Genomic DNA, 49,563 nt, shown 5'->3' with positions numbered 1-49,563 from the left:
GGAAATCCGCAATAAGCATACAGATGTACAATTGCCTCTTTAATTTCATTGATCGTTAGTCCGCTTTCAAGACCTTTATTTATAGCAGGCTTTAAATTCACTAAATCGCCTTTTGCGGTAAGCGCCGAAATAGCGATGATACTTTGATCTTTGGGCTGTAAGGCCATACGATCAGTTGGATTGTTTTGAGCAAACATATACTGTGGAAATAATAGAATTGTTGTAAGCAATCCGATGATAAATACTTTATTCATTCTCAGCTATGATTTGTTTATATGATTTACTATACTTAGTCCAGTTTTTTATCTTTCAGCCATTCCGACATTAAGTCGGCTATCTCAATGTTATTCAGATCCGAGAAAGGAAAATGTGTATTACCTTTAATGCCTATTTCCGGAAGGTGTACAACGGTTACATCTCCACCGTGTTTGTTTACAACATCTCTCCAAAGCCTCGCCATGATCAGTCGGGCGCGCCAGCCATCGGCTGCAGCGTTGGGAGAAAGTGTTTCCGGAATATTATCTCCGTAATAAATAATGATAGGAATCTTTGTGAGTGATTTGAAATCGTCCAGCGAAACAGACGTTGCCTGAAGGGCTCCTGACGAACTCTCAACCGGTTGAGGTACTTCGCCTTCCGGGAAAACAAATCCACTGCCTGGCTCATAGGATACGATGGCCTTTACATTTTTATTTTTAATAGCTGTAATCCAACCCATCCCACCCGAATGGGAATGGGTGACAAGAATAGCCGGACCGGTTTTGTTAAGTAGTTCGGAAGCTGCATCGGTGGTTACATTCAGATCGATCGGTCCGATGCTTGGCGTCATTGCCCGGAAATATTGATTCAGTGTTTCAGAATCGCGGGCAAATTGAACATTGTCATAATAATTTGGCCAGATACCTACACGAAATACACCAAACCAATGCTGTTCGTCGGCAACGGGATCGATGGTAGCAGGTGCCGTACTTCTGCCGGCATTTCCTCTGCGAGGCTGATCAATCACATAAACTCCAAAACCCCGGCGTAAGAAAATATTCTGAAATCCCTCTCTGCCATCGGGAGTAGTCTCCCAGGTTTTCGAGAATTGACCTATACCATGCCACATTATCAGCGGATATTTCTTTGCATTGACCGGAATCTGGTAAAAAACATAGGCATGGTCTCCATGAAAGGTTTGTCCCTCCGGAGTTGGTTTATACGGATCGAATGTGCCGGGATTTGTAATCACGGTTCCTCCCACGGCGAAACTTCCTTGCTGCTCAATTACCAAAGGTTTTTGTTTTTTGAGGGATTGTGCAGAAAGGAATGGTGTAAGACTAACCATTGATAGCAACACGACAAAAGATTTATAAATTGTTCTCTTCATATTGGATGATTATTTATATCGTTCTACTTGTTTGTGGTTTTACTTCCTGATATTTTTTATACATTTGCAAATATAGTAACTGTAAATCAGTGTTTTGTTATATGAATTACTGATTACCTACCAAAATCGCTGTTTTGAGGAAACTCCTGTAAGATAAGGATTTAATTTCTTAATTTTGCTGTAATAATAAATGAAATCGCTATGGATACTATTCTCAACTTCAATACAATTAAAGAGTATAATGCTTTTAATGATCAGGAAACTTTACATCCGTTGATCAGCGTTGTTAATTTGGACAAGGCTGCTCCCCGGAAATTCCAGAAGTTCCGGTATGCATTTTATACAATTTTCTTCAAGAAAGTTAAATGCGGCGATTTGCGGTATGGCTTAAGCAATTACGATTACGAGGAGGGTACGTTGATTTTCCTGGCACCGGGACAAGTAATCGGTCAGAACAAGGATGAATTTTATCAGCCTCAGGGTACAGCACTGGTTTTTCATCCCGATTTAATTGCGGGTACAACGCTGGGCAAACATATCCACGACTATCATTTTTTCTCCTATGCCGTTAATGAAGCGCTCCATTTATCGGAACAGGAAAAGAAGATCATATTAGATTGTTTTTCAAAAATTGAGTATGAATTACAGCACCCGATCGATAAACATAGCAAGCAATTAATTGTATCCAATCTTGAATTGTTTCTCAATTACTGTATCCGGTTTTACGATCGGCAGTTTATAACGAGGGATAATAGCAATAAGGGTATTCTGGAAAGATTCGAGAGGGTTTTAAATCATTATTTCTTGTCGGATAAACCCCAGAATATTGGTTTGCCGTCTGTTGCCTGGTGTGCTGAGGAGCTCAATTTATCAGCCAACTATTTTGGCGATTTGATTAAAAAGGAGACCGGAGTTTCTGCTCAGGAGTATGTTCATTCCAAAGTTATAGAAGTAGCAAAGCTACGAATGATGGATACAAACAAGTCCATAAGCGAAATTGCTTATGACCTGGGGTTTAAGTACCCCCAACATTTTACAAGATTCTTTAAACAAAGAATAGGGGTTGCTCCCAACGAATACCGGGCGGCGTATAATGCCGGTAAATCGTAAATCCGTAATAGATTCGGATTCGTTTAATCAATAAAAATCATAACCTATGGACCAACTGAAAGAATTAATTTCCAACGATAGTGTATGGCGGATTCCTTTTGTCATCTTATTTTTTATTCTGTCTTTTATTACTATTTATTTCATATATAATTTTATTGAAAAGAGGTTGAAACGGCATGTGGTAAAAACAAACAAGCCATTGAACGATGTTATTATTAGTTTCTTAAGAGCACCTGTGCTCTGGATTCTCTTCTCTATCTTGCTTAGCATTTATAATCAGTTGTTTATGCCTGCCGAAAACTATTTCGAAGTGCTAACCAATATCAGCCGTATATTGTTGATCGCATCTTTGGGATGGTTTACTATCAAAGTGGTGAAGTCGTTGTCATTCTATCTTCAGAACAAATTGAATATTGAAGATCCAAACAACCTGGAGGCGCGTAAACGGCTAACTCAGCTAAAGATGTTTGAAGGAATTCTGATTGCTGTAATTGTAGTGTTGTTTATTTCAATCAGTCTGATGACCTTCGAGGCCTTAAAAAATATTGGTGTTAGTCTGCTTGCTTCGGCTGGGGTGATTGGTGTTATTGTGGGATTGGCTGCCCAACGTAGTGTAGGACAGATATTATCCGGCTTGCAGATAGCCCTTACACAACCCCTCAGACTGGATGATGTGGTGATTGTTGAGGGCGAGTGGGGGCGTGTAGAGGAAATTACCATTACGTATGTAGTCGTAAAGATTTGGGACGAAAGGAGATTGGTGGTTCCGATAGACTACTTCCTTACCAAGCCGTTTCAGAACTGGACACGCGCTACCTCCGATATATTAGGCACAGTTTTCTTATTTGTCTCCTACGATCTGCCGGTAGATCCTCTGAGGCAAAAGCTCAGCGAGATATTGAGTGAGAATCCAAACTGGGACAAACGTGTATGCAATATACAGGTTACGGACAGCAAGGAATGGTACAAGGTGCTTCGAATATTGGTAAGCAGTGCAGATTCTTCCAGAAACTGGGATCTTAAAGTGGATGTGCGCGAAAAGATGATCGACTTTATTAACCGTGAATTTCCCGGATCATTTGCCCGCTTACCGATAGACGAAAAAAGAGGATAAGTTTAGTTCCTTACCAGTATCTTTTCTGTTATCCATCCTTGTGTGGTTTCCAGAACCAACAGATAGCTGCCGGGTAGTACGCCTTGCATGGACAGGTTGTTTTGCGAAGGATCTCCGTGCTTGATTAGTGCGCCCGAAAATGAAATTAAACGGACCGATTTAAGTTGGGCTCCGTTTATATGTAGTATCTCCCCTTTTCTTACCGGATTGGGCGAAATCTTTACGGTTGGAGTCTGCGGTAGTTCTGCCGACGTGTAAAGCGTACCGTCCATAAAGGCAAGACGTTTCGTGATCCAATCTTTCATGTAATTAATTTCATCCGAATACGAGCTGGCTACATATTTGTTTGGCCACACCCAAACGTTCCAGCGGGGCCAGGCAAGAGAATTACGGTACTGGGCATTCTCCTTGTTCAGTTTATCGGTGAGTGAGTCTACCACATGCATGATGTTTGCATTGGAGTAGTTTGTGCTGCGGTACATAGTCCACCTCTCTTTCATCTCCTTTACATAAGCCGGATCACTCAACAGCCGGTACCACCAGAATGGAATCAATTGTGCTTCGGAAGGATTTACATCGTTTGTATTGTAGGCCCAGCTTTGGGGGTTCCATCCATCGTTGTAGTTGGCATTCCCGAAACCCAGATTAAAATCCCATAACGACATTTTGAATCGGGGATCTACACTGTCGCGATGTTTATATAAATTGGTGCTTAACCGGTATCCATCCACATTGCGGGCAAACTCGGTCGAAAGCATGTAATCTATAAAAGAGGTTACATCCAGGTACTTGCGGTAACCCTCCTGCTTGTCCTGATAGTTGGATGCTGCTAAGGAGTTTTCGAATTTATTAATCTGTCCGTGCAGGTAAACCTTCTGTTCGTTTGTAAGATCTCCAAACTCCGGGTACTTATATTGAAATGAGATTTTTTTGTTTATCATGGATGCTCCCCACGAATATTGGGGGTTGTAGTTTGAAGTATAGACCACCTCGTCGTCGCGGTCTACTTCCACATGATAACCACCGGTAAGTTCGTCGCCCGAATTTCCGGGTTTAGGTATATTCAGCCGGTTAGCTCCTTGTCGTACACGCTCACTTAAAATATAGACACCGTAATAGGTACCGTCCAGAACGACTTCGCAATGCACCCCGTCGGGCACATATTCAAAATAGGGCTTGGCCAGTTTGAAGGTAAGCATATCCCGGATCAGACTTTTATCGGAATAGGGCGCAAGCAGACACCAATCGCTATCGGCTCCCATTCCTAGCAGAGCAACCTCCTGTTTTTTACCGCTTTCGTTTTCGGGTCTGAAGGAATAGGGCTTTTTATCCGAGTTGGTAAAAGAGGAGTTACCTCTGTACTTGATCCCGATCCGTCCTTTGTATGCCGTTGATTGATCGGGATGCGCCAGTGTGTCGGCATAGTTCAACTTTCCCTCTCCGTTATAGATGATAGTCATACGCGCCGCGATTCTGTCTTCTCTCAGAATCATGGTATTCCCGGTGTTTATAAAAACAATAGGAAGGTTAGTCTGCGTAAAGTAGACATACGGATTGGTAGGCTTGTAATTGTCCGCTCTTTGAGCAAAAATAGAAAAACACGAAAGAATTGAGAACACTAACAACGTAATTTGCTTCATGATACTATATAGATTAAAAAAAAGATCTGTAAATATAGATATTTAATATTTCTAAACTGTTATTATTATACAAAGAATACGCATCTATTATTTAGTAACAGTAAGGGGTTTAATGGAATATGTAGAATTGGCTGTCGACTTTGTATTACATATCGATAGGTATCTGGCGGAAATGACTGTCCAATACGGAGCCTGGATATATGTAATCCTGTTCGTTATTATGTTCTGCGAGACTGGGTTCTTCTTTATTCCTTTTCTGCCTGGCGACTCGATGCTATTTGTAGCCGGAGCTCTTGCGGCCATGCAATCGAGTACAATTAATGTGCATTTATTGGCATTCTTGTTGATTATAGCGGCGATACTGGGTTATGAGGTGAATTTTTGTATCGGAAAGTATCTGGGAAGTAAAATGTTTAAGAATCCGCATTCCAAAATATTCAAACGCTCTTATCTGGAAATGACACAGGCCTTCTATAAGCGACATGGTGGAAAAACAATTTTCCTGGCACGTTTTATTCCAATTATCCGAACTTTTGCGCCTCTGGTTGGCGGAATGGGAAAGATGCATTATCGGTTTTTTCTTTTATCCAATATTGTAGGAGGGGTCGTTTGGGTGAGTATCTTTACTTATGCCGGTTATTTGTTTGGCGGGCTGACAGTGGTAAGAGATAATATTCAGATTCTTGTGGCTGCAATTATTCTTATCTCTATTATTCCTGCGGTTATAGAGTTCGCCCACAAAAAAAGAAAAATCCGGTAACGGATGAATGTTAATAAAAGAGGGCAACCAGGTTATCCTGATTGCCCTTGTTTATTTAGTACTATAGGAGTGGTGTCAAATTACCATCTTCCATTATTATTCCCTTTCCCAGACTTATTTTTGCCATGGCCATTGTTTCCTTTACCTTTGTTATCCCAACCTTTATCGCGGTCGTTGTAGCGGTCGCGGTCGTTGTCTCGATCGTATTGACGGCGATCGTCGCGGTAATAACGGTCGTTATCGTAGCGAGGTCTGTAATCACGATCTCTTTCATACCTTGCCTGTTGAGCGTAGTAGTGTTTACGGTGCTCACGATGAACTCTATCCCAATATTTCTCGCGATCGCGCATCATCTTGGCCAGCATTTTATACTTTTTGGAATTGTATTTAGCACCGTAGTGGTACGCAACACGATCCCATGAGTGGTATCTGCGGTATGAGTCTAATATTACTACTACCGGACGGTCAAAGAACCGACTAAATTCGAAAGCAAGGGACAGGTCTCCCCAACTGTGATCAACCCCTGCATAATAGTCGCGTACCTGGTAGGCCGGAACTCCATAGGCTTTTGTAAACTCTAATTCGAATGAGGGACGATCGAACGATTGTCCGAATGTAGATATGCGGGCACTAAATGTGCTATATTCCCTCTGTGCAAATAAACTAACCGAAGTCAGCAATGCAATGGCTATTATAATTCCTGTCTTTTTCATTTTGCAACAATTTGAATGTTCAACAATATGTTAAGATGGAATACCTGTTAGTTTAGAGTCTGCAATCCACTTGTTGGTATTCATTAACAAAACAAATATAATACTATTTTTGAACCTTACCTCGGGTGTATTGCTCAATAAAGTTTAAAAGATATCATTAATTGCATACAGAAATAAAAAAATACTAAAAGTTTGGACCGAATAGTTGAATGTGATAAAAATATTAACGTTTGAGCAAAACCGTCAACCGTAGCGCAAGATCGAAGAAAACCATCTTAGCATTTACATTCTGACCGATATGTTTTTCTGCTTTACTTAACTCCTCCATAAGATCAAATACATTCCGTTCGTTTACAAAGGGTGAAAACTTGATGGAGAAGGTCGATTCTTCGGGGTTCATGTAATTCAACTCCGGACTTTGAAAACGGTAAACGAAGTTCTCACGGATCAGATGCTGACAGTAACTTAAAAAGTTTTTCTGACGCTCGCGACCGATGCCTGCCATCTCGTCGGCCATAATCTTCATTCCTTTAACATTCCTGCTCCATGAATTACGCATCATTCCGATAAACTGGTTCAGGTAATATTTGGTCTCTTCTCCAAGACTGATGGTCTCAAGGGCTTTTAAAAAATTACCTCCGGCTATATGAGCCACATAATTTGCATCGTCGGATGTTAACCCAAAGTCCTTTGTTAGTTTGGCTGCTATGGCTTCGGGCAAAAGCGGACGAATCGGGATACGTTGTGAGCGTGACTGAATGGTGCCGATAATATTTTCGGGAGATTCCGAAACCAATAGAAATACGGTATTCTGGGGAGGTTCCTCAATCAGTTTAAGTAATTTATTGGCACAGGTAGGATGCATTTTCTCCGGTAGCCAGATCAGCATGACCCGATAGGTCGCCTCGTAGATCCGGAGACTGAGTTTCCGGATTATCTCATCACTTTCACCCGAATAGATAATAGCCTGCGAATTGCCTGCATCCATGCAGGTAAGCCAATCGTTCAACCCAAAATAAGGACGACCTTTGATAAAGGAGCGCCATTCGGTGATATAATCATCGCATACCTCTTTCTTTTTATCCTTTTTTACCATAGGAAAAACAAAGAAGAGGTCCGGATGTGCCAGTTCATTGTATTTAAGGCACGAAGGACACCGGCCACAGGCATCGGTATCGCTGGGTTGCGTACAGTTAAGATACCTGGCATAGGCAAGGGCCAAAGGAAAAGCTCCCGATCCTTCCTTCTCTGTAAAGAGTTGGGCATGAGGAACTACACCCGATTTCGCCGAACGAATCAAACGGGCCTTTATCTCTTCCTGACCGATTATATCTTTAAAGAACATGTCAATAAATTTCTTTTGCTACACGGTATACACTGTCGGTTGCCATCATAGTATAGAAATGAAGACTCGGAACGCCGTGTGCAACCAGATCTTTGCATTGGTTTATACACCATTCCACACCAACTTCCCTGGCCTCTTCGTCTGTATTGCACTTTCTAAGTTCGGATGCAAAAGGTTCGGGGATATCCGAACGGAATATCTTAGGCAATACCGTGAGCTGATTTTTAAATACAACCGGTTTTATACCCGGAATGATAGGTACCTGAATGCCTTCGGCCCGGCAACGTTCCACAAAGTCGTAGTACTTCTGGTTGTCGAAAAACATCTGTGTAACCAGGTAATCGGCTCCGTTGGCAACTTTTTGCTTCAGATAATGGATGTCCGAATCCATATTGGGTGCCTCTTCATGCTTTTCAGGATAACAGGCCATTCCGTATGAGAAGGGAGTTTCGTTGGCTTCAAAGGTGCTTCCATCTACAGCTATCCCCTTATTAAAGTTGTTGATCTGTTCCTGCAGGTCGGTTGCATGGTTGTGGTACAGCTTGCTATTCGCGTCGGCTGCTTCCAGTGTCTTGATGTCGCCTCTTAAAAGTAACAAATCGTATACACCAAGGAAGTTCAGATCGATTAACGCATATTCGGTCTCCTCCTTTGTAAATCCTTTACATATAATATGGGGTACAGCTGTTATATTGTATTTATTCTGAATGGCGGAAGCAATGGCTACCGAACCCGGACGTTTACGTATATTTACCTTCTCCATCTTGCCATCGGGAAGAGTCTTGTAAATGTATTCGCTGTGATGCGATGTTATATTGATGTATTTGGGGTCGAATTCGCGTAGTTTGTCGATTACATTATACACTTTCTGGATACTGTTACCCTTTAAAGGAGGTAATATCTCGAAAGAGAACGCTGTTTTGCCGCTGCCTTGTATAAGGTCGATTACTTTCATATATTTATATTTTTTGCTGCAAATGTAACAATTATACTCCGAAATAGCTTACTTTTGCAACAACAATCTAATAACAAGGCATATGGAAAATATTAATTGGTCTGAACTATCTTTTGGATATATGAAGACAGATTATAACGTAAGGTGTTACTACCGAGACGGAAAATGGGGAGAGTTGGAAGTTAGTTCTTCCGAGCTTATAAACTTGCACATGGCTTCAACCTGTTTACATTATGGACAGGAGTCATTCGAGGGGTTGAAAGTCTTTAAAGGAAAAGATGGCAAGGCACGCGTATTTCGTATGGATGAAAATGCCAAACGTATGCAATCTTCATGCCGTGGCATCATGATGCCCGAACTTCCGGTAGAGAAGTTTGAAGAGGCTGTTCGCAAAGTGGTGAAACTAAACGAACGTTTTATTCCTCCTTACGAAAGTGGAGCATCCCTGTATGTGAGACCTTTATTAATTGGATTAGGTGCACAGGTAGGTGTAAGACCTGCTACAGAATATCTGTTTATCGTATTTGTTACTCCGGTAGGACCTTACTTTAAAGATGGATTCAAACCAACACCGGTTGTTATTCTGCGCGGATACGACAGAGCGGCCCCTCTCGGAACTGGAACATATAAAGTGGGTGGAAATTATGCTGCCAGTCTGGCTGCCGGCGAAAAGGCCCACGAACTTGGATATTCGGCCGTTTTATATCTGGACGCCAAAGAAAAGAAATATGTGGACGAGTGTGGTCCTGCCAATTTTTTTGGGATAAAAGACAACAAATACATCACACCCCAATCGACTTCCATTCTTCCTTCTATTACCAATAAAAGTTTGATGCAGCTGGCAGAAGATATGGGGATGACTGTAGAGCGCAGACAAATTCCGGAAGATGAATTGGCTACGTTCGAAGAGGCGGCTGAGTGTGGAACTGCTGCAGTAGTCACTCCTATCGAACGAATTGATGATATCGATGAAAACAAATCGTATGTCTTCTCGAAAGATGGAAAGCCCGGTCCCGTATGCGAAAAACTGTACCATCAGCTGCGTGCCATCCAGTATGGAGACGTGCCTGATCAGTATGGATGGGTTACGATACTTTCTTAATTGATATCTCTAATTATAAATTATTAAATAAAATTGCTATGTCGGAGTTGCAAAACTGGGAAGTTTCTCTAACTTTGTGTCCGATATAGCAATTATATAGTGGAAGCATTTTTTAAGACACATAATTATCTTATAGAGCATTTGCAGTCGCCGGTACGCAGAGGGTTGATGGATGAAATTAACTGGAACGACCGTCTGATTGGGATTAAAGGTTCTCGGGGCGTTGGAAAAACTACATTTCTACTTCAATACGCACGTGAAAATTTTGACCCTAATACGAAAGAATGTCTTTATATTAATTTGAATCATTTCTATTTCACAGAACGTTCGTTAATTGATTTTGCTTCGGAATTCAGAGCAAAAGGCGGAAAGGTTCTGTTGATAGATCAGGTTTTCAAGTATCCTGAATGGTCGAAAGAGCTACGTTTCTGCTATGATAACTATCCCGATCTCAAGATTGTTTTTTCCGGATCGTCGGTGATGCGACTGAAGGAAGAGAATCCTGATTTGTCGGGCAAGGTTGTATCGTACAACCTGCGTGGATTTTCATTCAGGGAGTACCTTAATCTGATGTCGGGAGCTTCATTCCCTGCTTATTCGTTTGAAACAATTCTTGAAAATCATCAGGAGATAGCGAAACAGATATGTGATGAGGTGAGGCCGTTGGCTTTTTTCCCGGACTATCTGCATCATGGATTTTATCCATTTTTCCTTGAAAAACGAAATTTCTCGGAAAATCTTTTGAAAACCATGAATATGATGTTGGAGGTGGATGTTCTTTATATTAAACAAATTGAACAAAGTTATCTGCCTAAACTGAGGAAACTACTGTACTTATTGGCAACTACAGCGCCTTGTACACCCAATGTAAGTCAGCTTAGCAAAGAGATTCAGACTTCGAGGGCTACTATAATGAACTATATCAAGTACCTTACGGATGCCCGTCTAGTGAATATGATGTACCGGGTGGGAGAGGAGTTTCCCAAAAAGCCGGTTCGAGTATATATGTATAATTCCAATTTAATGTATCCGATACGACCGATGGCTGTAAACCCTCAGGCTGTAAGAGAGACTTTCTTTTTCAATCAGATGCAAAAAGACAACCGGTTGAATGAAGGAGTAAGGAACGCTCACTTTTTAGTGAACCTGAAGCATAATTTCAGAATTGAAGAAAACCTGAAAGGGAAGATCAATCCCGAATTGTATTATGCCGTTGAAAAAGCCGAAGTGGGAGGAGATAATATAATTCCTCTTTGGTTGTTCGGATTCTTATATTAAAAATTTTTTAACAACAAAATTGTAATAGTCTTATGTCCAAACAGAAGAAATTTTTGACTTGTGATGGTAACCAGGCTGCTGCACATATAGCTTATATGTTCAGTGAGGTGGCTGCTATTTACCCCATCACACCATCGTCGACGATGGCTGAATACGTTGACGAATGGGCTGCTGCTGGTAGAAAGAACATCTTCGGTGAAACGGTGAAAGTGGAAGAAATGCAATCTGAGGCAGGTGCAGCAGGTGCTCTTCATGGTTCATTGCAGGCCGGAGCCCTAACGACAACATTTACAGCCTCTCAGGGGTTGTTGTTGATGATTCCTAACATGTACAAAATTGCAGGGGAGCTGCTTCCTACTGTATTCCATGTGTCGGCTCGTGCTTTGGCTGCTCAGGCATTGTCAATTTTCGGCGATCATCAGGATGTTATGGCAGCTCGTCAGACTGGTTTTGCCATGTTCTGTACCGGATCTGTGCAAGAGGTAATGGATATGGCGGCTGTGGCTCACCTGGCTACTTTGAAAACCCGTATTCCTTTTATGCACTTCTTCGATGGTTTCAGAACTTCGCACGAAATTCAGAAAATTGAAGCTTTGGCACAAGAAGACGTTATTCCGTTGATTGACCAGCAGGCTTTGGCCGATTTCCGTAAGAGAGCTTTGAATCCTGAAGCTCCCGTAGCCAGAGGTACTGCTCAGAATCCGGATATCTACTTCCAGGCTCGCGAGGCTTCAAATCCTTTTTACGATGCTGTTCCTGAAGTAGTAGAAGAATACTTGAATAAACTGGCTGTAATCACAGGCAGAAAATATAATCTGTTTGACTATTACGGAGCTGAAGATGCCGACCGCGTGATTATCGCGATGGGATCTGTTACAGAAGCAATCCGTGAGGTAATAGATATGATGAATGCTAATGGCGAAAAGGTTGGTTTGATTTCTGTACACTTGTACCGTCCATTCTCTGCCAAACATTTCCTTGCAGCTCTTCCTAAAACAGTTAAAAAGATTGCTGTATTAGACAGAACAAAAGAACCGGGAGCTACCGGCGAACCTCTTTACCTCGATGTTAAGGATTGTTTGTATGGAAAAGAAAACGCTCCGGTTGTAGTTGGTGGTCGTTACGGCTTATCTTCAAAAGATACAACTCCGGCACAGATTGTTGCTGTGTACGAAAATCTGGCAATGAATTTGCCTAAGAATCAATTTACTATTGGTATTGTTGACGATGTTACTTTTACTTCTCTCCCTCAGAAAGAAGAAATTATATTCGAAAATGGTCCTTATGAAGCTAAGTTCTATGGTTTAGGTGCCGACGGTACTGTTGGTGCTAACAAGAACTCTGTTAAGATTATCGGTGATAATACCGATAAGTATTGCCAGGCTTATTTCTCTTACGACTCAAAGAAATCGGGCGGTTTTACCTGTTCTCACCTTCGTTTTGGTGATAACCCCATCCGTTCTACCTATTTGGTTACGACACCCGACTTTGTAGCTTGTCACGTTCAGGCTTACCTTCGTTTGTACGATGTAACCAAGGGGCTGAAGAAGAATGGAACATTCCTGCTTAACACGGTTTGGAATGCAGAAGAGGTAAAGAAGAATCTGCCGGATAAGGTTAAGAAATATTTTGCCCAAAATAACATTACGCTTTACATTATCAATGCTACTATGATTGCTCAGGAAATTGGTTTGGGTAACCGTACCAATACAATCCTTCAATCGGCATTTTTCAAGATCACAAATGTAATTCCTTTTGATCTGGCTGTAGAACAGATGAAGAAATTCATTGTGAAATCGTACGGTAAGAAGGGTGAAGATGTAGTGAACAAGAATAATGCTGCGGTAGATCGCGGTACTGAATTTGTAAAGGTTGAGATTCCGGCAGAATGGGCACTGATTGATCCCCAACCGGAAGAGTCTCATCCGGATGATTCCGATTTCATTAAGAATATTGTGCGCCCTATCAATGCTCAGGCTGGAGATGATCTTCCTGTATCTGCATTTAAAGGTCGCGAAGATGGTACATGGGAACAAGGAACAGCTGCCTCTGAAAAACGTGGAGTTGCTGCTTTTGTTCCGGTTTGGAATGCCGACAACTGTATTCAGTGTAACCAATGTGCTTATGTTTGTCCTCACGCAACCATCCGTCCGTTTGTTTTGGATGAAGCCGAACAGGCTAAAGCTCCTCAGTTCGCAACACTGAAAGCTACTGGTAAGCAGTTTGCCGGAATGCAGTTCCGCATCCAGGTGAATGTTCTTGACTGTCTGGGTTGTTCAAACTGTGTGGATGTTTGTCCCGGTAATAAGCAAGGCAAAGCCTTGGATATGGTTCCAATCGAAGGGGAATACGATGAGCAGGATAATTGGGACTTCATGGTTAAGGAGGTTAAATCAAAACAACATTTGGTTGACATCAAGGCTAATGTGAAGAATTCTCAGTTTGCTACTCCTCTGTTTGAGTTCTCAGGTGCTTGTGCAGGTTGCGGTGAAACTCCGTACATCAAACTGATTTCTCAGTTGTTTGGTGATCGTCAGATGATTGCAAATGCTACCGGTTGTACCTCTATCTATTCTGGTTCTGCTCCTTCAACTCCATATACAACCAACGAAAAGGGTCACGGTCCGGCTTGGGCTAACTCTTTGTTTGAGGATAATGCCGAATATGGTTTAGGTATGCGTCTGGCTACAGTTAAGATGAGAGAGCGTTTGGTTAGATTGATGACTGAAGCGCAGACTTGTTCTTGCTGTTCGGACGAACTTAAGGCTTTGTTCAGCGAGTGGATCGAAAAGAAAGAAGATACGGATGCCAGCATTGAACTTGCAGGAAAGATCAGACCGATGGTTGCTGCTTGCGATTGCGATATTTGCAAACAGATCCACGAACTGGGTCACTTCATGATCAAGAAATCACAATGGATTATTGGTGGTGACGGTTGGGCATATGATATCGGCTTCGGTGGTCTTGACCATGTGATTGCTTCTGGCGAAAACGTAAACATCCTGGTTGTAGATACAGAGGTTTACTCGAATACAGGTGGTCAGTCTTCTAAGTCAACTCCAGTCGGTGCTGTTGCCAAATTTGCTGCTGCCGGAAAGCAGGTGCGTAAAAAAGACCTGGGTCTTATCGCAACTACTTATGGATATGTATATGTGGCTCAGATTGCTATGGGTGCTAACCAGGCACAGACCTTGAAAGCGATTAAAGAGGCTGAGGCATATGATGGCCCATCTTTGATTATTGCTTATGCTCCATGTATCAGTCACGGATTGAAGGGCGGCATGGGTAAAGCTCAAACCGAAGAGGCTGAAGCTGTAGCATGTGGTTACTGGCATTTGTGGCGTTATAATCCAGCGTTGGAAGCTGAAGGTAAGAATCCGTTCTCATTGGATTCAAAAGAACCTCAGTGGGATAAGTTCCAGAGCTTCCTGAAGGGTGAAGTTCGTTACTCTTCGCTGATGAAGCAATTCCCGGTTGAAGCCGCCGAATTGTTCCAGGCTGCCGAAAAGAATGCTAAGTGGAGATATAACAACTACAAACGGTTGTCTATAACCATGGAACCAGAAGCTGCTGAATAAGTAGTATAGAATAAAATCAAAAAGGGCTGTTCCGTTAAGGAATGGCCCTTTTTTAGTTCGTTAGGTTGGTCTAATATATAAAAATTCTTAAATCAATGCATTTAGTTTATGTTGTATAGCATATATTTGAATTATTGTTGTATCTTTGCAGTATAAAAATAAAGAAATAATAAACCGACTTGCTAAAGGGGTAAGTCACAAAAGATGAAAATTATGAATACAATGAAAGAAAGCAATGTTCGCGCATTAGCGATGTTAAAGTACCAGGCCGATCGTTATCAATCTACAGGAAATGGTGTAATGAGTCAGCGTATCAACGCACAGATCAGGTCTATGTTAGTGGAAATGAACAATAGTTCTTCCAAGAATTAATCAGAGGTTTTAAAGAGGTTTCTTTGTGTACTGCTTAGGCAGTTACCAAAGAAGATGCAGTGGAGTCCTTCGCAAAATGGCGGTTGGGGCTTTTTTTTATGTTTGAAGCGTTTCTGTAAAATCTAGAGATACAACTGATATAAGTTAGCATTTTAGTAAATTATCATATCCATACAATAAAGAGCATAACCCAGATAGGTCATGCTCTTTATTGTATGGATATGTTTATATATTATTTTACTTACTGGCTTTAAGGCCTCTGATTACAGAAGGAGTAAAGCCTGCCAATTCCATTTCGTTCAATCCTCTGATAGTTATTCCTCCGGGTGTTGTAACCTTATCGATCTCTGTCTCCGGATTGCTTTTGTTGGCTAATAATAAATCGACTGCACCCTTCACCGTTTTCAAGACAATTTCTTTGGCCTGATCCGGATAAAACCCAAGTTCTACTCCACCTTCGCTGGACGCTCTTATGTAACGCATAGCAAAAGCAATACCACTTGATGCAAGAGCAGTACCGGCAGTCATCAGATTTTCCTCGATCAACATAGCACTTCCCAATTCGTTAAACAGGTTTACAACCAGTACTTCTTGCTCGTGTGTTGCATTGCATGAGGAAACAAAGGTCATACTGCTGCATACTTCAATAGCGATATTTGGGATTACTCTAAATAAAGCGGGTGTATTGGTGGATTCGGGTCTTGGATCCTTATCAAGAAATTCATTCAAACGATCGAAAGGAATTCCGGCTGCGATAGATATGATAATTTGATTTTCGTAATTCAGGGCATATTTTATTTCGCTTATTACGGATTCGACACGCCATGGTTTTACTGCTATTATAACAATATCTGCATTTTTTACAGCTTCCAGATTATTTTTTGAAATAATGAAACTGTTGTTGGCCTGCAACATCTTGTCCAGATTTTCCTGCACCAGGTCTGTACAAGTAATGTCTGATGCTTTTAGGATCGATCCTTTTGCCAAACCACGGGCAATAGCTCCACCAATATTCCCGACTCCGATTACCGTAACTTTCATTGTGTAAATCTCCTATTCCGTTAAATGATTATAATCTGCTAAAGTAGCAACAAATGTAATCATAATAATTAAAAATATTGGAATCCGATGTCTAAATCATATCTTTGCGTGTATGAAGTTAACACAATCATTTTTTGAGACCGATGTGCTTGAATTGGCACCTGCCCTTTTGGGGAAGATTATATGCCGGAAGATGCCCGACGGGGAGGTGTTGCGTTGTCGTATCACCGAGACAGAGGCATACAATGGGGTATCCGATCTGGCTTGCCATGCCAGTAAAGGGCGTACTTTACGAACGGAAGTAATGTATGGGGGCGGAGGAAATATCTATGTATACATGATTTACGGGATGTATTGGATGCTAAATATTGTAAGTGGCGGAAAGAATAACCCTCAGGCAGTTCTTATCCGCGGAGTAGAACAGACCTCGGGCCCGGGGCGTGTAGGGCGTTTACTCGCTCTGGATAAATCCTTTTACGGAGAGTCTCTTATAACATCGGGTCGTATTTGGCTGGAAGATGATGGAAGCGAGGTAAGTTATGAAACTACTCCTCGAATAGGAATTAACTATGCGGGTGAACCTTGGGTAAGTATGCCCTGGCGCTTTATTATCATAAATAATGCCAAAAACTAAGAAAATACCTCGAAAATTATCTTGTTTAAGTTGTTAAATTTTATCTTTGTCTTCTTATTAGAAATTATTAATAATCCTATAGAATGAAAAAAGTATTAGTGGGTGCCCTGTTATTTGCATGCGCATTGACGACAGTGGCTCAGGAGAGCGGTGACTATGTTTTTACTCCGGTTAAGGAATTAAAAGTAACGCCTGTTAAAAATCAAAATCGTACCGGAACTTGTTGGTCGTTTTCTGGTCTTGGTTTCCTTGAGGCTGAGTTGATCCGTCAGGGTAAGGGTGAATTCGATTTGTCTGAAATGTTTATTGTAGGCCATTCGTATAAAGATAAAGCCGATAAATATGTTCGTCTGCATGGTAAACTAAATTTTGGTCAGGGAGGCTCTTTTGAAGATGTGTTGTATGTGACAAAACATTACGGAGCTGTTCCAGAGTCGGTGATGAACGGTTTACAATATGGAGAAGATATGCATGTGCATGGCGAAATGGAAGCTATTGCATATAATTATGTGAATGCTGTAGTAAAAAATAATAACGGTAAGCTTTCTACTTCATGGAAAAAAGGATACGACGCCGTAATTGATTCTTACTTAGGTGAGGTTCCTGAAAAATTTACATACAATGGAAAAGAATATACTCCTCAGACTTTTGCAAAAGAGTTGGGCTTGAACATTGACGATTATGTATCGCTTACTTCTTATACTCACCACCCTTTCTATTCTGAATTTCCCCTGGAAATAGAAGATAACTGGCGTTGGGCTAATTCATATAATTTACCATTGGACGAGTTTATGGCTGTTTTTGAAAATGCTATCAATACAGGTTACAGTATTGCCTGGGGTTCTGATGTGAGCGAAAAAGGCTTTACTCGTAATGGTATCGCAGTTATTCCAGACATCAAGGCTATTGAAACATCCGGATCAGACCAGGATAAATGGGTTGGATTAAGCAAAACAGAGAAGGATAACGAAATTAAGAAATTAATCGAAAAACCTTGTCAGGAAATAGCAGTTACTCAAGCAATGCGTCAGGAAGCTTACGATAACTACCAAACAACTGATGATCATGGAATGATTATCTACGGAATTGCTAAAGATCAGACCGGTAAAAAATTCTATATGGTGAAGAACTCATGGGGTACTGATAATAAGTATCAGGGAACATGGTATGCATCGGAAGCATTTGTTGCTTATAAAACAATGAATATTATTGTACACAAGGATGCTCTGCCAAAAACTATCGCTAAGAAGTTGGGCTTAAAGTGATATAAATAAAAAAAGCCTTCCGAAAATTACTTCGGAAGGCTTTTTTTATTTGATCAGTTTCAGAGTGAAGTTAGTCCCGGAATCGGCTTTCTCCAAATACTGATTTAGCAGTATCATACTGTCGCCGGAACTAAGAAAGAACAGAGAAAGATCTCCATTGCTAGGCAGAAGCTCGTAGATTGTATCATTTGGATATTGCGGACTTCCCTTCATGCTTTTTCTGTGACCGTAAGTATAGAAAGTTTTATCTTGTCCCTTATCTGCTTTTAGATAAGTCGTTGCCAATGAGAAAACCCCTTCAACACTTTTCTCCTGAAAAAAAAGATTTAAGTCGTACTTAATCCCTTCACTATTCTCAACCGGTAAAATACCGGAATAAGTTTCTTCAACAATATTTCCCAGGCTGTCTATTATTTGCAACGAATCGCGCATATTAGCGATAGTCGAATCTGCCGGAGTATCTGGTACAACAGGTTTTTGATCCGATTTAGTATTGTTACAAGCCACTAATAGAATCGCCGAAATAGCAATAAGATACTTTTTCATCTGCTTTTCCTGTTTAATAGTTCTATATAATAAGAAACAGCCGTATTAATTCAATTGTTTTATAACCCAAGTACTCGTTTGAAGCGCTGCATAAAATCTTTGGCTTCTTCTAAAGTAAGACAAAGAGGAGGTAGCAGACGGATGGTATTGGTTCCGGCAACACCTGTGAATACCTTTTCTTCAAAAAGAAGCCGGCTACGTATTTCCTTTATTGATCCTTCAAATTCAATACCGATCATGAGTCCTCTGCCGCGAATTTCTTTAATCCCGGGGAGTTTGGCTAGTTCATCTATCAGGTAATCGCCAATGTTTTTTGCATTATCCAGCAGCTTTTCATTTTCCATGATGTCAAGAACAGCGATTGCGGCAGCACAAGCAAGATGATTCCCTCCAAAAGTTGTTCCCAGCATTCCATAAACAGGCTTGAATTCCGGACTTATTAATACACCCGCTAACGGAAAGCCATTTCCTATACCTTTAGCTACGGTAATCATATCCGGCTTGATTCCTGCATATTGATGTGCGAAGAATTTTCCGGTTCGTCCGTATCCCGATTGTATCTCGTCTAAAATAAGTACTACATTATATTGAGTACAAAGCGCACGAAGCTCCTGCATAAAAAGATCCGAAGGCTGCTGTATTCCTCCAACGCCCTGAATTCCTTCTATTATTACAGAAGAAACATCCCCTTTTTGAAGTTCGGCTTCAACAGCTTTAATGTCGTTAAGCGGAACAAATGTAACGGGAATCGTATCGTTGATCGGGGCGATAATAGCCGGATTATCGGTCACCTTCACCGCAGCAGATGTACGTCCGTGAAAGGCTTTTTTAAATGAAACAACTCTTTTCTTGTGATTATGAAAAGAGGCAAGTTTCAACGCATTTTCATTTGCTTCGGCTCCAGAGTTGATTAAGAATAATGAGTAGTCATCGTATCCGGAAAGTTTTCCTAGCTTTTCTGCCAACTCTACTTGCAATGAATTGATTACCGAATTGGAATAAAATCCCAATTTGTTGAGCTGTTCGGTTAGCTTTTGTACATAGTATGGATGACAATGGCCTACAGAAATAACAGCATGCCCGCCATACAGATCGAGGTATTCGTTTCCTTCGGCATCCCATACATGGCATCCTTTACCTTTTACGATGTCTATATTGAATAATGGATATACATCAAATAATTTCATGTTTGTATTGTTATATTTCTTTATAACTTATTCCGAATTTAAAAAGCACTGGGTTTAAGATGCAGTCCCACTGTTTCTTCCAGGTTGAACATCAGGTTCAGATTGTGAACAGCTTGTCCCGAAGCACCTTTAAGCAAATTATCAATCATGGAAATGATTAACAATTTATCGTTATGCTTTTCCAGATGAATCAAACATTTGTTTGTATTAATCACTTGTTTGAGGTCAGGATTCTTATCAGTGATGAATGTAAAGGAATGATCATCGTAATATTCCTCGTAAATCCGTTTGATCTCATCCAATCCAACTTTGCAGTCCAAATAGGTGGTTGTAAATATTCCTCTTGAGAAGTTTCCCCTTACCGGAATAAAATTAATTTCGCTTCTGAAGCTGTTCTGCAGAGAGGTAAGACTTTGTTTGATTTCGGCAAGATGTTGATGTGCAAAAGGTTTATATATGGAGATATTGTCATTTCTCCAGCTGAAATGAGAAGTTCCGGAAGGCTTTACTCCGGCACCGGTCGAACCTGTGATTGCATTAACATGCAGCTCTGAATTTAACATCAGATGCTTTGCGAGAGGAAGTACACCCAGCTGAATGCAAGTGGCGAAACATCCGGGGTTGGCTACATGATTGGCAGCACAAATTTTACGACGATTCAATTCCGGCAGACCGTAAACAAAATCATGATCACCAGTTTCAATTCTGTAGTCGGTGCTAAGATCAATGATTTTCAGTTTGCCCGGTATCTCATGACTTTCAATAAACTTTTTCGTATCGCCATGTGCCGTACAGAAAAAGAGAACATCAATTTCGGAGAAGGGAAGCTGATCTGTAAAGACAAGATCAGTTTCTCCATACAGTCCGCTATGCACGTCTGTTATCTTATTTCCTGCATTACTGCTGCTGTTTACAAAAGCTATTTCAACATCCGGATGGTTAATAAGCAGACGAATCAATTCGCCTGCCGTATAACCAGCACCACCTATAATACCTGCGCTAATCATTATTGTTTATTTTTGTTTTGAACCGAATAGAAAATCTTCATCTGGTTACCCAATATTTTGGTGAAACCTTTCACATCGTCGGCTGTCCATGCTTTTTGTTCTTCTCCATACACACCAAAGTCGCCTTTCATCAGATCGAAGTCACTTTGTACACCTACCAATGTATAACTGTAAGGACGCAGGTTTATAATAACACGGCCGGTTACATTTGCCTGACTGCTTTGAAGAAATGCTTCCATATCCCGCATTACAGGTTCGAGATACTGAGCCTCGTGAAGGAACATACCGTACCAGTTTCCCAGCTGATCCTTCCAATATTGCTGCCATTTAGTGAGTGTATGCTTTTCAAGCATTTTGTGTGCATTGATAATAAGCATCGGGCCGGCTGCTTCAAAGCCAACACGTCCTTTGATACCGATGATCGTATCACCCACATGCATGTCTCTTCCGATGGCGAATTTGCAACCTACAGCTTCAACTGCGCGGATAGCATCCACTTTATTACTGTACGAAATACCGTTTACACCACAAATCTCTCCCTTTTCGAAATCTATTGTCAACGTCTCTTCTTTCGTTTCTGTCACCTGAGAAGGATAAGCCTCTTCCGGAAGTGTTTTATCGGAATGCAAAGTTTCCTTTCCTCCAACACTTGTACCCCAAAGACCTTTGTTGATGGAATACTCCATTTTTTTGAAATCGGCTTCAAAACCATGTTGTTTCAAGTAATTGATTTCATATTCGCGGCTTAAAACCATGTCGCGGGTTGGGGTAAGTATTTTAATATGGGGGGCCATGACTTCGAAGGTGAGGTCGAAGCGAACCTGATCATTTCCCGCACCGGTGCTTCCGTGGGCTACATAATCGGCTCCGATCTCTTTTGCATATTCAATGATGGCAAGAGCCTGGAAAATACGTTCCGAGCTTACAGATATGGGATAGGTTCCATTACGTAATACATTGCCGAATACCATGTATTTTATACTCTTTTCGTAATACTCCTGTTCAACATTCAGAGCTACGTGCTTTACTGCGCCAAGTTTGTAAGCCTTGTCTTCAATCACTTTCAACTCTTCTTCGCTGAAACCACCAGTGTTGGCAACAGCCGTGTAAACATCGTAACCTTTCTCTTCTGAGAGGTACTTTGCGCAAAAAGAGGTATCCAGACCTCCACTAAATGCAAGTACAACTTTTTCTTTCATAATCTGTATATTTTTTGTATCCTTTATTTATTATCTTTCTCTTCGTTTTTTTTGTTTTTGGGGCTGTTCGGATCGTAAAGCATAGCCGTGCATATACAATAACGTCTTTCAGTACGTGTTAGTACATCATGGTTGATACATCCTTCACATCCTTTCCAGAAGGCCTCGTCATTGGTGAGTTCTGAAAAAGTAACCGGTACATATCCCAATTCAGTATTTATTTTCATTACTGCAGCTCCCGATGTAAGACCGAACAATTTGGCTTTGGGCCAACGTAAACGAGATAAAGTAAATGCTGCATTTTTAATACGTTTTGCTAAACCGTGACCTCGAAATTTTTCCACGACAATCAATCCTGAGTTTGCCACATATTCTTTGTTTCCCCAGGATTCAATATAGCAAAATCCTGCAAATTCAGTTCCGGCCAAAGCAATGATGGCTTTTCCCTCCTTCATCTTCTGAGCAACATACTCGTGGGTACGCTTGGCAATTCCTGTTCCACGTACTTTGGCAGCAGCTTCAATGGTGTCCAAAATGGTATCAACGTATACCTCATGAGAGGCATCGGCCACCATTACATCGATTTCAACTTTATTTTCCATTTTTTATTTTGCGTTCATAATTTACTTAAACAAGTGTGTTTGCTATTTCCGGGATAAATTGTGCCAATGCCTGAAGTACACCTTCGCGGCTTATACCCTCTCGTGGAATAAGCAGAATCGTATCATCACCGGCAATTGTTCCCAAAATTTCGCGGGGAGCCTTTGCATCTATATCTGATGCGATTCCCATTGCATATCCCGGTCTTGTTTTTAATACCGCCAGATTTCCGGAGAATTCAATGTTCCGGTATCCGGTTACAGCTTCAGTCCCCCTATTCCGTATATCTTTATTACCCGGAATCCGTGTCTGGTCAGGAAGCGTATATACATAGTTGTCAGCACCATCGTGTATTTTTGCAATCTGAAGTTGCTTAATGTCTCTTGAGAGAGTCGCTTGAGTTAATGTAAACCCCAGACTCTCCAACCGTTTTTGCAGCTCTTCCTGATTATGGATCGATTCTGATTCAATAATCCTGCATATTGCCTCCATTCGATGTTGCTTTGTCTTCATATATTGTATATTTATTCAAAAACTGCTGCAAATATACGAGTTAATCTGAATAAATATACAAACAAATGAAATATTTTATGCTTAAAAACATTAAATAAATCAAAGATCGTTTTCTGTCTGTATGGTGATAGTATTTTGACCTGTTATGAGTGTTTCTTTATTAAATTATGTTGTATTTTTGCATGTTGAACATAAAATCCATAAAATGAAAAAATTAGTAGGATTATTTATTACGGGACTGTTGTTTCTGAGTTCATGTGGAAGTGTTCCTCTAACCGGCCGGCAACAGGTATTACTCGTTTCAGACCAGGAAGTTGTTGCTGCCAGTCTGACTCAGTATAATGATTATTTAAAAACAGCCAAACTCTCTACAAATGCAACGCAATCGGCAAAGGTATTACGTGTCGGACAGAAAATTGCAGCTGCTACCGAGGCTTATCTTAAAGCTAACGGATTGTCTGCCGATCTGGCAAATTATGCGTGGGAATTTAAATTAGTAAATGACAAGCAGGTAAACGCATTCTGTATGCCCGGTGGTAAGATCGTGGTATATGAAGGTTTGCTGCCGTTAACTACCACAGACGATGAGCTTGCAGTGGTTATTGGTCACGAAGTTGCTCATGCAGTGGCTAAACATGCCAACGAACGTATGAGTCAGCAGTTGGTTGCACAGTACGGTTCTTCCATACTCGGACAAGTATTAAGCGGAAAGTCGGCTGCGGTTCAGACGGTTGCTTCTACTGTTTATGGCTTAGGTGCCGAATACGGAGTAACCTTGCCTTATTCAAGAAAGCATGAATATGAAGCCGATTATATGGGGCTTGTATTTATGGCGATGGCCGGATATAAACCGGATGTGGCAGTAACATTCTGGCAAAAGATGTCGGCCAACGGAGGTAGCGGTGCTCCTGAATTTATGAGTACTCACCCCAGTGATGCCAATCGTATTGCCGAGATCAACCGCCATTTGCCTCAAATAAAAGCAATGGTGAAGTGATTTAGACCGTAATTCCCATCTGTTTCATCAGGAAACAGGCGTTCATATTCTGAGCTATTCCTTCTCTGAGTTCATACGAGAAGGATAGCTCATTTTCTTTTATATCAGCTTCAAAGCGGTAGTTCTTCAGTTGGTCGGGAAACTCATCCTCAAGAGTACCCAGAACCAGGTCGTGTGTGGCAATAATACCACATGCTTTATACGAAATCAGTTGTTTCATCAGTGCCAGAGAACCCTTCTGTTTGTCGACCGAGTTAGTCCCTTTCAGAATTTCATCCAATATTATGAAAAGTTCCTTCCCTTCAGCCAGTCGGTCGATAATCATTTTCAGCCTTTTAAGTTCGGCAAAAAAATACGATTCGTGATTAACAAGCGAGTCGGCTGTACGCAGGCTGGTAATGAGTTGCGCCGGATAGACCGATAATTCCGATGCACAAACAGGCGCCCCCGTCAGAGCTAGTAGATAATTAACACCAACTGTACGTAAGTAAGTACTCTTCCCTGCCATATTTGCTCCGGTGATGATCAGGAACCAGGGTCTTTTCTTTATGGAGATATCATTTTTCACACATAAATCACGGTGAAGCAGGGGATGTCCCAAATCTTTTCCTTCCATACGGAAGTATTCGTCGGCTATTTCAGGATAGATGTAGCCGGGGTGGTTAAACGCAAATCCCCCCAGTGAACTGTATGCATCGAATTCGTATAAGGTATCAAACCACTTGCGGATGTCTTCTTTGTGCTGTTTTCTCCATCGTTCAATATTGCAAGCCTGACGGATGTCCCAGAGAAGTAATATATTCAAAATGAATCCAGCCAGTAGGTTATATCGCTGATCAAGATTTCCGGTGTGTTTCGAAAGCCTTTTTATTGCCATGGATGCTTGCGATTGCGGATTGGAAAGATTCTTGCCTAGATCCATAAGTGCTTCGCATTGAAACGGGTATCTTTCAATGCATAGCATGAGTTTGCCATATACATCCAGTATACTATTCATTTTACTTACGGATTGATGCACCTTGTTAATCTTCTTTGTCTGACTATAGGAAACTATAAAGCTGATGGTAAACAGGGTAGATAGAAATGGTATACCGATCAGATCGAATGAATACAGTGTGATGCTGGTAATCCATACAATAGGGAAAAGCCATGCAAGAATTTTCCAAACTATATTTTCTTCAAATAAAATAGCTTCGGCGGTGAGAGCTTCCAGCAGCTTATCGTCATTCTTGTCACCCTTGTACATCGAGCCGGTGGCAAAAAAATGTTGTCTCAGCTGTGTATTCTCGGCAAGCTCACGTACGGCGGCCTGTCTTCTAAGGATTGTTCCTTTTTGGGTGGATGGATTCCGAAACCATCCGGATAATACACTTTTCCCTCCATGTGTAACAGTCCGGTTTATAGACTGAAACAGGGATCTTTCTCCAAAGAGATCAAGATCCAGACCAAAGGGATGCGTCGGATCTGTAAGTTCGGGTGCGCCATCGAATGCGGAAAAATTGTAATCAAGTCCGTTTAGCTCGTCCTTGTCCAACTGAAGTATAGTTTCTGTATATTGCTTTTGCTTAAATAATTTATTGTGGAGAAGAATAAAGCCTAAGAAGGGAATAAAAAATCCACTTACCATCAACAGTATGATAGTCCAGCTTTCATTTCTCACAAACCAAAGACCCACACAGATGGCACAGACCATAAGCAAGCGGATTGTGCCGATTAAATGTATTTTTTTCTTCAAATTGTCCAGCTTTTTTGTAAAAGCCGTAATCGAATCCTGATAAAACTGATAAATCTCTTCCATGAGGTCAAAGATATGGAAAAATTAAGAAGTGTGCCGGTTTTTATGTATTTTTGCACACACAAGAACATTCTCTGTAATTAGTGAGAGTTTGAATAAACGGGAGGAATGTGTGTATGATGAAAGTTTTATTATTGGCACTTGCTTTATTGGCAAGCAGTTTGGTTTCTGCACAGGTTATTGTTTATAAGTACGAACAATTTAACGCAGACAGTGTTCGGCGGGAGCTGGATAAGCGCCCCTATTTTTCTTTAAACAAAGACAATTATCTCATCGTAGGAACCACCCTTGGAGAAAGACCAACCTCATCGAATTCGGATGCAAAATTTCAGTTAAGTATCAGTCAGCGGTTAACCAAAACCGTTTTGCCCTTTGATACCTATCTGTTTATAATGTACACGCAAAAAGCATTCTGGAATGTATTTCAGAAATCCATGCCCATGCGCGACCTCAACTTTAATCCGGGGATCGGTCTGATGCGCCCCATTATATACAAGAATAAATATATAGGGAAAGGTTCCCTTATTCTTGAACACGAGTCCAACGGCAAAGACAGTCTTGCTTCACGTAGCTGGAATAAAGTTACTTTGGCAGTTGCCGTACTTATGCATAAGAATGTTGAGATGCAATTTAAAACATGTATTCCGATTATAGACAGCGACAATAACCGGGATATTCTCAGGTACAACGGTATTGGTCAGCTTGCCACCAGTTTTATGACCGACAACCGGAAGTTCAACGCCGCAGTAATTTTAAATAAAAGAAAAGGCTGGGACTTTAATTTCAATACGACGCTTGAGGTTGGATACAAATTCAATCCGAGGGACAACCAGTACATATTCCTGCAATATTACAACGGATACGGAGAAGGATTGCTGGAATACAAACAGTTTCAAAGCAAGTTACGTATAGGCTTTGTTATAAAACCACAGGATTTTAGCTTTTATTAATACACGATTGGGAATTTGAGCTATCTTTGTTTGACGAAAAAGCAACTTGATGGATGATTATACCTCTTTAATATGCGAGATTAAGTCTGGAAGCCGTACCGCTTTTAATACACTTTATCGTATACATTACCCGGGTTTGTTAGCCTATGCAGAATTATTTCTGGATGAAGGCGGAGCCGAGGATGTAGTACAAGACGTGTTTTTAAATGTATGGATTAACCGGGATAATCTGAATGATTCCTCTTCATTAAAAGGGTACCTGTTGCGTTCGGTATACAACACTTCACTTAATTACCTGAAAAAAGAGAAATATGCCAGGAAGTATTCTTCAGAATATCAACAGCAGATCGAAGAGCTTGGATATCTTTTTTATGATCCGGAATCCAATGAAACCATCCAGAAATTGTATTCCAAAGACCTGCATAAGGAGATTCAGGCTGCTATCGATGCATTGCCTCCCAAGTGCAGGGAGGTATTCTCATTAAGTTACCTGGGCGAATTATCGAATAAAGAGATTGCACAACAACTTGGCATATCGGTAAGTACCGTCGAAAATCACATTCACTCAGCATTAAAACAATTAAGAATTAAATTGGGAGCTTATAAGACGGTGCTTTTGTTTTTTGTTCTTTTTTTACAAAAATGAAAAAATATTTTCATTTCAACTAGGTGGTTTTTTCTCTTTGATTGTATCTATAGTGTTACAAGTAAAAAAAGAAGTTACTTAATGCATGAATGAACAACTAATACATACCTATCTGTCGGGACACGCAACCCCTGGTGAACAACGTGAACTGCTTGAATGGCTTCGTGAATCGGAAGAAAACAAACGATTGTTTTTCGAGATGAAAGCGGTTTGGTCCGGACTACAGACTATGGATAAACTTGCAGAGAGCGACCGTATGGAAAGTTCGCTTCGCATGCTCAATGAAAAGATAGACCGACGTGCTGCCCACATGATAAAACCAACTGTAAGTAAATCATCATTTGCCATTTCCGGGAAGTGGATGCTTATGGTTGCTGCTGTCATTCTTCTGATTCTTTTACCCCTTACATGGATCCTTCGCGAAGGCAGCACATCTGATATTACTCAGCTTTATGTAACAAATCGCAGCAACCTTGTAAAAGTATTATACCTGCCCGATGGAACGAAGGTGTGGTTAAACAAAAATACATCCCTGATATATCCGGAAAAATTTTCGACTAAACAACGTGAGGTAATTCTGGATGGAGAGGCATTCTTTGATGTAACGAAAGATAAAAAGCATCCTTTTGTCGTTAAAACCTCCTCATTTAATATAAAGGTGCTTGGAACCACATTCAATGTCCATTCGTATAAAGAAGATGTACAGGTTTCGGCCGTACTAGAAAGCGGAGTCATTCAGCTTCAAAGTGCCCAGGGTGATGCACTTGTAACAATGCATCCGGGGCAACAGGCTTTGTACAAACCCGATACAAAAGAACTTGAAGTATCGTATGTGGCAGTCAATGAACATACATCGTGGCGTTATAACCTGGTAACACTAAACAATGTAACTATACATGAGGTGGTGAAGAGCCTGGAAGAAAATTACCAGATAAAGATTCAGACTGATAGTGTAACACTTCGCGACCATCGTTACAACTTTACCTACGACAAGGGGGATAGTGCGGAAATGTCGGTGCGAATGCTGCAATACGTGACCGGGCTGAATTGTAAAATCATAAAAAGATAACAAGATATGAGTTTATATTTATTCGGCAGCGGCTGAATTTGGATTGTAATGGTTTTGAAATGCTATTTTCACTGTTCTGTCTTTTTTGAAACATCTTACTGAAACATGTCGTCCGTACATTTGCAATGTCAATTTAAATGAAGATTGCTTACTGCACAAAGACTGTTTACGGGTATGACAGACCTGTGAAAATGGAAAGAGTATGTGTTTGTTAGTCTTTGTTGTAAAATAAGATAAAATGTAGTTTTAATATTGGAAAACTAGCACGATACATAATTCTATCCGGTATTTTCGAGATTATATGAATCTATCGAATCTGAAATAATACAATTGAATTTTGTAAAGTGTTAATCTAAATCGTAAAGAGGTATGAATAAAAAGAAAAACCTGCTGTTCTCTATCAAACACGCATGTGTAGGGATTTCGCTTTGCTGCATGGTTGCCGGAGCCGAAGCTGCCCCGACCAATTCCAGTGTTTTGAGTCAAAAGTTTGATGTAGAGCTTTATCTGAAGAATGCTACCTTGAAAAGTGTGGTCAGTTCGTTGAAAGAGCAAATGGAGATTGCGTTCTCCTACGATACTGCGCTGGATGTTATCAATGTAAATAATGTATCTGTAAACGTGAAGAACGAGAATATTCAATCTGTTCTCGATAAAGTATTCAATGGTACAGGTATATCTTACCGGATCGAGGACAAGATCGTTGTCCTTTACCGTGCATCAGACAATAAAGAGCTACGATCTTCTGTAAATCAACAAAGTACAAGAAAGGTCACCGGTGTGGTTAAAGACGCATCGGGTGAACCGGTTATCGGAGCCAATGTGGTTGTAAAAGGAACCACTACCGGAGTTATTACCGGAATGGATGGCGACTTCCAGCTGGAGGCTGCTTCCAATGCTGTACTGGTAATCAGCTACATTGGCTATCTGCCTCAGGAGGTAAGTGTTGCCGGCAAAAGCTCGGTAAACGTTGTCCTGAAGGAAGATACACAGAAATTGGAAGAGGTTGTTGTGGTTGGTTACGGCGACACCCGTAAGAAAGACCTTTCAATGGCGGTTTCATCTGTTAAGATGGATGCCAATATCAAAAGCAGACCGTTAGGACTGGAAGGTATGTTACAGGGACAGATGCCGGGTGTAACCATTTCCAATAATGGTGGCGACCCGATGTCAAGTCCTTCTATCACCATCCGTGGTCAGGGTTCACGTACGGGCGACAATGTACTATATATTGTAGACGGTGTTCCGGGCGCTCCTTTCAATGCCGAAGATGTTGAGTCTATCTCTGTACTTAAGGATGCTGCTTCTGCCGCTATCTACGGTGCACACGTAGGATCGGGTGGTGTAATTGTAGTTACCACTAAACAGGCACAGTCGGGTAAAGTAAAAGTTGATGCCAACGTATATTATGGTATTCAGAGTGCTGCCAAACTTCCGGAAGTGTTAACTGCCGAACAATATGTAAAGGTACGTACAGATGCTGCCAATGCCAGTGGAATCTCGGTTCCTTCTGGATTGAACCCTACTTTGTATCCTTACGGACAAACAACACGTACCGATTGGTTGGACGAGATATTCCGTACCGCCGGTATCCAGCATTACGCAGCATCCATTACCGGAGGTAGCGATAATTTAAAAGCTTTTGCCTCTGTATCCTACGATAAAAAACAGGGTATTTTGCTTAATACCTATAAAGAAAATATCGGAGCACGTGTAAATCTTGATTTCAAGATCAACAACTGGTTGTCATTTTTGCAACGCGTTAACTTCGATCATACAAACGGACAGGGCGATTTGAATACAAGTTCTCATACCGGTATCATTGCACAGGCTATGTTTATGCCAAGATCTGCTACTGTTTACGAATACGACCAGCAAGGTAACTTGGTTATGGGTGATAACGGACAGCCTATGTATGGCGGTACAGTTCCTCTCTGGGCAAGCGACCTGGGTGTGGCCGGTACCTTCGGCGAGGTGCAGAATCCGGTTGCCAAATTGAATCGCTTACGTCAGTACCGTCCGGAACAGACTATCTTTTCTACTTCAAGCTTTATCATGAAGCCCATAGCCGGACTTACCATTAAATCGGATTTCACGGTAAGTTCGTATAACAGACAATTTGAAGAATTTAATATGAAGGTTCCCGAAATAGGAAAACCGTTGAACGAAAACAGTAAAGTTATCAGAGATTGGGCTGATAAGAGCTGGTTATGGGAAACAACTGCCACCTATTCGTTTGCCTTGAATGAAAAGCATCTGTTCTCATTAATGGGTGGATATACCATGGGATACGATAATTCTCGCTACAACTCAACAACCGTATACGATTTCTCGTACGAAGATGATTGGGCACAGCACTTTGTAAACGGTAACAACTGGTCAAAGACCAAACCGGAAGACAGCTTTTCTGAAGAATCTAAAGTATCCGGCTTCGGTAGAGCCTCTTATTCTTTCGACGACCGTTATTTCCTAACCGGAAGTTTACGTTACGATGCAACTTCCAAGTTGTTTGAACGTTCGGATATATTCCCTGCAGTTTCCGGAGCATGGAAATTATCATCGGAGCCATTCTTTAAAGACGTGGTACCTGCCATCAGTTTGTTGAAACTTCGTGCCAGCTGGGGACAGATCGGTAACATTGCCTCTGTAGGCCGTTATGCATACAACGTAAAACTAACGGAATCTCCCTGGTTCACCTACTTCGGAAATCAGGCACAGAATCCGGTTAAAGGATATAGTTTGCAGACATTCCAGAATCTGGGACTTGTTTGGGAAACTTCTCAGCAGCTTGACTTAGGTTTCGACTTGAACCTTATTAACGATAAACTATCGTTTACGGTAGACTATTTCAAGAAAGACACCAAAGACCTGATTGAAGAGATGACCGTGCCTTCGGTTGCCGGTATTCAATCTGCACCTCTGGGTAATGTAGGTAAGGTACGTAACTCAGGATGGGAATTTGCTGCCAACTGGTCTGATAAGGCTGGTGAGGTAACCTACTCATTGGGTGCAAACTTCACAACATTAAAGAATGAAGTGCTGAATCTGGGCGACCGCGATTATATGCCGCACAGCGACGAAGTACGTAGCTTAACTCCGCTGCAGTCGGCCGTTGGTCAGCCTTGGTATGCCTTTTATGTAATTCAGACAGACGGTCTGTTTAAGACTGATCAGGAAGCTGCCGCCTATGTAAACAAAGATGGTAACAAGATTCAGGCTAGTGCCAAAGCAGGCGATATCAAGTTTATCGATGCAAACGGCGATGGCGTTATAAACGATAAAGACCGGGTTTACAAAGGAAGCTATGCTCCTAAGTACACATTTGCACTGAACGGTTCTATGGCTTGGAACGGATTCGATATGTCATTCCTGTTCCAGGGTGTAGGTGGCAACAAGATATTCAACGGTGTTAAAACCATGACTTATCCCGCCGATCAGGGCTTTAACATGTCGGCCGATGTGTTGAATTCATTCACCTACAATTCATCTTCCAACATTCCACGTTTGGCAATGAACGATGCCAATAAGAATTATTCAACTACTTCCGATTTCTATCTGGAAGACGGAAGTTACCTCCGACTGAAGAACCTTACCATCGGTTACACCTTGCCTAAGGCATTTATGAGTTCAATCGGATGTGCAGGAACCGGAGTCCGCTTATACGCAACAGGCGAAAACCTGTTTACTGTAACAGGCTACGATGGAATGGATCCCGAAGTAGGCCGTATGGGTCTGGATGGAGGTAAATATCCAGTGGCACGCGTATTCAGTTTTGGTTTGAATGTTAATTTTTAATTGATTAAGTGAATATGAAAAAGTTTATATATAAAGGTTTCGTATTAGCCGCTTTATCGCTCTCGTTAACGGGCTGTGACGAATTTTTGACACACGAACAGGAGGGAGAACCTTCCGTAAGTAACTTCTGGAAAGTGGAAGCCGATGCCATCGCGGCAGCAAACGGACTTTACTTCTGGACTGCTTCAGAAGGTATAACCGGTCGTGGAATGATGTGGTACGAAAACGCAAGTGATGACATGGTAACAGGCAGACCGCAGTCCGGTGCCGCCAACATCAAGAACTTTGTACTTGATAATACACGCGACGTAAAGGAAAACTGGCCGGTAATGTATCAGCTGATCAAGAAGTGCAACGACATGATCAAGAACATTCCTTCCATGAATATTTCTGAAAAGGTGAAGAATGAGACCTTGGGACAAGCTTATTTCTTAAGAGGATGGGCCTATTTATGGCTGGCTCCTTACTACGGAGATAACGGAACCAACGGTGGTATTCCCATTGTAACCGAAAATACGCCATGGGCAGAGATTGATCAGCCCCGTCCGAAGTCGGTTTCCGACAATTACAAGTTCTGTATTGCCGATTTCGAGAAAGCTGCCGAACTGCTACCCTTATTTAAGGATTGGGGAGAAGATAATTATGGCCGTCCACACAAAACAGCTGCCTGGGCATATGCTGCTAAAGCAAGTTTGTATAACGCCCAGTACGATAATACCTATTATCAGAAAACAATCGATTTCTGTGATAAGGTGATTCCTCACCACGATCTGTTGCCAAACTATGCCGACGTATTTAAAATGGCCAATAACTGGAGTCCGGAATATATCTGGTCGTGGACAAGCAGTAACGAAGACGGTTCCAAACTGCCGGGCGTTATGTTGGAAAATAAGGGATGGGGACTATACAACGGCTGGGGCTATTTCATGCCTACATTGGAATTGTACCGCGAATTTGAAGAAGGCGACAAACGCCGTGCGGTAACTATGTTGGTTCCGGGTGACAAGTTTACCTTCCTGGGCAACGAAAGAACCTACTATTCGACCGAAAGTGCTTCGGGAATGCAGTTCAATAAATATATGGATCCGTTCAGACCGGCCGATGCAATTGGTACTACAGTCAACCCCAACGGCGATAATATGACAACCGATCTTAGCATTCCGTTGATTCGTTTCTCCGAAGTCTTGCTTTGGAAAGCTGAAGCCCTTATCTGGCAGGGAAAGAATGGCGACGAGCCGCTTAACCGTGTACGTGTACGTGCCGGATTGGCTCCTAAGACCAATGCAACCAAGGCCGACCTGAAGCACGAACGTCGTTGCGAGTTGGCAGGCGAACTATCCGGCCGTCACCTTGACCTGGTTCGCTGGGGCGATGCACAGGCTGCGTACAGCAAACCTTTGCACGGTTATAAGACTACACTTAAGAAGGATGAGAATGGACAAATCCAGATTGATAAAGTTACAGAAATTGAAATCTGGGCTGCCCGTACTTTCAATCCGTCTGTAAATCATGTAATGCCTATTCCAATCAACGAGATAGCAAAAAGCAATAACCTGGTACAAAATAAGGGTTATTAAGAAACATACTTAGATCCCAAATCTATGTAGGCAGGTCGTTTTAAATGTACTATTTAGAATGGCCTGCTTTTTTTTATTAAAAAAACACTTCCGGATAGGTGGTATCGGTTTCTTACTTGTATTTAACTATATATCGTATCATGTCTTTTCCGGAACTGTTGTAATATCAAATAAAATAAAAAAGATGAAAATGAATAGAGTAAATCGGAATTATTGGCTTGCAGCCGTATTGATGATCGCGTTAGGGGCAATGCCTGCCGGCGTATCGGCCCAGAGTAAAAGGGATGTAGAACAGACCTATGTCCTGAATCAACCGTATGAGACCGTGAAGCTGAAGGCTCCCAAAGGAAAGAAAGTGAAGAATGTAATTCTGATGATAGGCGATGGCATGAGTCTGATGCATGTGTACAGTGCCTGGACAGCCAACCGCGGGAAGCTGAATCTGGATAATGCGATGGCGGTGGGCCTATCGAAGACCTATTGCCTGGATAAACTTATAACCGATTCCGGTGCAGGTGGAACAGCATTGGCAACCGGACAGAAAACCATTTACCATGCAGTGGGTGTAGATGCCAAAGGTAATCCCCTTACTACCCTTGTGGATGTAGCCAAAGAGACCAACCGTTCGGCGGGAGTGGTAGTTACCTGCCGGTTGAACGATGCTACGCCGGCCGACTTCTGTTGTCATAATATCGACCGGGATGAGGCGGAGGCTATTACGGTAGATTACCTGAACTGTGGCGCCGACTTTGTATTTGGCGGCGGTTCCAAGTATTTTGAGAACCGGACCGATGGGCGGAATCTCTTCAACGAATTGCAGGGCAAGGGGTATCAGGTACTCCGTTCGTGGGACGAGCTGGCCAAGGCTAAAGGAGGGAAGTTGTTTACGGTTACCGATTCACTGGATCTGCCTGTCCCGGCCCAAAGGGGGGATATCCTTGCCAAAGCTTCTCTGAAGGCCATCGAGGTATTGAATCAGAATAAAAAAGGCTTCTTCCTGATGGTTGAGGGATCGCAGCTGGACGATTACGGGCATTTTAATGATTTGGATATGCTGATGCAGGAGGTGCACGATTTCGACCGGACCATAGGTAAGGTGTTTGAATGGGCCGCACAGGATGGCGAAACATTGGTTATTGTTACCGCCGATCACGAAACTGGTGGCCTTACTCTGGTGGATGGTAACCTGGCCGAGGGTAAGATTGTAGGGAAGTTCTCCACAGGCGGACACAGTGGCGTGATGGTTCCGGTGTATGCCTTTGGTCCCGGTGCCGAACAATTTACCGGTATCTACGAAAATTCCGATATATTTAAAAAGATAACAGCCCTGAAGGGTTGGTAATTTGTTACTTTTGTATAATCTAATAAGATTTATATCATGACGAACAGACGAAATTTTATCAAGCAATCGCTTGCGGCGGCAGGAGCAACCGTAATTCCTTCGGCAGCATTTGCCGCAGCAGCGCAAGAGGATAAATCGAAACCCAAATACAACCTTCCCTACAAGAATACCTACCTGAAGGAGCCGTTGGTAACAGAAAACGAATACCGGATTGCTTCGCCCGAGACCCTTCCGGTGCGCTCGTTTGCCGAAGCAAAAAAGATCTTGCCTCAACCTATCTGGAAAGGGCACGACAAGGAGATCGAAATGTATTGGAAAGCCTGGGAGATCGGGATCCGCAACATAAAAGCTCCTGAGAAAGGATCGGGCTTTGTGTCCAGTTATATCGATACGGCCTACAATGGCAATATCTTTATGTGGGATTCGGCCTTCATCACCATGTTTGCCCGTTACGGCACCCGTTTTTTTCCCTTCCAGCGCACCCTGGATAATTTCTATGCCAAGCAACATCCCGATGGGTTTATATGCCGGGAGATCAAAGCCGATGGAGCCGATTGCTTTGAACGTTACGATCCGGTAAGTACGGGGCCGAACATCATTCCCTGGAGTGAGATGATCTACTATAAACAGTTTGGCGACACCGAACGGATGCATAAGATATTTCCGGCTTTGTGTGCCTACTATAAATGGCTCAAACTGAACCGCACCTGGCGCAACGGTACCTATTGGAGCAGTGGCTGGGGAACGGGTATGGATAACATGCCACGTGTGGAGGCCAAATACAACATGATATACAGTCACGGACACATGATCTGGATCGATGCCTGCCTGCAACAATTATTTGTAGCCGGACTTTTACTGGAGATGGGCTTCTATCTGGAGCGCTGGCAGGAGATTGAAGAGTTTGAAGATGAGGCGAAAATGTTGAAGGAGTACATCAACAAACACCTGTGGAGCGATAAGGAGAATTTCTTGTTCGACCAATATGCCGATGGTTCGTTGTCGTCAACCAAGGGCATTCATGCCTATTGGGCGCTGCTTACCGATGTACTGGACAAGGAGCGGCTGGATAAGTTTGTGGCTCATCTGGAGGATAAGGAGACCTTTAACCGCCTGCATCGGATTCCATCCCTGGCAGCCAACAACCCCAAATACAAGGAGAACGGACGTTACTGGCAGGGCGGGGTATGGCCCGGGGCTACCTATATGGTGATAACGGGACTTATGGATAAAGGATATAAGCAGCTTGCCCACGATATTGCAATGAATCATTACCAGAATGTGTTCGAAGTTTATAAGAAAACGGGTACCTTCTGGGAGTATTATGCCCCCGAAAGTGTGGAGCCGGGCTTCATGGCCCGTCCCGATTTTATCGGTTGGACGGGACTGCCGCCTGTATCGCTGCTCATCGAATATATCCTGGGTATCCGGTCTAATGTGTACGAGAAAAAGCTGTACGTAGAGGTGAACTTGTTGGAAGAACACGGTATCCGCGAATATCCCTTCGGGAAAGAGGGCGTGGTTTCCCTGTTGGTTAAAGCCCGTTCGTCCAAAGAGCAGGAACCTGTAGCTGAGGTGCAGAGCAACGTTCCCTTCGAACTGATCCTCACCTGGGGCGATAAAACGAAGACGATACAGGTTAAAGCAGGTTCTCAAACGGTTTAATAAAAAGCAATCGGTATGTACAGGTATGTAATGTTTCTTATTTTACCCGCACTGTGTAGCCTGGTGAATCCGGTCCGGGCACAAGTTCGGGATGTTTCGGTGGTGATAGCGGCGGATACGCATTTTGATATGCCTCCGGAAAGCGATCAGTTTTACCACGTAAAGGCTATGAACCGGCTGCCGGGAACTTTTGTGTGGCCGGCCGGCGGACCGCAGGCTTTTGCAGGCGATACACTCAAACAGCTCAACGGTGTGGTGATTGCCGGTGATATCTTCGATAAGGCGGATCCCCGGATACGGGCTCTTTATAATGCCCGTTACAGTGGGGGTACCGGCGATAAGCAGATTCATTTCCCGGTTTATCCGGGATTTGGCAACCACGATATTAATCCCTTTTCGGAAGATTCTATCCGGAATCTGCAGGGTAGAGGGTTTAATCTCCAGTTCATGGATTCTGTTCTGCAGACTAAACTTGCCAAAGGCGAGATATTGAACCTGCATGCTCCCAGCAGAGCCTATTCGTGGAATGTGGGGGATGTTCATTTTATCCAGGCGCAGACCTTTGCCGGTGATACCTCTTATTCTGAGAGCAATATGGAATGGTTGGCCAACGATTTGAAACAGTATGCATCCAACGGTAATCCGGTTGTATACATACAGCATTACGGCGTGGACAAGTGGGCATTGGGCTGGTGGAATCAGACGGCCCGTAACCAATTGTTCGACCTGTTGGACCAGTATAATCTGGCTGCCTTTTTTGTGGGACACACGCATACTCCTTCGATTCAGTATTACCGGGGATATCCTATTTATCAAGTCAATAATGCGTGGCCCGACAAGGATGGAAATGGTTCTTTTGCCGTATTGCGCATCAAAGACAACCAGGTTGGAGTGGCTTCGTGCAGGTGGACCGACAGTCTGGGCCATTACGAGGTGGTGGCGCCATACATGGAGTCGGCTTTGCCGCGGGTGGTCGACAAACAAATTCATTACAATGCCTTTTCGCATAACGATTACTGGCGGCCCAATCCGCTGATGGATGCACTCTCTTTCCGGTTCAACTGTGTGGAGGCCGATCTTTATCTGATTAACGGCGAGCTGTATGTGGCCCACGACCGTCCCGATACATTGGACAGCCGGCTGACTTTCCGCGAACTTTACCTCAAACCTCTGGCCCGGCGGATTCAGGATAACGGAGGGAAGGTTTACCCCGAAAGCGATCGTCCGTTTATGTTGATGGTGGATTGCAAGACCAGCGGCGAAGAGATGTACCCCGTTCTTAAAGCCCAGATGGAGCCTTATAAGGAACTGTTTTGTTCGGTAAACGATGGTACGTACAAAGAGGGGGCTGTGCTTTTCTTTTTGTCGGGCGACCGCCCCATGCTGAGTCTGCCGCAGGAAAAGTCGCGCTTTACCTTTCTGGACGGCAAAGTGGCCGATCTGAACAAAGGGATGCCCCGTACGCTTACTCCGGTGGTGAGCGATAACTTCGCCTCTTTCTTTAAATGGAAGGGAAACGGAGAGATGCCTGCCGACGAGCTGAAGCGTATGCGCGAAATAATGAATCAGGCGCGCAGCGAAGGAAAGCTGTTCCGTTGGTGGGGAGCTCCGGATACCGAAAATTATAAACGCTTTATTCTGCAGGAGGGAATAGACCTGATTGGGGCGGACGACCTTAATTCGCTTTTCAATATACTGACCGATAAGCGGGAAAGCCTCGGGAAGTAAGCGCGAAGGAATATATACTTAAGTCGGAATCTAATAACTTCCGCACCTCGTCCCCATGGGGACGATAAAATGCGCCCATGGAGCCGTTCAAACGTGCCCATGGGCGCAACGCATATATCCGGATACTTTGCCGGTTAAGGTATACCAGTAATGCCGTTAGGCTATATATAGATATGCCTAATGTGTCGTTATGCTTTGGATTCGAAACCTGTTTACTGTAAAATGAAACCGGTATCTTCTTGCCATGCTTCGTTATTCAATGATCTTAACCCTCTCGGCAAAGCGCTCCTTAACAGGAGGAGTTTCGTCGGGATATCCCAAGGCGATGGCGATGGCTACATCATGAATTGCAGGATCAAGATTGATGGTTTTGAGCAGGTCTGCATTGGCCGGATCGTTAAAGATCGGCACCACCGATCCGATGGGGCAGGTGCCCAGTCCCAGGGCATGGGCGGCCAGCATCACATTTTCCGAAAGCAACCCAATATCAAGCAATGCCCCCGTATTATTTTTATCCTTCGCCATCACAATAAGTGTAGGTGCACTGTGAAACACACTGAAGCCCGGTTCGCCGGCCCGCGAAGCACTTCCGCTCAACTTCTTACCTTTGGCAAAGGCAAGGAAGCGGTTGTTAATGTCGGTCAGCAGTTCCTTGTTCCGGATTACCCTGACCTCCCAGGGTTGTTTATTCAATGCACTAGGTGCATAAATGGCACACTTCATCAGGGTATCTATCTTTCCTCTTTCCACCTGATTGGCTGTGTATTTACGGATACTGCGGCGGGTAAGCAGGTTTTCTATCACCGCATCTTTCGGATCAGCGGCGGTTTTAGCCTCTTCACGCTTCTCTGTACAGGCAAAGAAGGGGAGGGCGGAAAGGAACAGAACGAACATCTTTTTCATACGATACATTTATTTATAGGATATGATTTAACTTTTTAAGGGTACTGGTTGTGAATCTTCCAATCAGGAAGAGGATATAAAGATAGATAATCCAGTGCGTAAGACCAAAGCGATGCAGACTTAAAACGGCCAGGGTTACGGTAAGGATGCCCAGAGAAAGGAAGAATACCTGTCCGCCTTTGCTCGTGAGGTCGGCTTTATATCCCCACACCGCAGGGGCAAACACCTTGTTTATCTGCCTCGAAAAGCCATTTAAGATGAGGATGGAATACGACATGTATTCGTGCCGGATGTTGTCAAGCAGGCAGATTATTACAACCACGCCGATCATCATTCCGTAATATAGTTTTCCACCCGGGGTAGACGGACTCGAAGGCATGTCGGTTGCCATAAACAGGGTGCCCAGCAGCAATCCGCCAACAGAGTATACCAGCCGTTTATCTGCAAACAATTGCAGCAAAAGGAAAAAGGTTACGAACATAGCTACCGGAATGTGCCACGAAATACGGTTGCGAAGCAACAGAAAGAGTCCCCCGCCACAAAGCAACAGAGCGGAATATTCACCCATGGCTCCGGTAGTTTTGTACAGAAGGGAATCCAGATACTGCATCAGACTGTTGTCTGCCCACCCCCCAAACAGGGCAACCGGAGTCACGGGGCCGGTACCTTTCATTGCCCAAAGCGTACCCGACGACATGATGACAGGGAAAAAGGCCGTCATAAACTCGCGGCCTACCAGCGCCGGATTAAATAGATTTTTGCCTAAACCTCCCCAGAGGATCTTGCCGAAAAGGATGGCCATGGAAGAGCCAAAGGCTATAACATACCAGGGAGTTGCCGGCGAAAGCGTAAAAGCAAGCAGCAGTGCGGTGATAAGAGCCGTACCATCCTTCAGAGAGGCTCGTTTGTCCAGCAGAAACCAGGCAAAGATAAACTCGGTGATCAGGGCGCTTCCCACAGATATACCTATGGCAAGAAGGGCCTGCATTCCCCGGGCCATGTAGGCGACTGCTACCAATGGAAGGAGTGCCAGCAGTACATCCAGCATCACTTTCCATACCCGGTTGCCGGAATGTATATAGGGTGCGGTTGGGAGATGTCTAAATTCTTTTGTTTTCATCTTATCGTAGGTTGGTAAGGATTTTACCCTGCCTGAAGCTTTCCAGTAAAGGTACATCCGAGGGACAAACATATTCGCACAGTCCGCATTCAATACATTGTGCCAGTTTCAGCTCTTTCAGAGCACTTTTATTCCTGTTTTCGTAGGCTTCCGCCAATTCGAAAGGCATCAGCCGCATGGGACAGGCATCCACGCAATAGCCGCAGCGGATGCAGTTGTAGGGGTGCAGCTCCCGTTTTTCAAGAAGTAATATCCCTGCGGTACCTTTGGATACCGACACCGAAAGGTCGTCCACCGTCCACCCCATCATGGGACCGCCCAATATAAGCTGTACCTTGTGGTGTGGAACAGATATACCCAGCGTCTGGAGGATATGGGAGATGGGGGTGCCTATCTTGACCTTGTAATTGCCGCAGACTTCGGTGCGGTTGCCGGATACGGTTATAATGCGTTCAATGGCCGGCGTGTGTTCGTATAAGGCTTTATATATGGCATACAGGGTCCCCACATTGCTCACAATTACTCCGGCTGTTGCCGGAATAATACCGCGTTGCAGCTCCATACCGGTCGCCGACCGGATAAGTTGTAGTTCGCTTCCCTGCGGATAACCTCCCTGCAGCTGCAGGATGGATAGCGGAACAGGAAGACTTTGCAGGTAGGGTTCGAAAATGGGTACCAGTTCTTTGTTGTTCTTTTCGATGGCAAGTACCACCTGATCGGGCTGTATTACGTTGCAGATCAGAGCAACGGCTTGTAATAGCTGGGCGTGATATTGCCGCATCAGACTGTAATCTGCCGTGAGATACGGTTCGCACTCGGCTCCGTTGATTATAAAGGTGCGGATGCGGTTCGTGCCGGTTCGGTATTTGATGTGCGAAGGAAACTGTGCTCCTCCTGCACCCACAATTCCGGCATCGGCAATAGCCTGGATAACCTCCTCGCTTGTAAAGGCTCCGGGGTAGGTGGGGATGACCTCCTCTTTGGTCTCTTTGAAGTCATTTTGAATTACAACGGTCTCCCTTTTACTGCCGTCTGGCTGAGGGTACAACCCGATGTCTGTTACCCAACCCGATGCCGGCGAATGCACATGTGCCGATACGGCTCCACCGGCCTGGGCTATTAACTGGTGTTTTTTTACACGCTGTCCGATGCTTACTACCGGAACGGCCGCTGCACCACGGTGGGTGGAGAGCGAAATATGGAACAGGCCCGGATCGGGTATGGTTTCGATGCTCCGTTTCCTGGTCTTGTCTTTTCCGGCGGGTATATATATCATAGCGCTTGTATCCTTTCTTCAAATAATTTGTTCGTATATACCTGGTTCCCGGCATCCACTAAAAAGCCGTTTACATTGAAGGATGTCTGAAATTGTTCCAGCTTTTCGGCACATTTCCCGGCTTCGGTAAGCAACAGGGCGGTGGACAACAGGTCGCCCGTCAGGCACCGGCTGCTCACAATTCCCGATTGTTTGTTGGAAGTTGGATAACCTGTCCTCGCATCCAGGATATGTCCGAACCTTTTGCCTTCAGCTTCAATGTATCCGATGTCTTGTGCCGAGGTGGAGAAACAGCCGTTGCCCACCTTCAGAAGATAAAGGATGTTGCTCCGATCGGCAGGGTCCGGCACTTTGATCTGCCATACAGGATGGGTTTCATCGTTGAAGCACAGGATGGTACTGCCTCCTGCATTGATCATCGCATCTGTGATGCCCTCCCTTTTCAGCTTCTTGGCAAGACGGTCCACAGCAAAGGCTTTGATAAAGGACCCGGTTATGATCTCTTGTCCCCTTGCAATGCGCACCCTGTTTCCCTCAATTTCAATGTTCCGGTAATCCACCAGCTGCAAGGTACGCCGTATTTCCTTTTCCGTTGGTATACGAACTACCTGCTGTTTGTAGAATCCCCACAGCCTGATCAGAGGCATAAGGGTGATATCGAAGGCGCCGTTAGTAAATTCGGACACAAGTTTGGTGGCTTCAAGCAGCCTCACCGTCTCATCATCAACGTCTACAAACGTTCCGGCATTTTTATTGATGCGGTCGAAGTAAGAACCTTCGCTGTAAGAATTATAGGTGCGGTCTGTTTCAGCAAGCAAGTCATAGAGGTCGGCAAACAAATGTGCACTGCATGCGAGGGGGATCTTTATCCTGATCCGTGCATGGAACATTTGCCTTTCCTGTACCTGATACAGCTGGGTGTTATTGAGTGGCTGTTGCAATTTCGGCATCATCGGGTTCCAGGGTTGTGATTGGCAGTCCGCTTTCGGGTTGTACAACGGACTTGTCGGTTTTCTTATTGGTTACAGGTTGTGTGTTGAGAGTCTCCTTCCGTACCTTTTGCGACCCCGTTTCGCCCACCCTTATTACCTCGAAATAGGGTGCGGGGTTGGTCAGCTTTTGCTTATCCTTGTCGAAAATCAGTTTCTGTACTTCAAACCTATCTTCAATGCGGCTGTTTACATCTTCGGGTTTGGTTGGCATAAGTGTTTCGGTAATTGCTTCCAGGGCCTTTTTATTCCCGAACAGCAAAAGAATCAATCCCAAGATATAGAGTACGGTTTTCTTTATCCAATTCATCTTTTTGTAAATGGAGTGTTTGAATTTATAGCTTGATGGTATAAATCCATCTGAATGGCAAGCTATTTGTAAAAACAGCAAAACGGATCGGATTGTTTATAAAAAGGCAACTGGTAATACGCCTGCCTTTTTGTATGAGGACTCGTATTACCAGTTGTATGAAGTATGCAGAATGCTGTCTATTCTATATCCTTTATAAAATCTTGTGCCAGCTCGAGGGCATCGGGTTTGCCTATATCCAGTATGCGCAGGTCTGCCTGCTCGAAAGCCTGGATAGGCGTTTTGGCACATACGGCAAGGTAGAAGTTGATGATCGAAAACTTGCCGGTCCACTCGTCCATCCATTCAAATATCTGCGGAGAGATAACATGTATGCCGTTAAATGCAAACTCGTTGTGTATGGACGGATCAAAGTCGGGGTAATAAGACTTTACTTCGCCGGTCTCCTTGTTTCTCCATCCGCTCAGCTTGTTCTCTTTGTTGAACAACAAATAGCGGGATGTATCCCGTTTGCTTACCAGCAAGGTGGCCAGAGGATTGGTATCCAGGTGGTGCTGATACAATGCTTTCAGGTCTACATTGGAAATAATGTCCACATTGTGTACCAGAAAGGGTTCATCTCCTTGTAAGAACTGAGCCGCATGTTTGATTCCTCCTCCGGTGTCCAGCAGATAATCGCGTTCGTCGGATATATGGATAGTAATGCCGAAATTGTCTTTACCGGCCAGAAACTCAATTATCTGTTCACCCAAATGGTGTACGTTGATAATAATTTCAGTAAAACCAGCCGCTTTAAGTTTTAATATAATGTGCTCCAACATTGGCTTTCCGTCAATAGGAATAAGAGCTTTGGGTATGTGGTCGGTGTAAGGCTTCAATCTGGAACCTGTACCGGCCGCAAAAATCATAGCTTTCATAATTTCGCGTCAAAGATTTGTTCTATATTCTGTTCCCTGTGAATCAGGTGTATTTTAATCCCGAATTTGTCGTGCAGATGCTCGGCCATGTGTTGGGCCGAATATACAGAGCGATGCTGACCGCCGGTACATCCGAAGCAAACCATCAGGTTGGTGAAGCCTCTGTCCATGTAACGCTTTACGGAAGCATCCACCATGGTATAGGCCTGGGTAAGGAAATGCGATATCTCGCCATCTTCTTCCAGGAAACTGATTACCGGTTCATCCAGTCCGGTAAAGTGGTTGTATCTCTCGTACTTACCGGGGTTGTTAACCGCACGGCAGTCAAATACAAACCCTCCTCCGTTACCCGACGGGTCGTTGGGGATTCCTTTTTTATAGGCAAAGCTCACGATCTTTACCTCAAGCATCCTTTTCTGTATATCGTCCGAGAATTGTTTCAATCCCGTTAAGTTACGCAAAACTGTACATAGATAGGGATATTCCGGATAGTCGTCGTGCAGCAGCTGACGCAGGTTATTGATCGCGAAGGGAACACTTTGTATAAAGTGAGGCTTCTTTTCGAAATAGCCGCGGAAACCGTAGGCTCCCAACACCTGAAGTGTACGGAACAGGATAAAATGTTTAAGCTGACTACGGAAGTAGGCCTCGTCTACCGGAATGAAGGTGCGTAGGGCGTCGAGATAGTCGCTCAGCAACTCCTGTCGCAGGTCTTCGGGAAACTTGGCTTTGGCCTGCCAGATAAATGAGGCTACGTCGTAATAAACCGGACCTTTCCGTCCTCCCTGGAAGTCTATGAAATAGGGTTCGCCATCCTTTATCATTACATTACGCGACTGGAAATCGCGGTAAAGGAAGGTTGCCGACGAGTTGCGGAGTAATACGTCGGAAAGTTTCTGGAAGTCGTCTTCCAGCTGGCTTTCCTGAAAATCAAGACCTGTAGCTTTCAGAAAACAATATTTAAAGTAGTTCAGGTCCCACAAGATGGCACGCTGATTAAACTCCGGCTGAGGATAGCAATTTGTAAAATCAAGTCCGTCGGCTCCCGAAAACTGAAAGGAGGGAAGAAGCTTGATCGTTTTTTTCAGCATGGAGCGCTCTTCTTCATCAAATACACTGCTTCTACGCCCTTTTTCAATGGCATCGAATAACAGGGTGTTACCCAGGTCTTCCTGAAGGTAGAAGTATTTGTCTTCCGACCAGCAATGTACTTTCGGTACGGGTAATCCTTTGCTGCCAAAGTGATTAGCCATATAGATGAAGGTGCTGTTCTCTTCGGCCGAAGTACCGCTCACCCCTATAAGTGTCTGCTGACCGCTCAGACGGAAATACCGCCTGTTGGACCCCGAAGACGGTAGCTCCTCAATGTGATCTGCCTCTTTACCCGTAAAGGAAAGATACAGCTCATTTAGTTTTTTTGTGATCATATTGTCTTGTTTTCGGCAATAAAGGTACTACAATAATTGACACCTCAAAAAAAACAGTTTTTTATATTTTAAGAATCCGGTCTTTTCCTTGATGGTATTTTCATTAAAAAAGGAACACCCTTCACAGAGTATTCCTTTTTATGATCATTAATCTAAATACACTCAATACTGAGGTTGAAAAAGTAAATTGATTATAATATACCTTGTGCCATCATGGCTTTTGCAACCTTCATGAAGCCGGCTACGTTTGCACCTTTCACATAGTTTACAGTACCATCGGCTTCTGTACCGTATTGTACGCACTGTGTGTGGATCGAATTCATGATGCTCTTTAGTTTTTCGTCAACTTCTTCGCGGCTCCAGCTAAGTTTCATCGAGTTCTGTGTCATTTCAAGACCAGATACAGAAACACCACCTGCATTAGCTGCCTTACCCGGGGCATAAAGAACCTTGGCTGCAAGGAATTCTTCAACTGCTTCGGGGGTAGATGGCATGTTGGCACCTTCAGAGATTGCGAAGCAACCGTTGGCAATCAATGTCTTGGCATCGTCGCCATTTAATTCGTTCTGTGTAGCACTTGGCATGGCAATGTCGCATTTTTCGCTCCATGGACGTCCGCCTTCTACGAACTTACATCCGTAGTGGTCTGCGTATTCTTTGATACGGCCACGGTACAGATTCTTCAGTTCCATGATATAAGCTAGCTTTTCGCTGTCGATACCGTCGGCATCGTAGATGTAACCGTTTGAATCCGACATGGTAACCACTTTAGCTCCCAGTTCGATCAGTTTTTCTACGGTGTATTGTGCTACGTTACCAGAACCGGAAACAGCTACTACTTTACCTTTTATATCGATGTTGCGTGTTTTAAGCATTTCAAGCAGGAAGTAAACATTACCGTAACCTGTTGCTTCCGGACGGATAAGAGATCCGCCGAATTCTAGACCTTTACCGGTAAATGTACCTGTGTTTTCGCGGGCAAGTTTCTTGTACATGCCGTACATAAAGCTAACTTCGCGGCCACCTACACCGATGTCGCCTGCAGGAACGTCTGTCTGCGGACCGATATGACGCCACAATTCCATAACGAATGCCTGGCAGAAACGCATGATTTCAGCATTCGATTTGCCCTTCGGGTTGAAGTCGGAACCCCCTTTACCACCACCCATAGGTAATGTAGTAAGTGAGTTTTTGAATGTCTGTTCGAAAGCAAGGAACTTAAGGATTGAAAGGTTTACTGAAGAGTGAAAGCGTATACCACCTTTGTACGGACCAATTGCGTTGTTATGTTGAACCCGGTAACCCATGTTAGTGTGAATAGAGCCTTTATCGTCCATCCAGGTAACACGAAAAGAGAATACTCTGTCTGGAATGCAAAGACGTTCGATAAGATTGTTCTTTTCAAATTCCGGATGTTGGTTGTAAGCTTCTTCAATTGTAGATAATACTTCTTCCACCGCCTGATGATATTCAGGTTCGTTTGGGAAACGTCTTTTTAACGTATCCAATACTTCATTCGCCTTCATAGAATGTTAGTTTAATGTTATACCATTTTGTTATGCGCCGCGTCTTGTTGTAAAGACGCGGCAAAGATAGTTCAAATATTTGCATTGGCAAATATTTGAAAGAAAAAAAGGCATTAAAATAGCAATTCGATTTTTTTATTCGATAAAACTATAAAAATGTTAGTTCTCCTTTTTCTTTTTATTTTTATAAATGGGCACAAACACAATGATTGCAGAAGCAATAAGTGTAAAAATTACGGAAAAATCTATTACTTTGCTGTAGCTTAAAAGCATATAGGCGAGTACTCCCCATAGGAGAGTGAGGCATACAATCTGACTATCAGTTAGTTTTCTTCGAGCCATTACAAGAGGTTGTTAATATTAAAAAATAGATCCGGCATATACCAGCAGTGCCAGTAATAATGCTGTAACAATAAGAATGATAAGCAGTTGCTTCTCGAGTGCAAATTTTCTTAAGAATGGAATCTTGCCAACAAATCCGGACATAGGGGCGAGTGGGGCAATTGCCTCGTCTTCCTTGGGTAATTCATAACCGTTGGCCTGCATAACATCCATGGCATGAGGAACCTGATCTTCCATAACCTGAACTTTAATACCTCCGAAATCGACAAAACCTCCATACATCTGATTGATAATTTCGTCTTTGAGGTAACATTCTATCCCCTCAGATTCAAGCAAGCTACGGAGCATAAATGCTTCAGCCTGATTCTGAAAACGGGCAATTTCTACCATTTTGTCCATATTCTTCTTCTTTTATACAAAGAAAAGATTTTTTACGCACATAACAAACGGGTTCATCCGATATTTAAAGCGGCAATCTGTAATTTTATCTTTTTTAATATCACAAAGCCCGGATGTTTTGTCTTGTGCTTCAATAAGGGAATGAAATCTGCTTTACACTAGCTTTGCCTGTACTGCTGAGGTGACATTCCGCTATAACGCTTAAAGTATTTACCAAAGAACGACTGGTTTGGGAAATTCAAAGCATCCGAAATCTGCTGAATACTCAAGGATGTACTTTTTAGCATGGTTTTACTTTCTACCAGCACGCATTGCGTAATTAATTCAACCGGATTCTTATTTATCATCTCTTTGGTAATGGAAGACAAATATTTGGGCGTAATGCATAACCGGGAAGCATAGAATGAAACACTCCTCTCTGTTTTGTAATAGGTGCCCAGATCTTGCATAAACTGGTTGAACAAGGTGCTTTTACGATTGGTCTTACTTAATTCTACACTGTGTTTCTGTTTATATACGTGCCCTATTTCGATAATCAGAGCTTCCAAAATATTCTGTATGATCTTTAATTGCTGAGGGTGACTTTTAAGCGCCATCTTCTTCTTTATCATCAGGAAGTAGTCGGTAAAGGAAATTCCTTCTTCTTCACTTAATCTGCATACCGGGTTATCCTTTACCGAAACAACCAGGGGTAACAGCCGTTGTATATCGATGCTTAGCTGATCTAAGAAAGTAAGTGACAGAATGTAAATAAAACCTTTGAAATCGCTGCTGGTAGCTTTAAGATCCAGAATCTGTTCCGGGAAAATAACCAGGCTATCTCTATGTTCGATGAAAACCGTTTTGGAATCTATCTGAATGGTGGCTGTTCCCTGCATACAATAACCGAACACGATACCTTCAATTCTGGAATAAGTAATCTCCATTGAGGGCTGCAGATTGATTTGGTCTGATATCAGAATGTCATTATAGATAGATTCTGTCTCAATCAGTTCTTTTATTTTATTGAAGGATATTCGTTCGAATACATTGACATCCATGGGTATATTATTATAAAGTAAATAGGCCGCAAATATAGTGTATTCTATTAAGTATTAATGTGTATAATCTCTTTTGTTTAATATTATGCTGAAAATAAGTATGTTATATAATTGTCTATTATTGGTGTTGAGGAAAAATTGACCAATTTGCTGGATAAAAGAACCTTGAGGCATCTGCTCTTTTCTCAGATCTTTGTCACCCGATTATAAGACATAATAATAACGTAAGATATGAAGCGATTTGCACTTTTGGGAGGAGGTATTCTTTTCTCCATTTTATTGTTGGGCTGTAATAATACAGACCGGAATCTGAACAAGGAGGCAGCCATTCCTGTGAAGATGATTAAAATTAAGTCGGCCGAATCCGTAATTCAGCAGAGTTATGTAGGCACTATAGAAGAGTCGCAGGCCTCGTCACTGAG

Annotated in this window: 43 protein-coding genes and 1 pseudogene; 19 read left to right on the top strand and 25 right to left on the bottom strand. The window is 43.0% G+C overall.

Features of this window, described 5'->3' with window-relative positions; translation table 11 throughout:
- Both AB7E53_RS04060 and AB7E53_RS04055 read right to left on the bottom strand, forming a co-directional pair.
- Positions 1–254, bottom strand: a 254-nt coding sequence (locus AB7E53_RS04060) for a carboxymuconolactone decarboxylase family protein (RefSeq protein ID WP_446774306.1), incomplete at its 3' end; no start/stop codon positions are given.
- A 35-nt stretch (positions 255–289) separates the two neighbouring features.
- Entirely contained in the window at positions 290–1,369 is a 1,080-nt protein-coding gene (locus AB7E53_RS04055; protein WP_446774305.1) for an alpha/beta hydrolase, read from the bottom strand.
- Positions 1,370–1,570: 201 nt separating this feature from the next.
- Here AB7E53_RS04055 and AB7E53_RS04050 point away from each other — a divergent pair, with 201 nt between their 5' ends.
- Together AB7E53_RS04050 and AB7E53_RS04045 are read left to right on the top strand one after the other, a co-directional pair.
- On the top strand, positions 1,571–2,479 hold the full coding sequence (locus AB7E53_RS04050; protein ID WP_068182498.1) for a helix-turn-helix domain-containing protein: 909 nt from the start codon (positions 1,571–1,573) through the stop codon (positions 2,477–2,479).
- A gap of 46 nt (positions 2,480–2,525) precedes the next feature.
- Positions 2,526–3,593, top strand: coding sequence for a mechanosensitive ion channel family protein (locus AB7E53_RS04045; protein WP_179399084.1), 1,068 nt, complete (start codon positions 2,526–2,528; stop codon positions 3,591–3,593).
- Positions 3,594–3,595: 2 nt separating this feature from the next.
- Here the strand turns inward: AB7E53_RS04045 and AB7E53_RS04040 are convergent, their stop codons facing one another.
- Positions 3,596–5,233, bottom strand: a complete 1,638-nt coding sequence (locus tag AB7E53_RS04040) for a CotH kinase family protein (protein ID WP_446774303.1) — start codon at positions 5,231–5,233, stop codon at positions 3,596–3,598.
- Between the two features lie 112 nt (positions 5,234–5,345).
- Here AB7E53_RS04040 and AB7E53_RS04035 point away from each other — a divergent pair, with 112 nt between their 5' ends.
- On the top strand, positions 5,346–5,993 hold the full coding sequence (locus AB7E53_RS04035; protein WP_068182509.1) for a DedA family protein: 648 nt from the start codon (positions 5,346–5,348) through the stop codon (positions 5,991–5,993).
- Between the two features lie 80 nt (positions 5,994–6,073).
- Here the strand turns inward: AB7E53_RS04035 and AB7E53_RS04030 are convergent, their stop codons facing one another.
- From AB7E53_RS04030 to metF, 3 genes are all read right to left on the bottom strand, one after another.
- Positions 6,074–6,706, bottom strand: a complete 633-nt coding sequence (locus AB7E53_RS04030) for a hypothetical protein (RefSeq protein ID WP_446774301.1) — start codon at positions 6,704–6,706, stop codon at positions 6,074–6,076.
- 223 nt (positions 6,707–6,929) lie between these two features.
- Entirely contained in the window at positions 6,930–8,051 is a 1,122-nt protein-coding gene (locus AB7E53_RS04025) for a DNA polymerase III subunit (RefSeq protein ID WP_068182512.1), read from the bottom strand.
- A 1-nt stretch (position 8,052) separates the two neighbouring features.
- On the bottom strand, positions 8,053–9,006 hold the full coding sequence (metF, locus tag AB7E53_RS04020; protein ID WP_068182515.1) for a methylenetetrahydrofolate reductase [NAD(P)H]: 954 nt from the start codon (positions 9,004–9,006) through the stop codon (positions 8,053–8,055).
- 70 nt (positions 9,007–9,076) lie between these two features.
- On the opposite strand from metF, the gene AB7E53_RS04015 reads away from it, so the two are divergent.
- The 4 genes from AB7E53_RS04015 (at position 9,077) to AB7E53_RS04000 (ending at position 15,336) form a co-directional block, all read left to right on the top strand.
- A complete protein-coding gene (locus AB7E53_RS04015; protein ID WP_317171225.1) occupies positions 9,077–10,108 on the top strand; it encodes a branched-chain amino acid aminotransferase in 1,032 nt (343 codons plus the stop codon).
- A 99-nt stretch (positions 10,109–10,207) separates the two neighbouring features.
- Entirely contained in the window at positions 10,208–11,386 is a 1,179-nt protein-coding gene (locus AB7E53_RS04010) for an ATP-binding protein (protein ID WP_068182521.1), read from the top strand.
- Between the two features lie 32 nt (positions 11,387–11,418).
- The gene (gene nifJ / locus AB7E53_RS04005; RefSeq protein WP_446774299.1) at positions 11,419–14,964 is read left to right on the top strand and encodes a pyruvate:ferredoxin (flavodoxin) oxidoreductase; all 3,546 of its coding nucleotides are present in this window, start codon (positions 11,419–11,421) and stop codon (positions 14,962–14,964) included.
- A 213-nt stretch (positions 14,965–15,177) separates the two neighbouring features.
- Positions 15,178–15,336: a hypothetical protein gene (locus AB7E53_RS04000; RefSeq protein ID WP_176421703.1), complete on the top strand. Its 159-nt coding sequence runs from the start codon at positions 15,178–15,180 to the stop codon at positions 15,334–15,336.
- 237 nt (positions 15,337–15,573) lie between these two features.
- Here the strand turns inward: AB7E53_RS04000 and proC are convergent, their stop codons facing one another.
- Positions 15,574–16,377, bottom strand: a complete 804-nt coding sequence (gene proC, locus AB7E53_RS03995; protein ID WP_446774297.1) for a pyrroline-5-carboxylate reductase — start codon at positions 16,375–16,377, stop codon at positions 15,574–15,576.
- 112 nt (positions 16,378–16,489) lie between these two features.
- On the opposite strand from proC, the gene AB7E53_RS03990 reads away from it, so the two are divergent.
- Both AB7E53_RS03990 and AB7E53_RS03985 read left to right on the top strand, forming a co-directional pair.
- The gene (locus tag AB7E53_RS03990; protein WP_446774295.1) at positions 16,490–17,011 is read left to right on the top strand and encodes a DNA-3-methyladenine glycosylase; all 522 of its coding nucleotides are present in this window, start codon (positions 16,490–16,492) and stop codon (positions 17,009–17,011) included.
- 83 nt (positions 17,012–17,094) lie between these two features.
- Positions 17,095–18,276, top strand: coding sequence for an aminopeptidase C (locus AB7E53_RS03985; protein WP_446772558.1), 1,182 nt, complete (start codon positions 17,095–17,097; stop codon positions 18,274–18,276).
- Between the two features lie 45 nt (positions 18,277–18,321).
- Here AB7E53_RS03985 and AB7E53_RS03980 read toward each other — a convergent pair whose 3' ends face one another.
- Genes AB7E53_RS03980 through AB7E53_RS03955 form a run of 6 tightly spaced genes read right to left on the bottom strand, consistent with a single transcriptional unit; the run spans position 18,322 to position 23,328 of the window.
- Complete coding sequence (locus AB7E53_RS03980; protein WP_421469154.1) at positions 18,322–18,822, bottom strand: copper resistance protein NlpE N-terminal domain-containing protein; 501 nt, start codon at positions 18,820–18,822, stop codon at positions 18,322–18,324.
- Positions 18,823–18,881: 59 nt separating this feature from the next.
- A complete protein-coding gene (locus tag AB7E53_RS03975) occupies positions 18,882–20,009 on the bottom strand; it encodes an aspartate aminotransferase family protein (protein WP_421469156.1) in 1,128 nt (375 codons plus the stop codon).
- Positions 20,010–20,047: 38 nt separating this feature from the next.
- Positions 20,048–21,016: an N-acetyl-gamma-glutamyl-phosphate reductase gene (argC, locus tag AB7E53_RS03970; RefSeq protein ID WP_446774293.1), complete on the bottom strand. Its 969-nt coding sequence runs from the start codon at positions 21,014–21,016 to the stop codon at positions 20,048–20,050.
- The gene (locus tag AB7E53_RS03965) at positions 21,016–22,218 is read right to left on the bottom strand and encodes an argininosuccinate synthase (RefSeq protein WP_176134060.1); all 1,203 of its coding nucleotides are present in this window, start codon (positions 22,216–22,218) and stop codon (positions 21,016–21,018) included. The genes argC and AB7E53_RS03965 overlap by 1 nt, the downstream gene beginning before the upstream one ends.
- A gap of 20 nt (positions 22,219–22,238) precedes the next feature.
- The gene (locus AB7E53_RS03960) at positions 22,239–22,817 is read right to left on the bottom strand and encodes an N-acetyltransferase (protein WP_068182545.1); all 579 of its coding nucleotides are present in this window, start codon (positions 22,815–22,817) and stop codon (positions 22,239–22,241) included.
- 25 nt (positions 22,818–22,842) lie between these two features.
- On the bottom strand, positions 22,843–23,328 hold the full coding sequence (locus AB7E53_RS03955) for an arginine repressor (protein ID WP_079683639.1): 486 nt from the start codon (positions 23,326–23,328) through the stop codon (positions 22,843–22,845).
- Positions 23,329–23,533: 205 nt separating this feature from the next.
- On the opposite strand from AB7E53_RS03955, the gene AB7E53_RS03950 reads away from it, so the two are divergent.
- The gene (locus tag AB7E53_RS03950) at positions 23,534–24,325 is read left to right on the top strand and encodes a M48 family metallopeptidase (RefSeq protein WP_179399093.1); all 792 of its coding nucleotides are present in this window, start codon (positions 23,534–23,536) and stop codon (positions 24,323–24,325) included.
- Position 24,326: 1 nt separating this feature from the next.
- Here the strand turns inward: AB7E53_RS03950 and AB7E53_RS03945 are convergent, their stop codons facing one another.
- Positions 24,327–26,123 (bottom strand): MutS-related protein, encoded by a 1,797-nt coding sequence (locus tag AB7E53_RS03945; RefSeq protein WP_446774291.1) that lies wholly within the window; start codon positions 26,121–26,123, stop codon positions 24,327–24,329.
- Between the two features lie 113 nt (positions 26,124–26,236).
- Between AB7E53_RS03945 and AB7E53_RS03940 the strand changes: the two genes are divergently transcribed.
- From AB7E53_RS03940 to AB7E53_RS03905, 8 genes are all read left to right on the top strand, one after another.
- A complete protein-coding gene (locus tag AB7E53_RS03940; RefSeq protein ID WP_446774289.1) occupies positions 26,237–27,070 on the top strand; it encodes a phospholipase A in 834 nt (277 codons plus the stop codon).
- Positions 27,071–27,119: 49 nt separating this feature from the next.
- On the top strand, positions 27,120–27,716 hold the full coding sequence (locus AB7E53_RS03935) for an RNA polymerase sigma-70 factor (protein WP_079683643.1): 597 nt from the start codon (positions 27,120–27,122) through the stop codon (positions 27,714–27,716).
- An 85-nt stretch (positions 27,717–27,801) separates the two neighbouring features.
- Complete coding sequence (locus AB7E53_RS03930; RefSeq protein WP_446774287.1) at positions 27,802–28,785, top strand: FecR family protein; 984 nt, start codon at positions 27,802–27,804, stop codon at positions 28,783–28,785.
- A 369-nt stretch (positions 28,786–29,154) separates the two neighbouring features.
- Positions 29,155–32,580 carry a SusC/RagA family TonB-linked outer membrane protein gene (locus AB7E53_RS03925; RefSeq protein ID WP_446774285.1) on the top strand — a complete coding sequence of 1,142 codons (3,426 nt, stop codon included), beginning with the start codon at positions 29,155–29,157 and terminating at the stop codon, positions 32,578–32,580.
- Between the two features lie 14 nt (positions 32,581–32,594).
- The gene (locus tag AB7E53_RS03920) at positions 32,595–34,157 is read left to right on the top strand and encodes a RagB/SusD family nutrient uptake outer membrane protein (protein WP_179399098.1); all 1,563 of its coding nucleotides are present in this window, start codon (positions 32,595–32,597) and stop codon (positions 34,155–34,157) included.
- A 232-nt stretch (positions 34,158–34,389) separates the two neighbouring features.
- Entirely contained in the window at positions 34,390–35,499 is a 1,110-nt protein-coding gene (locus AB7E53_RS03915; RefSeq protein ID WP_446774308.1) for an alkaline phosphatase, read from the top strand.
- A gap of 36 nt (positions 35,500–35,535) precedes the next feature.
- Positions 35,536–37,164, top strand: a complete 1,629-nt coding sequence (locus tag AB7E53_RS03910) for an MGH1-like glycoside hydrolase domain-containing protein (RefSeq protein WP_446774283.1) — start codon at positions 35,536–35,538, stop codon at positions 37,162–37,164.
- A gap of 15 nt (positions 37,165–37,179) precedes the next feature.
- On the top strand, positions 37,180–38,892 hold the full coding sequence (locus AB7E53_RS03905; protein WP_446774281.1) for a metallophosphoesterase: 1,713 nt from the start codon (positions 37,180–37,182) through the stop codon (positions 38,890–38,892).
- A gap of 252 nt (positions 38,893–39,144) precedes the next feature.
- Here the strand turns inward: AB7E53_RS03905 and AB7E53_RS03900 are convergent, their stop codons facing one another.
- The 11 genes from AB7E53_RS03900 to AB7E53_RS03850 all read right to left on the bottom strand — a co-directional run bounded on the left by AB7E53_RS03900 (position 39,145) and on the right by AB7E53_RS03850 (position 49,141).
- Complete coding sequence (locus tag AB7E53_RS03900; RefSeq protein WP_139376619.1) at positions 39,145–39,795, bottom strand: nitroreductase; 651 nt, start codon at positions 39,793–39,795, stop codon at positions 39,145–39,147.
- Positions 39,796–39,808: 13 nt separating this feature from the next.
- The gene (locus tag AB7E53_RS03895) at positions 39,809–40,915 is read right to left on the bottom strand and encodes an RnfABCDGE type electron transport complex subunit D (RefSeq protein ID WP_446774279.1); all 1,107 of its coding nucleotides are present in this window, start codon (positions 40,913–40,915) and stop codon (positions 39,809–39,811) included.
- A gap of 1 nt (position 40,916) precedes the next feature.
- Complete coding sequence (gene rsxC / locus AB7E53_RS03890) at positions 40,917–42,191, bottom strand: electron transport complex subunit RsxC (protein WP_446774277.1); 1,275 nt, start codon at positions 42,189–42,191, stop codon at positions 40,917–40,919.
- Positions 42,188–43,144, bottom strand: coding sequence for an FAD:protein FMN transferase (locus AB7E53_RS03885; RefSeq protein WP_217697214.1), 957 nt, complete (start codon positions 43,142–43,144; stop codon positions 42,188–42,190). Before AB7E53_RS03885 ends, rsxC begins: the two co-directional genes overlap by 4 nt.
- On the bottom strand, positions 43,113–43,490 hold the full coding sequence (locus tag AB7E53_RS03880) for a hypothetical protein (protein ID WP_079683652.1): 378 nt from the start codon (positions 43,488–43,490) through the stop codon (positions 43,113–43,115). The genes AB7E53_RS03885 and AB7E53_RS03880 overlap by 32 nt, the downstream gene beginning before the upstream one ends.
- A 179-nt stretch (positions 43,491–43,669) precedes the next feature.
- On the bottom strand, positions 43,670–44,407 hold the full coding sequence (locus tag AB7E53_RS03875) for a nucleotidyltransferase family protein (RefSeq protein ID WP_068182584.1): 738 nt from the start codon (positions 44,405–44,407) through the stop codon (positions 43,670–43,672).
- On the bottom strand, positions 44,404–45,834 hold the full coding sequence (locus AB7E53_RS03870) for a RapZ C-terminal domain-containing protein (RefSeq protein ID WP_068182587.1): 1,431 nt from the start codon (positions 45,832–45,834) through the stop codon (positions 44,404–44,406). Before AB7E53_RS03870 ends, AB7E53_RS03875 begins: the two co-directional genes overlap by 4 nt.
- A 191-nt stretch (positions 45,835–46,025) precedes the next feature.
- The gene (locus AB7E53_RS03865; RefSeq protein WP_079683655.1) at positions 46,026–47,360 is read right to left on the bottom strand and encodes an NADP-specific glutamate dehydrogenase; all 1,335 of its coding nucleotides are present in this window, start codon (positions 47,358–47,360) and stop codon (positions 46,026–46,028) included.
- 159 nt (positions 47,361–47,519) lie between these two features.
- Positions 47,520–47,702 carry a hypothetical protein gene (locus AB7E53_RS03860; RefSeq protein WP_079683656.1) on the bottom strand — a complete coding sequence of 61 codons (183 nt, stop codon included), beginning with the start codon at positions 47,700–47,702 and terminating at the stop codon, positions 47,520–47,522.
- An 18-nt stretch (positions 47,703–47,720) separates the two neighbouring features.
- A complete protein-coding gene (locus tag AB7E53_RS03855) occupies positions 47,721–48,101 on the bottom strand; it encodes a putative signal transducing protein (protein ID WP_179399103.1) in 381 nt (126 codons plus the stop codon).
- A gap of 158 nt (positions 48,102–48,259) precedes the next feature.
- Entirely contained in the window at positions 48,260–49,141 is an 882-nt protein-coding gene (locus AB7E53_RS03850) for an AraC family transcriptional regulator (RefSeq protein WP_079683658.1), read from the bottom strand.
- Positions 49,142–49,372: 231 nt separating this feature from the next.
- On the opposite strand from AB7E53_RS03850, the pseudogene AB7E53_RS03845 reads away from it, so the two are divergent.
- Positions 49,373–49,563, top strand: a pseudogene (locus AB7E53_RS03845) (hypothetical protein); the annotation flags it as partial.

Origin of the sequence: Macellibacteroides sp., from assembly GCF_050251695.1 — a bacterium.
Classification (GTDB): Bacteria; Bacteroidota; Bacteroidia; order Bacteroidales; family Tannerellaceae; genus Macellibacteroides; species Macellibacteroides fermentans.
The sequence above is the reverse complement of the archived record's forward strand: the minus strand, read 5'-3'. Positions and strand labels throughout refer to the sequence as shown.

What these genes read in the sequence shown, in the direction of transcription:
- AB7E53_RS04040 (WP_446774303.1), bottom strand. Translation starts at nt 5,233, where the DNA reads ATGAAGCAAATTACGTTGTTAGTGTTCTCAATTCTTTCGTGTTTTTCT.
- AB7E53_RS03900 (WP_139376619.1), bottom strand. Translation starts at nt 39,795, where the DNA reads ATGAAAAAGATGTTCGTTCTGTTCCTTTCCGCCCTCCCCTTCTTTGCC.
- AB7E53_RS03925 (WP_446774285.1), top strand. Translation starts at nt 29,155, where the DNA reads ATGAATAAAAAGAAAAACCTGCTGTTCTCTATCAAACACGCATGTGTA.
- AB7E53_RS04025 (WP_068182512.1), bottom strand. Translation starts at nt 8,051, where the DNA reads ATGTTCTTTAAAGATATAATCGGTCAGGAAGAGATAAAGGCCCGTTTG.
- AB7E53_RS03855 (WP_179399103.1), bottom strand. Translation starts at nt 48,101, where the DNA reads ATGGACAAAATGGTAGAAATTGCCCGTTTTCAGAATCAGGCTGAAGCA.
- AB7E53_RS03895 (WP_446774279.1), bottom strand. Translation starts at nt 40,915, where the DNA reads ATGAAAACAAAAGAATTTAGACATCTCCCAACCGCACCCTATATACAT.
- AB7E53_RS03865 (WP_079683655.1), bottom strand. Translation starts at nt 47,360, where the DNA reads ATGAAGGCGAATGAAGTATTGGATACGTTAAAAAGACGTTTCCCAAAC.
- AB7E53_RS04035 (WP_068182509.1), top strand. Translation starts at nt 5,346, where the DNA reads ATGGAATATGTAGAATTGGCTGTCGACTTTGTATTACATATCGATAGG.
- rsxC (WP_446774277.1), bottom strand. Translation starts at nt 42,191, where the DNA reads ATGATATATATACCCGCCGGAAAAGACAAGACCAGGAAACGGAGCATC.
- AB7E53_RS04050 (WP_068182498.1), top strand. Translation starts at nt 1,571, where the DNA reads ATGGATACTATTCTCAACTTCAATACAATTAAAGAGTATAATGCTTTT.
- AB7E53_RS03985 (WP_446772558.1), top strand. Translation starts at nt 17,095, where the DNA reads ATGAAAAAAGTATTAGTGGGTGCCCTGTTATTTGCATGCGCATTGACG.
- AB7E53_RS03875 (WP_068182584.1), bottom strand. Translation starts at nt 44,407, where the DNA reads ATGAAAGCTATGATTTTTGCGGCCGGTACAGGTTCCAGATTGAAGCCT.
- AB7E53_RS03940 (WP_446774289.1), top strand. Translation starts at nt 26,237, where the DNA reads ATGATGAAAGTTTTATTATTGGCACTTGCTTTATTGGCAAGCAGTTTG.
- AB7E53_RS04000 (WP_176421703.1), top strand. Translation starts at nt 15,178, where the DNA reads ATGAATACAATGAAAGAAAGCAATGTTCGCGCATTAGCGATGTTAAAG.
- AB7E53_RS03885 (WP_217697214.1), bottom strand. Translation starts at nt 43,144, where the DNA reads ATGATGCCGAAATTGCAACAGCCACTCAATAACACCCAGCTGTATCAG.
- AB7E53_RS03960 (WP_068182545.1), bottom strand. Translation starts at nt 22,817, where the DNA reads ATGGAAAATAAAGTTGAAATCGATGTAATGGTGGCCGATGCCTCTCAT.
- AB7E53_RS03930 (WP_446774287.1), top strand. Translation starts at nt 27,802, where the DNA reads ATGAATGAACAACTAATACATACCTATCTGTCGGGACACGCAACCCCT.
- nifJ (WP_446774299.1), top strand. Translation starts at nt 11,419, where the DNA reads ATGTCCAAACAGAAGAAATTTTTGACTTGTGATGGTAACCAGGCTGCT.
- AB7E53_RS03920 (WP_179399098.1), top strand. Translation starts at nt 32,595, where the DNA reads ATGAAAAAGTTTATATATAAAGGTTTCGTATTAGCCGCTTTATCGCTC.
- AB7E53_RS03880 (WP_079683652.1), bottom strand. Translation starts at nt 43,490, where the DNA reads ATGAATTGGATAAAGAAAACCGTACTCTATATCTTGGGATTGATTCTT.
- argC (WP_446774293.1), bottom strand. Translation starts at nt 21,016, where the DNA reads ATGATTAGCGCAGGTATTATAGGTGGTGCTGGTTATACGGCAGGCGAA.
- AB7E53_RS03975 (WP_421469156.1), bottom strand. Translation starts at nt 20,009, where the DNA reads ATGAAATTATTTGATGTATATCCATTATTCAATATAGACATCGTAAAA.
- AB7E53_RS03850 (WP_079683658.1), bottom strand. Translation starts at nt 49,141, where the DNA reads ATGGATGTCAATGTATTCGAACGAATATCCTTCAATAAAATAAAAGAA.
- AB7E53_RS03915 (WP_446774308.1), top strand. Translation starts at nt 34,390, where the DNA reads ATGATCGCGTTAGGGGCAATGCCTGCCGGCGTATCGGCCCAGAGTAAA.
- AB7E53_RS03860 (WP_079683656.1), bottom strand. Translation starts at nt 47,702, where the DNA reads ATGGCTCGAAGAAAACTAACTGATAGTCAGATTGTATGCCTCACTCTC.
- AB7E53_RS04045 (WP_179399084.1), top strand. Translation starts at nt 2,526, where the DNA reads ATGGACCAACTGAAAGAATTAATTTCCAACGATAGTGTATGGCGGATT.
- metF (WP_068182515.1), bottom strand. Translation starts at nt 9,006, where the DNA reads ATGAAAGTAATCGACCTTATACAAGGCAGCGGCAAAACAGCGTTCTCT.
- AB7E53_RS03980 (WP_421469154.1), bottom strand. Translation starts at nt 18,822, where the DNA reads ATGAAAAAGTATCTTATTGCTATTTCGGCGATTCTATTAGTGGCTTGT.
- proC (WP_446774297.1), bottom strand. Translation starts at nt 16,377, where the DNA reads ATGAAAGTTACGGTAATCGGAGTCGGGAATATTGGTGGAGCTATTGCC.
- AB7E53_RS03910 (WP_446774283.1), top strand. Translation starts at nt 35,536, where the DNA reads ATGACGAACAGACGAAATTTTATCAAGCAATCGCTTGCGGCGGCAGGA.
- AB7E53_RS03950 (WP_179399093.1), top strand. Translation starts at nt 23,534, where the DNA reads ATGAAAAAATTAGTAGGATTATTTATTACGGGACTGTTGTTTCTGAGT.
- AB7E53_RS03955 (WP_079683639.1), bottom strand. Translation starts at nt 23,328, where the DNA reads ATGAAGACAAAGCAACATCGAATGGAGGCAATATGCAGGATTATTGAA.
- AB7E53_RS04030 (WP_446774301.1), bottom strand. Translation starts at nt 6,706, where the DNA reads ATGAAAAAGACAGGAATTATAATAGCCATTGCATTGCTGACTTCGGTT.
- AB7E53_RS03945 (WP_446774291.1), bottom strand. Translation starts at nt 26,123, where the DNA reads ATGGAAGAGATTTATCAGTTTTATCAGGATTCGATTACGGCTTTTACA.
- AB7E53_RS03905 (WP_446774281.1), top strand. Translation starts at nt 37,180, where the DNA reads ATGTACAGGTATGTAATGTTTCTTATTTTACCCGCACTGTGTAGCCTG.
- AB7E53_RS03935 (WP_079683643.1), top strand. Translation starts at nt 27,120, where the DNA reads ATGGATGATTATACCTCTTTAATATGCGAGATTAAGTCTGGAAGCCGT.
- AB7E53_RS03870 (WP_068182587.1), bottom strand. Translation starts at nt 45,834, where the DNA reads ATGATCACAAAAAAACTAAATGAGCTGTATCTTTCCTTTACGGGTAAA.
- AB7E53_RS03990 (WP_446774295.1), top strand. Translation starts at nt 16,490, where the DNA reads ATGAAGTTAACACAATCATTTTTTGAGACCGATGTGCTTGAATTGGCA.
- AB7E53_RS04055 (WP_446774305.1), bottom strand. Translation starts at nt 1,369, where the DNA reads ATGAAGAGAACAATTTATAAATCTTTTGTCGTGTTGCTATCAATGGTT.